Consider the following 49,685-nt stretch of genomic DNA (forward strand, 5'->3'; position numbering starts at 1 on the left):
ACTTGGATCGTTCCCCAGAAAGAAACGGCCTCACCCCAGTAGAATACTGGAATGAAGCCGCTTAGGGTAAACGTCCATTTTATATTATTTCGAATGACAACTTGACAGGGGCCAGTACAAGCCAAAAAGCGGTCTCGGACCTTGCTTTGAGCCGAAAAACACGTCTCAAAGACACCAACTTGCCAGCTTGTTACTGAGCCGAAGACTACGGCATAAAGGTCCCAGTTCTATGTCACTCACGGTTGAAGTGGTACACGGCTATGTGCCGTCAGTGGTGATGTATCTGGGTGGTTATTTTTAACCGTTGTAGCGGTTGAACCACCATCGTAGCCGTGAGTCCGCTAAATATGAGCTCAGCCGTGGGAGTTTTCTTAGCGGCAGAGCCGCTTAGAAAACTGGCGTCTTTGAGACGCGAACTTCGGCTCAAAGCGAGGTGGCGAGACCGCTCTTCGGCTCGCCCCGTCCGCCCACAGCGAACCGGCTCATATTTAGCGGACGGTAAGGCGACCAGTCCAACCAATCCCGTCAGCCATTTAAAAAAATAAGTAAACCAAAAATACCGTCTGAGCACGTAGACGTGATGCAAAGGAAGGGTACTCATGAAAATTGCCGTAGACGCAATGGGTGGCGATTACGCCCCCGCAGAAATCGTTAAGGGCATCGAATTGGCCCGGGATGCTTACCCGGACCTGGAATTTTTACTCTATGGTCAAGAAGAACAAGTCAAGCCCCTGCTGCAGGATAGCACGCGCATTGAATTGATCTCCGCACCAGAAGTCATCGCCATGGAAGATGAACCGGTGCGAGCCGTTCGTCGCAAGAAACAATCCAGCATCGTACTGGCTGCCACGGCCGTACGCGAGGGCCAAGCCGACGCCTTCTTTTCGGCCGGCAATACCGGGGCGGTGTTGGCCGCGGGATTGTTGATCGTTGGTCGCATCAAGGGCATCGATCGGCCCGGCTTGACCACGACGTTGCCCGTCTTGCGCAAGCCGGACCAATCCAGCTTCGTCATGTTAGACGTGGGCGCTAACGCCGACACCAAGCCCTTTAACGTGGTCCAGTACGCCATCATGGGGCAGTATTACGCCCAATCCGTGATGCACGTGTCAAATCCGCGCGTCGGCCTTTTGAACAACGGGACCGAGGCCGACAAGGGTGACAAGGCGCACCGGGCCATTCACGACGCCTTGTCAGCGATGGACGAAATCAATTTTGTCGGTAATGTTGAATCGCGTGAACTGTTAAATGGGGCCGCCGACGTGGTGGTGACCGATGGCTTTACCGGTAACGCTACGCTCAAGGCCATTGAGGGCACGGCGCTGTCCATGTTGAAGCTGATCAAGGGCGAGATCATGAGTGGCGGCCTCGGGGGTAAGCTGGGGGCCGGGCTCTTAAAACCCGTCTTCAAAAATGTCCAAAGCGCCATGGATTACTCACAGTACGGTGGCGCGGTCTTACTGGGCTTGAAGGCGCCCGTGGTCAAGACACACGGATCGACCAAGGCACCGACCGTGAAAAACACGATTGGTCAGATTCGCGAATTGCTCGCCAGCAAGAGTGCCGACCAGTTAGTCACGTATTTTGCCGAACACGGCGACCAGATGGCGACCCTGAAGGAATCTCTGAAGTAGCCGGCTATAATGAATTTGCGTAAAATCTTCAACCTGGGGTCCACGCGCATAATGGGCTAGACAAGGACTGGCAAAACGGTTAGACTACTTATTGAATACTGTGAGTGAGGGATTACAATGACAAAAGCAGAAATTTTTGACAAAATTGCGGACATCATCGCCGACCGGTTTGAAACGGACCGCGACGCCATCAACGACCAACTGAACTTCAAACAGGACCTGGACGCCGACTCCATTGATTTCGTGGAATTTGTGTTGGAACTGGAAGACACGTTTGGCGCTGAGATTTCCGATGAAGACGCTGAAAAGCTGAACACGATTGGCGAAGTCGTTGATTACATCGACGCTCACCAAAACCAAGAAAAATAACCACTGAGCGAGTCCGGGCCGTCGATTACTACGTCCCGGGCTCTTTCACGCTTTACCCCACCCAATGAAGTGAAAATTTTGCCGCATTTTGACGTGGATTGGGTCGGGTTCAGGTATAATAGGTCTGTGTGTCTAAAATCAGACGAGAAAGTTTGCAAGTTATCAAGTAGATTAGAGCAGAAATGAGGGAATTAGCGCGTGATTGTTGGATTAAATCAAGAGTTAGCAGAAAATTTTGATATTCATTTTAAAGATCAATCGTTGTTAGACGAAGCGTTTACCCAAGCTTCGTACGTGAACGAACATCCCAATCAGGGGTTGAAATTTTACGAGCGCATCGAATTCTTAGGGGATGCCGTGATGCAGTTGGTCGTGTCTAACTACATTTTCCGGCGTTATCCCAAGATGCCGCAGGGCCGGTTGACGCGGCTGCGGGCCGCTATGGTCAATGAACAGAGCTTTGCCAGTTTTGCTCGCGAATGCCATTTTGACAAGTACATTCGCTTGGGCAAGGGCGAAGAAAAGGCGCAAGCCCGCCAACGAGACTCATTGTTGTGTGACATCTTTGAGTCATTCATCGGGGCCTTGTACATGGATCAAGGCTTGGATAAAGTCGTTTCGTTCGTCACCAAGGTCGTCTTCCCTAAGCTAGATGAGGGCCGCTTTGACGAATTCTTTGACCACAAGACGGAGCTGCAGGAATTGATCCAACAAAACGGACCGGTCGACATTGACTACCGGCTGCTCGACGAAGAGGGTCCCGACAATGACCGGGCCTTCAAGGTTGCCGTCTACGTGGATGACAAGCTATTGGGCGAGGGCCACGGCCACTCGAAGAAACACGCGGAACAAAATGCCGCGCGCCACGCGTTGGCGAATTTGAAAGAAGAGTAAGGATGACTAACGATGCGGTTAAAGACATTAGAAATTAGCGGGTTCAAGTCCTTTGCGGATAAAACCCGGATTGACTTTTTGCCGGGGATGACTGGCATCGTCGGCCCAAATGGGAGCGGTAAGAGTAACATTTCCGAAGCCGTTCGGTGGGTCTTGGGGGAACAATCTGCCAAAAGTCTGCGGGGCAGTAAGATGCCCGACGTGATCTTTGCGGGTTCGGCCGACCGGCACCCGTTGAATCGGGCAGCCGTGTCGATCACGCTGGATAACAGTGATCATTATTTAAAAAGCGACTACACGGAGCTGACCATTAGCAGGATTCTCTACCGGTCGGGTGATTCGGATTACCAGCTGAACGGGCAGAGTTGCCGACTCAAGGATATTACGGAACTCCTGATGGATTCGGGGATGGGGCAAGACTCCTTCTCCATCATTTCACAGGGGCGCGTCGAGGCCATTTTCAACAGTAAGCCCGAAGACCGGCGCAATATCATTGAGGAAGTCGCTGGCGTTTACAAGTACCGCAAGCACAAGGAAAAGGCCCAACGTGAGCTGGACGACACCATGGCGTATCTCCACCGGGTCGAAGACATCATCGCGGAGCTGGAAGGCCGCGTGCAACCGCTAGAAGAGCAGAGCAACCTGGCACAAGATTATTTGGATCAGCAGCAAAAATTTGCCCGGTTGGACCGGACGCAATTGGTCCGCCAGCTCCACACTGAAATGACGCAGAAGCAAACGGCTGACGAGCAGGTCACCGCCAAGCAACAACAGGTGGCCCAGCATCAAGCGGCCGAAAAGGACCAGACCAAGACAGTCATGGCCTTAAAACGCCAACAGACCGAGTTACTGGCCCAAAAAGATGACCTGCAAGATCAATTGGTTCAGGCCACGCAACAAGTCGAGCAGCGTCAAGGGCAGGTCAACTTGTCCGGCGAACAACAGAAACACCAAGACGAACAACGCCAACAGCTTCAAGACCAATTGGCGGCACTCAAGACGCAACTGACGGCCAACCAGGACGCCTTGGCGCAGGCCCAGGCATCCGTGGATGAACTGGCCGCGGCGATGAAGACGGCCAAACGCGAAGCCAAAGAACTGACGGCCGCCACGGATCCGCAGACGATTGCGGCTCTGCGCCAACAGTTGGAAGACCAGCGGGCCACTTATTTTGACCAGAAGCAGGCCGTCGCTAACTGGCGCAATCAACGCCAATATTTACAGCAGAACCAAGAGCGCCTGCAGCAACAAGGCAAGCGTGTCGCCGAACAATTGGCCACACTGCAGAAACAGGCACAAACGGCCCAACAAACCGTCGCAAAATTGGCTCAGCAAGCCACGACCCAAAAGACGGCCCTGAACCAAGCCGAACAGGCCCTCGATACCGAGGCCGGCGCGTACCAACAACACCAGCGCCAGTACCAAACCTTGCAGCACAATTGGCAAGCGGCCCTTGAGGTCTACCAACGGGCGCAGACCAAGGCGGCCAGTCAACAGGCGTCTTCTGCCGAATACGGGGGGTTCTATCAAGGCGTGCGGGCCATCTTGAAGCAGCGTGACCATTTCCGGGGCTTACTCGGGGCGGTCTCCGAACTGCTGACGGTACCCGAACGCTACACCACCGCGGTGGAATACGCCTTGGGTGGCCAACTACAACAGGTCGTGGTCGATGATGAAACCACGGCCAAGGCCGCGGTCGGCTATTTGCGCGAACACCGTGCTGGGCGGGCGACCTTCCTGCCGTTAAGCACGATCCGCGGTCGGCAAGTGGACCACCAAACGTTGCAACAGGTCCGTAGCCTGGCCGGTTTCTTAGGAGTCGGGAGTGAGCTGGTCAAAATCGATTCAGCCGCCACGCCGATTTTAGGCCATCTCTTAGGGACCACGCTCTTTGCGGCGAACCTGGAGACGGCCGTGGCCATCAGCCAGCGCATCCACCACCGCTACCGGGTCGTGAGCCTGGCCGGCGACGTGGTCAGCGCTAGCGGGGCCATCACCGGGGGACAAACGCGCCAGAACCACAGTAGCGTGCTCCGTCAGCAACAAGAGCTCCAGCAATTGCAGGCCAACATTGCCCAGATGCAGCAGTCCTTGACCGCTCAGGAAGCCAAGATCAAGGCACAACGGGCGGCTCTGTCGGCTAGCGAGCAAAAGAGTCAACAGTTGCAGAGCACCATCAATGAATTACAGCCAAAATGTCGACAATTAGACGACCAACTGGCCGGCGCCAAGACGACGCTGGAGCAGGCCAATCGGCAGGTCAAGGCCGCTGAACTCGAAATCCAGCAGGCCCAGGCCAGCGATGCCGACGACCAAAGCAGTCATTTGGCCCAGCAGATCAAGACGGGGGAGGCCCAAGTTACCGACACGGAACAGGCCATCGCTGATTTACAACAAAAGATCAGTATGGTCACGGCGGAGCAGTCGCAAAAACAGGCGGCCCTGACGGCTAAGCAAACGTGGCTGGCCGGTGCCAAGGAACGTCATCAGCAACACCAAGCCACGGTAGCGGGCCTGCAGACGGACATTACTGCCGGTCAACAGCAGGTCACGACCGTTTCCGACCAGTTGGCCGCCTTGACCCAACAAACGGCCCTGACGCCGGCTGCGGCCAAGCAACAGTTGGCTCAGGCGCAATCCGACCGGCAACAGGTCCAAACCACGTTGACGGCGACCGATGAACAGTTGACCACGGTCAATGATCAGTTGGCCCAAGCCGAAACGGCTAATCAACGAACCAGCGGGTTATTGCAGCTGGCCAACGACGATTTCCAGGCCGCCCAGGTCCAACAGACCCGCTTGGCCGCGTTGATCGATCAGCAGCAAAACCAGTTGGCTGAGAAGTATCAGTTGAGCTTAGCGGCCGCAGAACAAGACGTCAGTGATTTGCCGGCTGACGAACTGGCCGTGCAGTTGAAGCTCTTGAAGAAGGGCTTAGACGAGATTGGGGCGGTCAACGTGAACGCCATCGACGAGTATCGCGAGGTCAAGGAACGCTATGACTTCTTGACCCAGCAACGCGACGACCTGGTCACGGCTAAGGAGCAGTTGACGACCACCATGACCGAACTCGATGGTCAGGTCAAACGGCGGTTCAAGGACAGCTTCGATCAGGTCGCAGCGAAATTCACCGCCACGTTCAAGCAGATGTTTGGCGGCGGTAAGGCCGAACTGGTGTTGACCGATCCGCACGATCTGTTGACGACTGGCGTGGACATCATGGCCCAGCCACCGGGTAAGAAGTTCCAAAACATGGGCTTACTTTCCGGGGGCGAACGGGCATTGACGGCCATCACGCTGTTGTTTGCCATCTTACAGGTCCAACCCGTACCATTCTGTATTTTAGATGAGGTGGAAGCGGCGCTCGACCCGGCCAACGTGACCCGGTTTGCCCGCTACATCCACCAGTTCCAAGATCAGACCCAATTTATCGTGATTACCCACCGCAAGGAAACCATGGTCCAGGCCGATATCCTTTACGGCGTCACGATGCAAGAATCCGGCGTCTCAAAAATGGTCGCCGTTGATTTGGACCAAGAAACCACTCAGGAAAGGAAGCAATCCTAATGGGATTATTTGATATTTTTCGTCGGCGAGCCAAAAAGGAACCGACTAGCACGGCGCCGGCTAGTAGCGCGGCCGCTGAAGAAGCGACTACTAGCAGTGCTGCCAGTAGCGCTGCACCGGAATCCGGCGCCCAATCAGTTGCCAGTGCGGCCCCGTCACAGGCCCCGGTAGCGCCAACTTCAAGTGCCGCGCCATCGTCTGCCGCAGAAGCACCGGTTGCTGAAAAGAGTACGGCGGCCTCTGTGGCCCCGGTAACCAGCGAGGCAGCAACCAGTGAAGCAGCCGCTGTGGCTCCGGAAGCCACGCCAGCCTCGGTCGCCAGTGAAGCACCGGTTACCGAGAAGAGTGCGGCGCCGGTGAGTTCGGCAGCTGCCAGCGCGGCTACAGAACCCGCTGCTTCGGTGGCACCGACCAGTGTCGCCCCGGAAGCTGTACCGTCTAGCGCGGCCGCAACGTCTGCCGCTGAGGCAACGCCGGTTGCACCTAGCTCGGCAGCACCAGTTGAAGACTCAGCCGACACACCGGCTGCTCCGGCAGAAAAGACGGATGAGCAACTCTACGACAAGGGGTTGGAGAAGACCCGGACCACGTTTGGACAGAAGTTAAACGCCTTGCTGGCGAACTTCCGGCACGTGGATGAGAGCTTCTTCGATGATTTGGAAGAAACGCTGATCGGCGCCGACGTGGGCTTTGACATGGCCGTGAAACTCAGTGACGAGTTGCGCGACGAGGTCAAGCTGCAAAACGCCAAGAAGTCCGCGGACGTGCAAAACGTGGTGGTCGAAAAGCTGGTTGAGATCTACGACGAAGCCGGCAATAACGAAAGCACCGCGTTGAACATGGCTACTACCGGCCCAACCGTGATCCTGTTCGTTGGGGTCAACGGTGTCGGCAAGACCACGACCATTGGGAAAATGGCCAACCGTTACCATCAGGCGGGCAAGAAGGTCCTGCTGGCCGCTGCCGACACGTTCAGAGCCGGAGCGACCGAGCAACTGGACGTCTGGGCCAAGCGCGCCGACGTGGACATTGTGACCGGTAAGCCGCAATCGGATCCGGCCGCGGTAGTCTTTGACGCCGTGCAAAAGGCGAAAAAAGAAGACTACGACATTCTCTTCGTCGATACGGCCGGCCGGCTCCAAAACAAGGTCAACCTGATGAATGAGTTGGAAAAGATGAAACGGATCATCACACGCGAGATTCCGGATGCGCCGCATGAAGTCCTGTTGGTCTTGGATGCGACGACCGGACAAAACGCCTTGACGCAAGCCAAGTTGTTTAAGGAGTCCACGGACGTCACCGGGATCGTCTTGACCAAGCTGGACGGGACCGCTCGTGGGGGGATCGTCCTGGCCATTCGCAATGAGCTCCACGTGCCGGTGAAGTTCATCGGTCTGGGCGAACAAATTTCAGATCTCCGGCCATTTGACCCGAACGAATTCGTTTACGGGTTGTTCAAGGGCTTAATTGATGTGAATGCTTTAGAGAAAAAGGCTTAATCTTTTAGGGGAAGCGACCAACGCGGTTATTGGCGGGTGGTCGCTTTTTTCATTGATGTGGCGGATACCGCTTCTAGCGCACGCAGGTGGCCGGCAAGCACTATGCCAACCGATTTCCCGTTTACCGGTAAAATCAGCGAAAAAAATTGACGAAACCGCGAAAAATCGGTATTCTGGTAGAGTGTGACATGAACTGGAGGACTCGCAATGGAAATTGAAAAAAATTATCGGATTAATTCCTTATTTGCGTTCTACCAGCCGCTACTGACCGCAAAACAGAATAATTATATGCAGCTGTACTACGGTGATGACTATTCCTTAGGTGAAATTGCGGAGGAATTTAACGTGAGTCGGCAGGCCGTTTACGACAACCTCCGCCGCACGGAAAAGATTCTGGAAGATTATGAAGCCAAGTTGCATCTCTATCAAGAATTTACGGCCCGCAACGCACAGGCTGATGAAATTCAGGCCTACGTGGCGGCCAATTACCCGCAGGATGCCAAGTTAAATCGCTTGGTTGCGGGACTCGAAAATCTAGAAGAACAATGAAAGTTAGGTGGCAATACGAATGGCGTTTGAAGGATTAACTGAACGACTACAAAACGCAATGCGCAAGCTTCGGGGCAAAGGAAAAGTCTCCGAAAGTGACCTGCGCGAAACGATGCGAGAGATTCGACTCGCCTTACTGGAAGCCGACGTTAACTTTACGGTGGTCAAGGACTTTGTCAAGCAGGTCCGTGACCGCGCAATGGGCGCCGACGTTTTAGAAGGGTTGAACCCCGCTCAACAAATCGTCAAGATCGTTGATGAAGAGCTGACCAAGACCATGGGGGACGAAGCCGTTCCGCTCAACAAGTCCGCTAAGATTCCGACGATCATCATGATGGTCGGGCTCCAAGGGGCCGGGAAAACGACGACGGCCGGTAAATTGGCCTTGAAGTTAAAAAATGAAGAAAACGCGCGCCCCTTAATGATTGCGGGCGACGTTTACCGGCCAGCCGCCATCGACCAATTGGTCCAAGTGGCTGCCGGCATTGACGTTCCTGTCTTTCAGCTGGGGACCGATGTGGATCCCGTGGAAATTGTTCGCCAAGGGTTAGCCCAAGCGGAAAAGGACCACAACGATTATGTCATCATTGATACCGCCGGGCGCCTGCAGATCGACGAACAGTTGATGGATGAACTGGCGAACATCAAAGAACTGGCCCACCCCGACGAAATCCTTTTGACGGTCGATGCCATGACTGGGCAAAACGCCGTGGCCACCGCCGAAGGGTTCAACGGCAAGCTTGACGTGACCGGGGTCGTTTTGACCAAGTTGGATGGCGATACCCGTGGTGGGGCCGCTTTGTCGATTCGTTCCGTCACTGGTAAACCCATCAAGTTCATCGGGCAAGGCGAAAAGATGACCGATTTGGACGTCTTCCACCCTGACCGGATGGCGTCACGGATCCTGGGGATGGGTGACATGCTCTCCCTGATCGAAAAGACTCAAAAGGAATACGACGAGAAGCAAGCCAAGGAATTGACCGAAAAGATCCAGGAAAATTCCTTTGACTTCAACGACTTCTTGGACCAGATCGAACAGATTCAAAAGATGGGGCCCATGGATGAATTGATGAAGATGATCCCGGGGATGGCCAATAATCCGGCGTTGAAGAACGCCCAGGTCGACCCCAAGGATATGAACCACTTGAAGGCCGTCGTGTACTCGATGACCCCCCAGGAACGGACCAATCCCGATGTGTTGAATCCTTCACGGCGGCGACGCATTGCGGCTGGTTCCGGGCGGCCGATTCATGAAGTGAACCGTATGATCAAGCAGTTCAACCAGATGAAGAAGATGATGAACCAAGTCTCCAAGGGCAACATGTCCGGCATGGAGCAACTCATGGGCAACGCTGGCATGGGTGGCGGTATCGGTGGTCGGATGCAAAAGATGGCCATGAACCGGATGACGCGGCAAATGAAGAAGAATAAAAAGAAGCGTCTAAAGCGCAAGAAGCGGCGGTAGTCGTCAAAAGGAGTGGGCTAAAAGGCGGGTAGCCGGCGAACATTAGAGCTGATAACCGAATAATCCTGGTCTTGGATGGTTTGGTTATCAGGCTTAAGCGAAACCGGCTGCCTTTTGGCGCACGCTTCAGCCATTTTAAGGTGAAACGCAAAGGTCTGGGAGTCGTCTACCCTGGCCTTTGTGCGTTTACGGCTCTGTCCGTGCTGAAGAACGGCAGGCGATTAAATAGTTGAACCGGTTAGCTTCCCGTTATCCCCCCACTTGTGAGTTTAGCAAAAACTTACTAATACCATTAACTTTTTGATGGCTTTTGGGTAGACGCCGCGCAATTTATCCGGTATACTACCCCTAAAGCAACCATAAGGGAGTAACTAGCAGAACGTTTCTGCGGCAATACCCGTCAGCAAGATGCTTTTGACCCGTTGGTGGGGTCAATCCGGGATTGTCTTAAATAGTGAGACTTATGTGTGAGCACAATTATTTGTGTGCACGCGTAAGTCTCTTTTTTGACCCTGAATGGTTGAAGATGGGCTACACGGCACATCATAGGAGGAAAGCATCAATGGCCAAATTACCGTTTTATCAGGAAACCGTCGAGGCGCTGTATCAACAGTTGCAGACGGGGGAACAGGGATTGAGTGCGGCGACTGCTCAAGAACGCCTCGCCCAAAACGGACGCAACGCTTTGAATCAACAAAAGACGACCTCGTTGCTGCAAAAGTTCATTGCCCAGTTCAAGGATTTTATGATCATCGTTTTACTGGTCGCCGCTTTGATTGCCGGGCTGACCGGAGAAGTTGTCGACGCTGTGATCATCTTGATCGTGGTGGTCTTAAACGCCGTCTTCGGGGTCTTTCAGGAGGCCAAGGCCGAAGAAGCCATCAATGCCTTAAAGGAAATGTCGGCGCCCAACGCCACGATTCGCCGGGACGGTCAGGTCATGACAGTCAAGAGCGACGAGTTGGTCGTGGGGGACATCGTCTTATTAGAGGCCGGTGACATTATCCCCGCCGACTTGCGGCTGATCGACGTGGCCTCACTGAAGGTCGAAGAGTCCGCGTTGACCGGGGAATCCGTGCCGGTTGAAAAGGCGGCGGGGACCCTGACCGGCAGCGACCTGCCGATTGGGGACCGCCACAACATGGCCTTTATGAATTCCAACGTCACTTATGGTCGGGCAACCGGGGTCGTGGTGGCCACGGGGATGCAAACGGAGGTCGGGCGCATTGCTGGCATGATCGAAGCCGCTGACGAGACGACCACGCCACTGCAGGCCAACTTGACGCAATTAGGCAAGTCGTTGACCATTTTAATTCTCGTGATTGCGGCCATCGTCTTTGGGATGGGCATGTGGCGGCAGGCCGAGAGTCTGATCGACATGCTGTTAACGGCGATTTCCTTGGCCGTGGCGGCCATTCCAGAAGGCCTGCCCGCCATCGTGACCATTACCCTGGCGCTGGGAACCCAACGGATGGCTAAGCGTCACGCCATCGTCCGCAAGTTGCCGGCCGTGGAAACGCTGGGCAGTACCGACATCATCGCCTCGGATAAGACCGGGACGTTGACGCAAAACAAGATGACTGTGGAAAAGGTGTACCAGAACCTGCAACTGGTCGACGCCCACACGGTTGATTTTGACCCAGAGAATCGCTTAGCGCAGGTCATGATTTTGAGTAACGATACCAAGGTGACCCCAGACGGCTTGGCCGGTGACCCGACCGAAACGGCGCTGGTCCAGTACCAGTTGGACCGGCAATATCCGGTCGAACAGACGCTGACGGCTATGCCCCGAGTCGCTGAGATTCCGTTTGATTCCGAACGGAAGTTGATGTCTACGGTCCACCCATTAGCCGACGGTCGTTTCCTGATCGCCGTGAAGGGGGCGCCGGACGAACTGCTTAAGCGCGTCACCCGTCTGGCGCAAGCCGATGGGGTGGTCCCGTTAAGCGATAACGACCGCCAAGAGATTTTAACCACCAACCACGACATGGCCGTGCAGGCGTTGCGGGTCTTGGCGTTTGCCTACCGCATCGTAGACCAAGTGCCTAGCAATATGACCAGTCAGGCTGTGGAAAATGACCTGATCTTGGCCGGGATGGTCGGGATGATCGACCCCGAACGGCCGGAAGTAGCCCAGGCCGTGGCGGATGCTAAGTCTGCCGGGATTCGGCCAATGATGATCACCGGGGACCACCGGGATACGGCGGCGGCCATTGCGGCACGACTGGGTATCATTGAGAAGGGTGAGACGGCTTCGGTCATTACCGGGGCTGAACTGGATGCCATGGACGACGCCACATTTGCCAAGAAGGTCAGTGATTACGCCGTTTACGCCCGGGTCGCTCCCGAGCACAAGGTCCGTATCGTCAACGCTTGGCAAAAACGCGGGAAGGTCGTGGCCATGACCGGCGACGGGGTCAACGATGCCCCCGCCCTCAAGGCCGCCGATATCGGTATTGGTATGGGAATCACCGGGACCGAGGTCTCCAAGGGGGCCAGTGATATGGTCTTAGCCGATGATAACTTCTCCACCATCGTGGTAGCCGTTGAAGAGGGACGGAAGGTCTTTGCCAACATCCAAAAGGCCATCCAGTACCTGTTGTCCGCCAACCTGGGGGAAGTCCTCACGCTGTTCATGATGACCATGCTGGGGTGGCAGATCTTGGCGCCAGTCCACATCTTATGGATCAACCTGGTGACTGATACCTTACCAGCAATTGCGCTGGGGGTTGAGCCTATGGAACGTAACATCATGAAACAACCACCACGGGGGCGGCAGTCGAACTTCTTTTCCGGCGGTGTCTTGGGCGGCATCATCTACCAAGGTCTGCTGGAAGGGGGCATTACCCTGTTCGTCTACTGGCTGGCCATCACGTACCCCGTGCACACCACCAGTAGCTTGATGCACGCCGATGCCTTGACCATGGCGTTTGCGACGCTGGGACTGATTCAGTTGTTCCACGCCTTTAACTCCAAGTCGATTCACGGGTCGATCTTTACCGTTGGCTTATTTAAGAATAAATTCTTCAACTGGGCCATCCTGATTGCCTTTGCCTTACTGGCAATGACGATCCTGGTCCCTGGCTTAAACAGCATGTTCCACGTGGCTCATTTGGACGCGTTCCAATGGGGCATCGTCTTGGCGGCATCACTGATGATGATCGTCATTGTGGAAATTGTTAAATTCTTCCAGCGTCGCATGTTAAAATAAGACTAACTTGCGAGCTAAGAGTGGGACAAAGGGCGGTTGCCCTTTGGCGCACGTTTCGACTATCTGAAGTTAGTGAACAAGAGTTTGGATGTCTTGTCCAAGCTCTTTCTTATTAGGCAAAAAGGAGGAATCGTGCATGGCACTAACGTATCAAGCGTGTTTACAGGCGACTGAGGTGGTCCTGGCCAGTGGCGCTGTGCCCACCATCGTGGGGGAAGCCGGCATTGGCAAGTCCGCGCTGGTCGCCGAATTGGCACAGCGTCGGCAAGCCAAGCTATTCACGACCGTGGTCAGTCTGGTCGAAAAAGGTGACCTGGTCATTCCAGTGCCGCCGTTGACCAGCGATTCGTTTGTCCAAACGGCCCAGTACGGCTCACTGGCCGACGTGCAGTTTGGCTATTCCCATACGTTGGTGGCGATGGTGCGCTATGCCGAAGCCCATCCGGATCAAGAGATCATTTGGTTTCTAGACGAATTCAACCGGGGCACCCAGGCCGTGCAAAGCGAGCTGATGAACCTGGTTTTGCAACGACAAATCAATACGTTGACGCTCCCGCCGCAGGTGCACTTGATTCTGGCAGAAAATCCGGACGCCACCATGGCCGGATTTGAACAGAGCCATTACGGGGTGACCCCGGGGGATGCGGCCATTGCCGATCGGACGACCCGTCTGATCTTGCAGGCCGATACGCCGACTTGGTTGACCTGGGCGACGGCGACCGTGGATGGACATCCCCGGATCGACCCACTGGTCACGACGTATCTGCGCGACCATCCGGACGATTTACAGGTCACGGCGACGGCCAACGCCGTGGATGATGACCTCCAGCCGACGCCACGGGCCTGGGAACGGGTCTCGCGGGCAATCCGCGAATTGACCCGCCAACAGCTGTGGGGCCAAACGGCGGTGGTGACCGCTTTGATGCAGGGTAATTTGGGCGTGAGCGTGGGGAGCGCATTTGCGAGTGCCCTCTTACGCCAACACCCAGGACTCACGGTGGAACAGGCCTTCAGTGCTCCAGACGCTGTCACGACGTTTCGGGCCTTAACGCCCGCCCAGCAGCAGACGATTTTACAAAATTGCCTGGCAGCCGAAGATTGGCCGCTGACCACGGCTACCACGGCCGCGCGGTTCGGTGAGCTGTTGGCGGTTTGCCCGCCGGACGGTCAGTTTGCGATTGCCCAACGCCTGGCCGATCAGGCGCACGTTTTAGAGGACTTAGACGCAGTGCAAGCCGAGCGGCTGGCCGTGGCGCAGCTGTATCAGCAGTTGACCCTGATCGGCAAACGTAGTAGTGAAATCGAGGTGTAGCCCATGACCAGTTTGACAGGTGACCTTGAGCGCTTGCGGCAAGCGGGAACCACGGACCAGCCGCAACTGGCCCAAACGCTGTATCGCCATAGCGTGTTGTATCTGTTGCAGCACGACCCGTTTTACGGCCACGTCCTCAGTCGATTGAATGTGACGGTCACGGCGCCGCGACAACGCGCCCCACTGGGACTGGTCCCGACGGCGCGTGAGTGGCAACTGCAAGTCCAACCCCAAGCCTTGGCCCAGACCGATTGGACGGGCTCGCAGTTTTTGGCCATGTTACGCCACACGGTCTTACACCTGCTGTGGCGTCACCCGCAACGCTATGCGACGGCCGTGCAGACCGCAGCGCAGGCGGGCTTGGTCCGTTGGGCGACGGATGCGGCCGTCAATGACTATTTGACCGATTTGCCGCACAATGCCGTGACCAGTCGGCGACTAGGCGAGTTGTTAAAAGCACCCGTGGCCCCGCGCCAGGATTCGGCGGTCTATTTGCGACAATTGCGTCGCTGGCAGGCACAACAGGACGCGACCGATCAGTCACTGGCACCAGGGGGTCCCGCCAGTGTTGACACCGCGCCTGTAGCCGATGGTCATGTGGGCTGGCAAACAGCCACCGACGCGGCCGCGGAGACGCGCGAGCAGTGGCGGACCCAACTCTTTCAAACCGTGGCGTCAACGTTATCTGCCAAGCAACGCGGGACGTTACCGGGGCACGTGCAGGCCGCCTTACAGCCGGTCATGGCGCGCCCGATGCTCGACTGGCGGGCGGTGTTAAAGCGCGGTCTCGGTCAGGTGCCGGCTGGTCGACAAGCCGCTTATGGCCGCTTCAACCGCCGCCAGCCCGTGCGCATGGAGCTTCCCGGCAACATCGTGCGGACCTGGCAACGCGTGGCGGTTTTTGTTGATGAGTCGGGTTCGATGGGTAATCAAGAAATCAGCTATCTGTTGGGGCAAATGGCCACGTTATTGGCCGTTTATCCGGCGCAGGTGACCGTTTACCCGTTTGATACGACCGTGGATGAGGCGGCCAGTTTTCGCCTGGAGAAGCGGCCTCAGCACCTCTCACGCACGGGTGGTGGGGGTACGCGATTCCAGGCGGTATTTGACCGGCTCCCCCGGCTACTGGCAGGCAGCGACCAGCCGTTGGTCGTGATCTTGACGGATGGCTACGGCGAGAAGCGCGTCCAAGCCACGTTGCCGGTGACGGTGGTGTGGCTACTGACTAGTCCCGTGACCGAATTTTCCGTGGTCGACGCGCCGGGGACCGTCGTGAGCCTAACGACAGATCCGCAGTGGCAAGCTTTAAGGAGGACTCGTAGATGACCTTAACACCCAGTGAATTACGATCATTACTCAAACAAGATGCGGCCTTTCGCAACGCCCGGGCCATTTTGACCGACGAGTGGGCCGCACGCGCAGCAGAAAACCCGTTGTTTCAGGCGCCGATGACGATTGCGGATCTTAAATTCGCTTTGGACCTGCAGGCGGCGGGGGTGGCTGACAGCGCCGTTGACTTTACGGATTATGTGGCGGTGCAGGCGTGGATCGGGGCACATCGGCAGTCATTAACGCCGAACGATATTGCCTGGTTGCAACGGAATTTTGAATAATTTCAAGGTGTAAAGAAAAAACCCTTTACATCATATCCAGAAACTGGTATATTATTACACGTTGAAAGAAATACAGGAGGTGTCTACATGTCAGTTAAGATTCGTTTAAAGCGGATGGGTTCTAAGAAGCGCCCATTCTACCGGGTCGTGGTTGCCGATTCACGGAGCCCTCGTGATGGTCGGTTCATCGAACAAGTTGGGACCTACAACCCAGTTACCCAACCTGCCCAAGTGACGTTAAAGGAAGAATCTATCTTGAACTGGTTGAACAATGGTGCTCAACCTTCAGATACGGTTAAGACTTTGCTCTCTAACGCAGGGATCATGAAGCAATACCACGAAGCTAAGTACACTAAAAAGTAGTGATTAGCAATGACCGATTTTAAGGCATTAATTCTAGCGATTGTTAGCCCCCTCGTGGAGCATCCCGACGATTTGGTGGTTACACCGGTCGAAACGGAGCGCTTCTACGAATATCGGTTAGCCGTTCACCCCGATGACGTCGGACGGGTGATCGGTAAACAAGGCCGTGTCGCACAGGCTATCCGGACGATTGTCTATAGCGTGCGTGTGCAAGGCAACAAACGGGTCCGGCTCATCATTGATGACCGCCCAGCAAAGAAACTCGAGTGAGGCGGCAACGTTTCCTCGAGTTTTTTGTTATCACTAAATACGAAATCTTAAATAAATTACGATGACAAAAGGAGGCACCAAGATGGCTTATTATACGGTCGGTACCATCGTCAACACCCACGGCATTAAAGGCGAGGTCCGCGTCATTGCGACCACGGACTTTCCCGAGAGTCGCTTTGCGGTCGGTTCCACGCTGTATGCCTTTCAAAAGGGCCAGACCCAGCCAACGCAGCTGACGGTCGCTACGATGCGCAAACACAAGAATTTTTACCTGTTGGGCTTCGTGGACAAGCCGTCGATCAACGACGTGGAGATCTACAAGCAAAGCACGCTCAAGGTCACGGATAACGAATTGGCAGCTAGCGACCTACAACCGGGAGAATATTACTACCACCAAATCGTGGGCTTACAGGTCGTGACGGTCGATGGTGAAAAATTGGGCGAAATCAAGGAGATCTTGTCGCCGGGGGCCAATGACGTGTGGGTCGTGGCGCGGCCGGGCAAGGACGACTTGCTGCTGCCGAAGATCGATGACGTGGTCAAAAAGGTTGATTTGGACGCCGGTCAGGTCACGGTCGAATTAATGGAGGGACTCGAGTAATGCGAATCGATGTGTTAAGTTTATTTCCCGATATGTTTTCCGGGCCGATGCACGACTCGATCGTCGGTAAAGCCATTGAAAATGGACATCTGACCATGCCCGTGACTAATTTCCGCGATTACTCGACCAACAAACACGGCAACGTGGACGACTATCCCTTTGGCGGGGGCGCGGGGATGCTGTTACAGCCACAACCCATTTTCGATGCGCTCAAGGCCACCGAAGAACAGGCCGCCGCAGAGGGGTTGCCTAAGGGTCGGGTCATCTTGTTGGATCCCGCTGGGGTGACTTTTGATCAGCACGTCGCCGAGGAATTTGCCCACGAAGAACATCTGACCTTCCTGTGTGGCCATTATGAGGGCTATGACGAGCGGATTCGGACGCTGGTGACGGATGAGGTCTCCTTGGGCGACTTCGTCTTAACGGGCGGCGAATTGGCGTCTATGGTGATGATCGATGCGACGGTGCGGCTCTTGCCCGGGGTCTTGGGCAACGCGGAGTCGGCACCGGGCGATTCGTTCTCGTCGGGACTGCTGGAATACCCGCAATACACGCGGCCAGCCGAGTTCCGGGGGATGAAGGTGCCAGATGTCTTGATCAGCGGCAACCACGGCAAGATCGATGAGTGGCGGCAAAAAGAGGCGCTGCGGCGGACTTACTTGCGGCGTCCAGACCTGATTGACCATCACAAATTGACCGCTCAACAGAAGCATTTATTGGCCGACGTGCGGATCGAAGAAGAGGAACGCCAGGCCGCTGAACAGGAGTCAAGAAAATAACCTTTACAGGCATTTTTAGATATGGTACACTTACTTTTGGCTGTTTAGCCACAGAAACAACATTCCGCTGTCGAATCTGAGAATGAATGTTGGCGAAAGGATAGAATAGATTATGCGCCAAAACAATTTAATTGCTAAGATCAACCAAGAACAATTACGGGACGATGTACCAGACTTCCGTGCCGGAGACACTGTTCGGGTTCACGCCCGGATTGTCGAAGGTACCCGCGAACGTATCCAGTTGTTCGAAGGTGTCGTTATCAAGCGTAAGGGTGCTGGCATCCAAGCAACTTACACGGTACGTAAGATCAGTAACGGTGTCGGTGTGGAACGGATCTTCCCATTACACTCCCCACGTGTTGCTAAGATTGACGTTATTCGTCAAGGTCGTGTACGTCGTGCTAAGCTCTACTACCTCCGTGAACTTAACGGTAAGGCAGCGCGGATCCCAGAACGCCGTCGCAACTAGTTTGCACTTTAAAGGCCAATCACTTCGGTGGTTGGTTTTTTTTGTGCGAAAAAATTGACGTTTTTACCCTAATTACAGTCAAAGTGACAGACTATGGCACCCCCATTTTGTATACTAACTCTGGTTACTATTGGTAGCCGATTAAAAATGTATCGCTGAAAAGGAGAGAAGCGGAATGTCAAAGCGAATTAAACAGAGTCTTTTGCTGATAATGAGTTTGTTGGTGGGGACAGTAATTGGGCTATCAATGCTGTCGACAGCCAATGCCAGACGCATGAATTACACACGGGCAACGCCAGTAAAGTCGCGAGGAATCTGGTATAGTCGTAGACCCTATGTGCATTATGAAAAACTCATCATTAGAAAACATGCTGTTACCTGGTATCAAAAGGACAAGCGTTCAGAAGCTTGGAAAAAGACCCGGCATTTGCAAAACAAGCAACTCTTTGTTTTGCATGACAAGCTGAAAGTTGGCAAGCATCAGAAAGCAATTTTTGGATTTTATTCAGCCAATCAAGATGATGCCGACTTTAATTACTTGACCACAAAACGGATCAAAGGAAAGAAAGTTCGCGTGATGAAAAATGTTAACGGCGGAACATTCTATCATTCATGGAAGCGCGTCAGATAGCATAGAACTTTTTGGCGAGAAATTGATGTAGAAAAGCGGCATCGACTGTTGAAATTTCAAGAAATGTTTTCTACTAAGTTAATGATCAGCGTTTAAGAAAGGCCAGTACGCTGGCTCAGAGAAATCCGTTAATTGATTCAAGCTGTTCAAAGCTAAAAAATCACGCGCACATGCAAAAGAATGGCGCGTGATTTTTTTGAGCTGATTTTAGTTAAGCCAACGACTGAACATGCTCACCCACCGCATGCCTGGCAACGGCCTGTGCTAGAATTAGCGCCAAAAGAGGGGGTCATCGTGATGGTAAAGGTAAATCTGCGTCGTTGGAGCCTGGAAGGGCTGATCAGTTTGGTGGTCACCGCCGGTTTATTATCGATCATCATTTCGTCGGCCAATGCCTGGATGCATATGGGCCGGGCGTCGGTTATGGATCTCCGGGTCTTTGGCCTGGCCTTTTACCAACTCACCCGTACGGCCGGTCAAGTGAGCGGCCAAACGTTAAATCAAGGGATGGGGGCGGTGTGGTTGGGTGGTAGTCTGTTGCTATTTGGCCTGCTAGAAGCCCGGCACCACCTGATTTCTTAGGCCTCGTCGTCATAGACCTTTTCGTGAAAGAGGGTCGTTAACATGGTCTCGTATTGTTTGGCCATCAGCGGGGTCGTGGCCGTTTCGACTTGCGTGCTTAAAATCGCGAGCAAGTGATAATCGTTGGCTAGCATGTAGTGGGAGTTGTGCTCGCTGGCAAAGGCGATGCCCTGATTCAGGTAGGTGGCCGCAATTGCTGAGTCACCGAGCTTTTCGTGAGCGAAGGCGGCTAGGTAAAACAGACAGTTGAGATTTTCCTCGTAGGGTGTTTCATCCAGATAGGCCAGGGCTGCTTGAATCGCGGTCGTGGCCGTTTGGCGTTGCGTTTCTTGGGCGGCCACTAGCCCCAGTGAGCCGTAACACAGCCGCGTTAATGCGGTGGGCCGTTTCGTGGCTGCGCTGGCCAAAGCCAAGCGGAAGTTTTGTTGAGCGGCGGTCAGGCTCCCCAATTGATAGTCGGTGACGCCCAGGTAATAGTAATACGCCTGCGTTTGGTCGGCCGTTTCGATGGCAGAGAGCACGGCTTCACCGTTGAGGTAGTCGCGTAATTGGCGATACTCGTGTTGCCGACACAGCGTGCTGACGTGCGCATTAAAATTGTCCCGGCCACTGACGGCAAAGTCTGCGGCCAACGTGATGTCGTTGAGACTGATCTGCAGTCGCTGGCACAGGTGGATCAACAATTTGGCATTGGGCATTGTCTGCCCGTTTTCAATTGCCGACAGCATTGACTGCGCACAAATTCCTGTGGCCACTGCCTGTTGTGACAGGTGCTGCTGCAGGCGCGTTTCCTTTAAAATGGTCCCCAACTGATTGTCCATGTTCGTCCCCCCTAAGTTACCCTTGATGATACCAGATAACCAGCGTGTTCGCCTAGAACTATCGTATTACCCATTAATTCGGTTAATGACTTACTGAATCACGGCGTATTCGTTGGCAGGACGGCCGAAAGCGACTATCATGGGTCGCAGAATCAAAGGGGGCTCAAGCCATGAAAACCACGACACGAACGCTATCAGGACTGGGGATGCTCATCACCCTAGGCATCGTTTACGGCGACATTGGGACCTCACCGCTCTATGTGATGAATGCCATTATCGATGCGGCTGGCCCACAAAAATCGGCCGAGCTGACTCCCATGATGTTGGGCAGTATCTCGCTGATTTTTTGGACGTTGATGTTGATTACGACGGTCAAATATATTCTGTTGGCCATGCGGGCGGACAACCGCGCCGAGGGCGGCATTTTCGCGTTGTATGCGTTGGTCCGTAACCGGGCGAAGTGGTTGATTATGCCAGCCCTGATCGGTGGGGCCGCCATCTTAGCGGACGGCACGCTGACACCAGCCGTGACCGTCACCTCGGCGATTGAAGGCTTAAAGGGTCAAGCCATCGGACCACTGCACTTTAGCACGACGCAGGGCTGGGTCCTATTGGTCGTGACCGGTATCTTACTGGTGCTGTTCTTGATTCAACGATTCGGTACGCAGATGATTGGCTGGTCGTTTGGCCCGTTGATGTTAATTTGGTTCACGTTTATCGGGCTGGTCGGTCTCAGTAATCTGTTGCACGCGCCGGCCATGTTACGGGCGTTATCGCCGGTCTACGCGGTCAGCTTCTTGGTGAGTCCGGCCAATCACCAGGGGATTTTTATTTTAGGGAGCATTTTTTTGGCAACGACCGGGGCCGAGGCCCTTTATTCGGATATGGGGCAGGTCGGCAAACGAAATATTTATGGGACCTGGCCGTTTGTCTACGCCATGTTAATGCTGAGTTATCTGGGTCAGGGGGCTTGGGTCATTCGTCACGGGGCGGCCTTGACGCGACCGGTCAATCCCTTTTACGCCATGGTGCCCGTGCACTGGCGGATGTTTGCCATCGTGATTGCCACGATTGCGGCCATCATTGCCTCTCAGGCGTTGATCACCGGTTCCTACACGCTGGTCCACGAGGCCATTGGGCTGAAATTGTTGCCACGGTTGCGGATCAAATTTCCCGGTAGCGTCAAGAGTCAGCTGTACGTTGGCGCCGTCAATTGGCTGTTGTGTGGCATCACGCTGTCGATCGTATGGTACTTCCGGACCTCGACGCACATGGAGGCGGCGTATGGCCTGGCCATTACCATCACCATGCTGATGACGACGTTATTGTTGCGCGCGTTTCTTCAGCAGCGCGGCCATCAGGTCTTGGCCGACGTTTACGTCACGGCATTTGGCCTGTTGGAGAGCCTGTTTCTGCTCGCCAGTCTGGCCAAATTTGTCCACGGCGGCTACGTCACGGTCCTGCTCACGCTGGCGATTCTGACGGTCATGGTCTTCTGGCACGTCGGCAACCTGCGGCGAGATGCCCATCTGGCTAACACGGAAAATGTCTCGCTTTTGGATTTCGTGCCCCAGTTGGCGGCGTTGAGCCAAGACGACCAGGTGCCACCGTTCGCCACGAATCTGGTGTACATCGGCTACGTGGGCGCGGACTACGCTGTCAAACGGGCGACGGTCTATTCAATCTTGGATCAACAGCCCAAGCGCGCCAAGGTCTACTGGTTCGTGACGGTCAACGAAACGGACACGCCTTATGAATGTACTTATACCGTGCAACAGCTGGCGCGCAGTGTCATGGACGTCCAACTGTACCTGGGATTCAAGAAACCCCAAAGATTAAACGTGTACTTGCGGCAAATTGTGAATGATCTGTTGAAGGCGGGAGCGCTGGATGACCAGACGCCACGCTACTCCAGCATCCCGGGACGAAGAGTTGGGAACTTCAAGTTCGTCATGTTGAATCAGCAGTTCCAAGATCTAGGCGCTCAGGAGGACTTGCCGGTGTTAGACCGCTTATTAATTGGCGGTCGACTACTGTTGCAACGTATTTCTTTGTCGCCCCAGCGTTGGTACGGCCTAGCCTTCAGCGATGTCGTCGAGGAACGGGTACCACTGTTCATCGGCCAGCATCCGGATCGGAGTTTGCGGCAGCGGAAATAAGGAAGGCCAGTTGGAATTTGATTTGGAATTCCAACTGGCCTTTTTGTTACGGCTAAAATGCAGCTAAAAAATGAATTGCTAAAGCTGATTTGCTAGTGTATGCTAAAACCAAGTTAAATGAAAAACGAGTTTTTTCATTTTCACAATCCCGGTGTGACGGCGTTTGGTAAGTGTATTCCCCACAGGTGTGGGGGTGATCCTCGTGATAGTTCCATGAATGTCATTGTTTGTACGTATTCCCCACAGGTGTGGGGGTGATCCCGCGTGATAAAAGACAAGGTAAAGAAACGAGCCGTATTCCCCACAGGTGTGGGGGTGATCCCCTCTGGGAACCATTTAACGCCATGGTCTTTAAGTATTCCCCACAGGTGTGGGGGTGATCCCAGCATCGACTTTGCCGTCAAGGTCGCCGATGAGTATTCCCCACAGGTGTGGGGGTGATCCCGCCGAAGCTCCCGCCTTCTTCGATGGATTGCGGTATTCCCCACAGGTGTGGGGGTGACCCCAAATACTCCAGTATAGAATGGTCGGGCTTTCAGTATTCCCCACAAGTGTGGGGGTATTCCCAAGCTGCCGCCACATCTCTCCAAAAACTAAGATGCATAAGAAAAGACCCACCAGCCAAATCAAGGCCAGGTGGGTCTTTTCCTATATCTCTAAACTATCCCCACAAAAATGTTTCCATATCCTGTACCACTTCAGGGTTCCGCCGCGGTAGGGCGCCGTGGGCGGCGTCTTGACCGGTGAGCTCGATTTCCTTGAAGGATTTGGCCCGATTGGCAAGGAGGAACTTAAGCGAGCGGGCCGAGGCGACGGAAATGGTGCCGTCCGTGTTGGCACCGTCGCCCAGGTCGCCGTAGATACTGAGGACCTGGAGCTGATTATTCGGAATATTTCGTCGGTGATCGACCAATTGGCGGAAGGTCGGTGAGAAGTGGCTTGGCCGTCCGTTAGCCGCGTTGGTGGTGTGGACTGACCAGGGGTTCATGACAATATTACCCAGCATGGGTGGGGCGATTGCCACGTACTTCTGTAGTTGCGGCAGACGCTTGCGCTGACCGAAGAGCGTTTCGTACATCATGATATCCGTGTTGCCCATGGAATGGCCGACGTAGTTGAAAGTCGTGATGCCGTAGCGTCGGTGCAGCTGCTTGATAATGCGCTTGAGCCAGCGTGCGTCTTGGTGGTAATTGCGGTTGCGGTTATCGCGAAAGACGATTTGAATCTCTGGATGGCGGGTGCCTTTAGGCCAAGTGCCGCTCCAGTTGACGTGACCGTTGGGCGTGACCGTCGCCAGCAGCGTCCGGGTCGCGTAGCCGTCTGCCTGAGCGCTATCGATCAAGTTATTCGTTGACCCAGCATTGCCGCCAAACCCGTGCATAAAGAGCGTCGGTGTGGCGTAGCCGGCCTGGTGTGTCCGCCGGCGGGTCTTGGTCTTTTTGGCCTGCGTCTTTTTGCGGGCCGCGGCCGCTTTTTTTCGGTCCAAACGAATCATTTTCTGCGTCTTGACGCGACTGTGGGCCACGGAATGCTGGCCATCAACGGCTGCGCAACCGGCCAAGAGCACACTAAAGATGAGTAGGGTTCCCCAACCCCATTTCAACAGGCTTCGCATCGTAATCTCCCCCTCCTGTTACCATTCATGTTACCGAAAATTTTAAATCAGAGCCAATCAAGCGTATCAGATAAATGACTTAACGTGCAAACTGTTGGGCAATAAAAAAGGAAACCTTAAGATTAAAGGTTTCCCGAAATGGTCCTAGGTGCTTAGTTTTCTTTGGCTGGCGTTTCTTCCTTAGCCGAACGCTTTTGGGCGTTGTGGTAGAAGATCCAGGCCACGGCACCAAAGAAGATGGGGCCGATGATGGTCCAAAAGGCAGTCATGTAGTCGTGATCCAAGATAGGTTGCAGGCAGGTGAAGCCAATCCCACCGACCAAGATGACTAAGACGACCGTCACAATGACGTTGGTCCACAGGTGACTCTTGAAGATGACAAATGGCCGTTCCAGGTCGGTCCGCCGTTTGAAGAACGGGAAGGCGCCAATCAAGAAGAGGTAAGGGAAGGACGTGGACACGTTCCCCATATCCGTCAAGATCAGGTAGAACTGGTTGGCAGCGCTGCCCCCGAAGGCTACTAAGAAGATGAAGACGGCGACCACGATGGCTTGAATCCACATCGCAAAGCCAGGCATGCCGGCCTTGTTTAACCGGGTCATCTTGGCAGGCCACAGCTTAGGTGAGGACCCGACGATAAAGGACTTCAGTGGTGAGTAGACCAACACGAAGAACGAACCCAGGTAGGCCATGAACATGCTCAACCCAGTCAAACGGGCCAAAACGTGGCCGATGGTGATTGATGCGGCACCACTCAGCCCCATGGCTTTACCCAAGACCAGCCCTAAGTTGTTCATCAAGACGTACGTGATGTTCCCCAGGTTAACTTGGCTCTTACCCAAGACTTGACTCCAGTTGGTGCTGATCCCCCATAAGAAAATTGACAGGGAGTACATGATAGTGATGGCAATCGTGGAAATGATCAGCCCCTTAGGGAAGGTCTTTTCCGGCTTGTCCATACTATCGGTGATCCCCCCCATGGATTCCATCCCGGCGTAGGCGAAGACCGCGTACGTCACGAAGGACAAGAGGGCCATCGGTGAGGAGAATTGCGGATTAGGCGAGGCGATGAAACTGTGGATGCCGTTAATGGGTTCTGCCAGTTGACCGTGATTCAAGATCACGATGACGATGCTGGCCACGAAGAAGACCCCGGTCAAAACCATCACGAAGATGCCCCCTAGTGAGGAAATCTTGGCAATGGAGTTGACCCCACGCGTCGCAAAGAAGGTGACGGCTAAGATCCAAAAGATCCCCAGTAGGCCGACCGTTTGCGTAGAACTCAATCCCAGAAAGGACCAAGTCTGCGTTTGATCGGACCCGGAAATCAGCGTTGACAGCGGGATCCAGACCTTAGTCGAGGTGGACAACATCCAGATGATCCAAGAGGACAACCAGATGAAGGTCCCGATGAAGGCCCATTTTTCACCGATCGAGCCGGCTAACCAGGAGTAGATGCCCCCCTTAGCTTCCTTAAACGATGACCCGTATTCCGCCAGCATCAAGGCGCTAGGCAAGAAGAACAACAGGGCGGCCAGCACATACCAGATGATACTAGCGTAACCCATTTGGTCATAGGCAACGGTCGTGTTGGCAAAGCCATAGATGGCCGTGAAAATCATTAAGATCAGGCTAAATAACCCAATCTTTTTTTGCTTATTCATTTTGATATCTCCCAAAATTGGTGAGGCTTAGTCATGGCGGCTAAGCTCAGCGTTAGTTATAAATTCAGGTCCTGGTGATAGTTCAGTGGACCCAAGTCGGTGGCCTGTGTGATCAAGGTCGCCGCCAGCTCGCGGTAACGCCGAATTCCCAATGCGGCGTTGGCTGCGGCTTGTTGCGTTAAGTAATGGTTCAATTCGATGCCGGACAGGTGCTGGCCCACGGCGTCCGTTTCCTTAACGGATTGCTTGAAGGCGATGCGCAGGTCCTTTTGCACGGCGCTGACGGTAGGCCAGGCGTCGTGGTAGTGGGCGTCCAGTAAGACGCTGACCAGCTTGTAGACCCAGTAGGCCGACTGGCTGTCGTAGGTTTCGGCGCCCAAATGATAGGCGGTCGGCGTCTCGTCGATGCCCGCGTAAAACGGCACATAGACGCTTTGGGCGGCGACCCCCATGGCCAGCCACTGAATGCCGGCTAGGCTCGGGTCCATGTCCGGGCGTAGCTGCAAGACGTGTGATTCCTGGGTCTTGGCTAAACTGACGGGCCGGAACCGTTTGCGGTCGGCGTCACTGCCGGCACCCACGGGATCGTAGGGCGTGTCTTCAAAATGACTACTGAGGTAGCCTTGCGCGTCGTCCACGGACAACAAGTGGTCAGCGTACTGAATAAAGGGTAAATCAAATGATTGCGGCTGCTGAACGACTTGTGGGGTGAAGCGACGTTGGCCGTACCACACCCGCGGCGTATTATAGTACAGATCGGATTGGTCCTGGGTCCCGAAGATGTCGCGCCAGATGAAGCGGTCGCTGTGCGGATTCAGGTGGTTCTCCGCCACGAAGGCCTGTAGGTCATGGGCAAACAAGAAGTTGTCGGCGTCGTTGAAGTCGACGGCTTGAATCGCCATTTGATTGGCGACGACCGCGTACCCGTTGTCCGGGATCCGTTGGGCGACCCAGTAGTGGCCGGCGCCCGTTTCCAGGTACCAGGCTTCCTGCTGGTCGGCAAAGAGAATCCCGTTGGACTCGGAAGTACCGTACGTTTCGACCAACTGGCCGAGGCGCAAGACGCCTTCACGAGCGGTCTTAACGTAGGGTAAGACCACGGTGACCATGGCTTCTTCGCCGAGACCATCCTTAACCAACGGATCGGCGCCTAAGACGCGTTCGTTGGAGTAGGTGCTCTCCGTGGCACTCATGGCCACACCGTATTCATTGATACCGTCTTCTTCAAACAGGCCGTACTTGTCGGTCCATTCGGGCGTGGCCGTATACTTGGCAGCCGTTTGCGGCAGGGGCATGGTAAACCCGTTGTCCGTGCTCACGAATTGTTGCGGGGTGGTCGCACTCTGGGCGGGGTGAACCACGAAATGCTTGGGCCAAGCGGCCTTGGCGTCTTCGTTGCGGCCAATGATGACCGACCCGTCCATCGTGGCTTTTCGACCAACTAAAATGCTGGTACAAGCGGAATAATTCAATGGGAGCACTCCTTTCAAGATTTAGGTTAAAAAACGTTCAGTGTTCATTCTAGCATGTTTAGTTTCGGTACGATTCATTTCGGGGCGTTTTTAATTATTTTGTTTATATTTCTCATCAAAATAAATATTTATACAGGAAAAATGTAAGTTTTGCGGCGCTTTGCCAGTTAATTGACCCAGCCAAGCCCGTGGTATCGCTGGTCAACAGTTGGGGGATGTGGTTAAATAAAGAACAGCAGCTTTCCACGAGAGGAGTATAAAATGAGAACTAAATTAAAAAATGAACGTGAACTGGGTAAACATCTCATGATTCTGGTCGGTTCAGCCGTGATTACCGCGGTAGCACTGAACGAATTCTTAGTACCTGGTAAGATTTTTAGTGCCGGAATCAATGGGATTTCTCAGATTATTTCCACCTTGCTCGCCATGACGGGCGTCCACCTGAGCACCGGGTGGTTCATCCTGTTGTTCAACATTCCCATTGGGCTACTAGGCTGGTTCAAGGTCGGCCGCAGCTTCACCATCTATTCCATTATGGTGGCCGGGTTGACCTCGGTGCTGGCCATTATCGTGCCCGTTAATAATATTTCTAATAATTCGCTGTTAGCCGCACTCTTCGGTGGCATCTTGACCGGTGTCGGGGTGGCTTATCCGCTTAAGAACGGCTTTTCGACCGGGGGCATGGACATCGTGGCCGTGGTCTTGGAGAAGACGACCGGTCGCACGATTGGGACGCTCATGATGATGATCAACTTCAGCATCGTAATCCTGGCCGGCTTCCTCTTTGGTTGGGAGAGCGCTTTATACACCATTATCTCGATTTATGCAATGTCCCGGGTCGTTGACAGCATTCACACCCGTCACCAGAAATTGACGGCCTTCATCGTGACGACCCGCCAAGATGAGGTTATTGCGGAGCTAAATAAGACTTTGATTAGGGGTATCACGGTGATGCCATCATTTGGCGCCTACACCAGAAAGGACAGCGCGGTCCTCATGACCGTTATATCACGGTATGAACTTTATGCATTAGAGCACGCGGTCAAGGACATCGATCCCGGGGCCTTCGTCAACCTGGTCAACACCGTGGATATCGAGGGGAACTTCTATAATGAGACGGAGCAGTTGAAATTACGGCAAACCACGCAACAAAAGTAGGTTCAGGATTGCCCTTACCCGTGCGAACCGGTATAATAACACTATTCAACAAGAAGAAGGGAACGAGAGAAATGCCAATCGTAAACATCGACTTAATTGCTGGTCGTTCACAAGACCAATTGAAAGCCTTAGTTCAAGACGTCACGACGGCGGTTACCAAGAACACCGGGGCCCCTGCGGAACACGTCCACGTGATCTTACGCGAAATGCAACCTAACCGCTACGGCGTGGCCGGCGTTTTAAAGAGTGACGAGAAGTAGCAAATATTTGCGAAAACTTATAAACCGCCACCAACCCTGGTATACCGGCGTTGGTGGCGGTTTCATTTTGAAAAACGTTTGGCTAAACCGTGCCTTTTAGGTATACTGGTAACAAGTGCGACATCACGGCAAGATTAGGCCGTCGCTAACGAACGAATGAATGGAGAGTTGAACGATGAGTGATCAACAATACATGATGGCAATTGATGAAGGGACGACGAGTACCCGGGCTATTTTATTCGACCGGCACGGCCAAATTGCGGGACAGGCACAACGGGAGTTTCACCAGTACTTCCCGCAACCAGGTTGGGTCGAACACGATGCCAATGAAATTTGGAACGCGGTCCAATCCGTCATTTCCGACGCGTTAATTGATTCCGATGTCCAGCCTTACAAGGTCCGCGGCATTGGAATCACTAATCAACGGGAAACGGCGATCATTTGGGACAAGAAGACCGGCGAACCGATTTATCACGCGGTGGTTTGGCAATCCAAGCAGACCAGTGAAATCGCCGATCGACTGAAGGCGGATGGCCACACCGATGCCATTCACGAAAAGACCGGCTTGGTCATCGACTCGTATTTCTCCGCCACCAAGATTCGCTGGATCCTCGACCACGTGGATGGGGCTCAGAAGCGCGCTGAACGCGGTGAATTGTTATTTGGGACCATTGACACCTGGATCCTCTGGAAGCTGACTGGCGGGCGCGTACACGCCACTGACTATACCAACGCTAGCCGGACCATGCTGTATAACATTCACGACTTGGCCTGGGATAAGGAAATCTTGAGCTGGCTCAACATTCCAGAATCGCTGTTGCCAGAGGTCCGTTCGTCTTCCGAGATTTACGGCTACACGGCTGGCTACACCTTTAGCGGGGTCCAAGTCCCTATCGCCGGAATCGCCGGGGACCAACAGGCGGCCTTGTTTGGGCAGACGGCCTTTGACAAAGGGATGATCAAGAACACCTATGGCACCGGGGCCTTCATCGTGATGAATACGGGGGAAGAACCGACGCTGTCACACAACGGCCTGTTGACGACGATTGCCTATGGGCTAAACGGCAAGGTGACCTATGCGCTGGAAGGCTCGATCTTCGTGGCCGGATCTGCGGTGCAATGGCTACGTGATGGGATGCGGTTCTTTGAGCACGCCGGCGAATCCGAGAAGATGGCCGTCGATGCCCAAACGACCGGCGACGTTTACGTGGTTCCGGCCTTTACCGGATTAGGGGCACCTTACTGGAACCAAGAGACCCGGGGGGCCGTCTTTGGTTTGACCCGTGGGACCACGCGTGAACAATTCGTGCGGGCCACCGTTGAAGCCATTGCCTACCAGACCCGCGACGTGGTCGACACCATGACCAAAGAGACCGGCTTACATCTCCAGTCACTGAGTGTCGACGGGGGTGCTGCCAATAACAACTTCTTGATGCAGTTCCAAGCTGACATCTTGAATACGCCGATCAAACGGGCGGCCATCAACGAAACCACGGCGCTGGGTGCAGCTTACCTGGCCGGCTTGGCCGTTGGCTTCTGGTCTGACATGGACACGATTCGGCAAATGCACAAGTCACGCGACGAATTCGTGCCCCAAATGGCCGAAGACAAGCGTGAACGTTGCTACAACGGCTGGCAAGCAGCCATCAAGGCGACGCAAGCCTTTCATCAGGATTAAATTAATTTAAAATATAATGAAGTGAAGCCTGTCAGGTCATTTGACGGGCTTCACTTTTTACGTTTCGCTTCATCGATGCTGGGGATGATCAAATTTTCAAGTGAAAATTGGCTATCATGTAACCGGTTTCGGGTTACAATGGATGTGATACTAAAGGAGGAGTCAGCGATGGCAGTTTTTTCAGATGAACAGAAGGTCCAGATTCTCAGTGATTTGGTGGCAATCAACTCGGTCAACGACAATGAAATTGCCGTGGCCACTTATCTACAGCAGCTCTTAGCCGAACATGATATTTCAGCGAAGTTGTTGCCAGTTGCTGAACGGCGGACGAACCTGGTTGCCGAGATTGGGACCGGTCACCCGGTACTGGCGGTCTCGGGACACATGGACGTGGTCTCACCCGGCGACGTGTCGCAATGGCAAAGTGACCCATTTACGTTGACCGAACGTGATGGGCAATTGTATGGCCGTGGGGCGGCTGACATGAAGTCCGGGTTGGCAGCGCTGGTCATCAGCCTGATCGAACTGCATGCAGCGGGTCAGCCGCAACACGGGATGATTCGCTTGATGGCCACAATTGCCGAAGAGGTCGGTGAGACCGGGTCGCGCGCTTTTTACGACCAGGGCGCCATGAACGATGTGGATGCGCTGTTGATCGGTGAACCCACCGGCTACAATCTCTTTTCGGCCCACAAAGGTTCGATGGATGTCCGGTTGACGTCGCAGGGACAGGCGGCGCACAGCTCAATGCCCGAACTCGGCGCCAACGCTATCGATCCACTGCTGGCCATTTTGACGCAGGCCAACCAAGTCTTTCGCCACACGGATAAGGAAAATGTGTTGCTGGGGAAATTGGCATTTAACACGACCATCTTCAATGGCGGCAACCAGGTCAATTCGATTCCAGAATTGGCAACGGCCGAGATGAACGTGCGGACGATTCCGGAATTTGATAACGCGGCGGTGCGGGCGACCTTAACGCAGCTAGTTGCCCAGCAAAGTCAGGCTGGTGCCCAGGTCAGTATGGACATTTACATGGATCAGTGGCCGGTTCAAGAACCCCAGGACAATCCACTGAGTAATTTGGCTGCTAAGCTCGGCGAACCGTTTGCTGGCCAGCCGATTCCGAAGTTGCCACTGCCGGCCGTGACCGATGCCTCGAACCTGTTGAAGGACAAGGGCCACCAATTTCCATTCATCGTCTTTGGCCCCGGTAACCAAACGGCACACCAGGTTGATGAACACGTGGACCGGCAGATGTTCTTGGACTTCATTATGTTGTACCAGCAGTTACTGCCGGGTTATCTGAACTTGTAGAATGCAAGAAGCATCAAATTAGCAGTGAGGGACAATGGCTATTTTAGTCGGTAGCGGTGCCAAAATAAGGAATGTTGAATCAACTAGAACAATGCGTAATTAAAACTATATTTATTATAAAAACATTAAAGGAACATTTGATTTAATCTCAATGCTCCTTTAATGCTTTTATACGCAATTAAGTTAAGCAACGATGGGACAGTAGAAAGTTGCATACGCATCTTGATTCGGATTGTAATTGTTGTTAAGGACGCCTGGCAACGATTCAATTCACGTAAATCCATAGTGGTCATCTCCTGAAAGGTAAATATTTTTGACACAATCGGTTGTGCTGAAAAAATATTATATAATTAAATTTTAATTAAAACGAGAGTAAAATTACAAAAAGGTTAAAAACAAATAAGCGGATAATTCTAGGAAGAGTGATTCGTAAATGTCAAAAATTATTAGGGAGGTTACCGTATGCTAGAAATTATTAAAAATCGTGCCGTGCGGATTTTATCACTGGCTAATGTGTTTGAAACCTTGGGTGTAAGCATTTTTAATATCGTGTTGCTGACTTATGCTAAAACATACGCTAACCCAACCGTTATGATTTCAGCTGTTTCTATTGCGACGGTAGTGCCGGGAACGTTAGGCTTTGCCATTGGATATTGGGCGGATCATTTAACACATAAAGATCAGATGCTGATTGTTACAAAGGTACTTCAAGCGCTGCTATATCTAGGATTATCCTTAGTGATTGATCACCGAACACCTCTTGTTTTTGCTATTGTGATTGCCATCAATTTGATTTCTGATAGTCTAGGATTCCTTAGTAGTAGTCTACGCCTGCCTGTCATTCGTCAACGGGTGGCACAAAATGATCGGCAACAGGTCTTAGGGCTAAACCAGAGCATTGCGTCGCTGCTCCAGCCGGTAGGACAGTCAATTGGCGTTTTTATTTTGGCAGTGACTCATGATTATGCTCTAGCAGCGCTGGTCAATGCGGGCACATTTTTCCTAGCTGCTTTGATCTTACTACTGGGACGTCGGGCAATTCATATTGCACCCATTCCCGTACCGCCAGCCCGAAGAGGAGAGAAGGGACCAGGGCTTTGGCGAAAGATGAGTAATATCCTAGGTCAATCATCTGGAGTCAGTATCATACGCCTGTTGACGGCTGTAGTCATAGTTAACGCAGTGGGAGCTAGTGTAGACGCTGTCATCAATTTGTATATTTTGGATCAAGGACGCGCCACAGGATTGTCATTTGGGCTGGCGATTCTTATCATTAACGTACTTTTCGTGGCAGGAACGGTGATGGGGAGTACGCTGAAGGTGAGATTTCTAGACCGTCAGTCGTTTAAGACGGTTATGGTTGGGACGATTGGTGTCATGGTCTTGCTCTATCTGAACTTTCTCTGGGTGCAGAGTTACTGGATGGTGGTCGTCCTAATGTTCGCAATTGCCTTTGGTCTAGGTAATATGAATCCCAAGCTGTATGCACAGGTTATCAGTCTTGCTGACCAAAATATTGTAGGTACAATCTTTGGCACGGTCAGCTCGCTAGTCACCATCGCAGCACCACTGGGGAGTGTCGGCATTGTGCTCGTCTATAATGCAATTTCTCCGGCTGCGGCCTATTGGGCTTCAATTATTATTTTACTGATTGGAACCGCAGTCTTGTTACTGGGCAAACATCAACGACCGGTGGCCAAGGCTTAATTGATAAGTAAGATGTATTTGGATTTCATCACGTTATAGCAACAGTTCTTGCCGGGATATCTGAACTTGTAGAATGCAAAAAGCGTGATACGAGGATTAGATTCAAACACGAATTATTGGTAAATGACAATGAGGTGTATCAATGCTGAGTTGGCGGGATGTAGAAGACATTGCAAGTCACTTGTAGCTAGCAAGGATGGGCTAGAACAATATTTGATGATTAAAGTAAAATCGGAAGGAAGGCAACTGAGTGATACTCTCCTTTGATTTTTTTGTTATCAATACAGCTGTTATTGAAGAATGGCCTAGCGAAAATAAGAGTTCAAGGGAAACTACGGATAATTAATGTTATGTAAAGTAGAAAATTGTGATCTAGGCCGAGTTCCGGCCGGAGCAAACCAAAAGGAAGGGTCTGGGAAAAACATCCCAGACCCTTCCTTGTCCAATTTTAACTGGTCGCAACGTGCGCCAATCTTATTCAGCCAATTTTAAATAATCTTGCAGGTAGGCTGCCAACCCATCGTGATCATTGTCCAGTGGGGTAACGTCTTGAGCCAAGCCCTTGATGGCAGTCGTGGCGTTTTGCATGGCCACGCCCCAGCCAGCGTAGTCGATCATGGCAGTGTCGTTGTGTTCATCACCAAAGGCAATGATGTTCTTGCGTTCAACGTGATAGTGGTGGGCCAAAACTTCCACGCCGGTGGCCTTTTGCACACCCTTGACGCCAAGTTCGACCACGGAGTTAGGACCACCCCAAGGGGCGGCGTCGACCTCATCACTGAAGTTGTGTTGCAGGTAGCTCAGCAGGTGCTCCTGATGGCTGCGGTCGACCGCTACCGTTAAGCTGGTCGGGTTTTCCTTTAAGGTCTTTTGATTTAAGATCTGATTGCTTTGAAGCACGGAGGGGAAGAAGCCGACTTCCACGGGTTGGTCGCGGACGGCCAAGAAGAGATTCTTACCTTCCGCCGCAATCATATTGATGCCGAGCTCTTGGCGGTGCGCCAACAGGTCGAAGGCGACCTCTTTATTGAAGGTATATTGGTATTCACTGGCCCATTGCTGGTGGGGGATGTGCCCCAGGCTACCGTTAAAGTTGATCATTGGTCCGTCCAAGTGGAGCTCGTCGTAGAAGTTGGCGGAAATCCGGTTCGGTCGGCCAGTGACAATGCTGACGATGTGGCCGGCTTCCCGGGCCTGTGTTAGGACGGCCTTGGTTTTAGCGGAGATTTGGGCATCCGCGTTTAGGGTCGTGCCATCTAAGTCAATGGCGATTAATTTTCTTTCCAAAGAGAGACACCTCGCATTTCGTTGGTTGATTGGATTATCGTTCGAAAATAAACTAGCCCTCTCAATGTAACACAAGTCGCGAAAAATTACGACTATTTTGCTGAGAAGAAAAGGTAGTGCTTCCCCCTAGAAACGGGTATAATGGTTAACGTGAAATGAACGATTTGAAGCATTCTGTATATAGCAATTTTAAAATTGTATCTAACAAGATGGAGGCATAACGGTGAATTTACCTGAGGACTTTAAGACAAAATATCAGCGATTACTGGGGGCCGACGCGACGGATTTCTTCGCCAGCTTTGACACCCCCAGTCTCAGTGGCTACCGCACGAACCCGGCTCATCACGACTTGCCGGACCACTTGACGGCGGCTCCCACCGTACCCTACGAACCGCTCGGCCACTTTGGCACGGTCGGTGGGCGGACACTGATGCATCAAAGTGGTGCGGTCTATAGCCAAGAACCCAGTGCCATGTTCGTGGGGGCCACGGCCGCTCCCAAACCAGGCGAGACGATCTTAGACCTGTGTGCCGCTCCCGGCGGTAAGACCACCCATTTGGCCAGCTACCTCCAGGGCACCGGCTTGCTGGTGACCAATGAGATCAACCGCAAGCGGGTCAAGGTCTTGGCGGAAAACGTGGAACGGTTCGGCGTACGGGAGGCCGTCATTTTAAATGAGTCGCCTGATCGTCTGAGCCCCATTTTCCCGGACTTCTTTGACAAGGTGCTGGTCGATGCGCCATGTTCCGGTGAGGGCATGTTTCGTAAGGACCCGGCGGCCATGGACTATTGGTCCTTGGATTACGTCGCGGAATGTGCGGCGCGGCAACGCGAGATCATGACCGAGGCCCTCAAGATGGTCAAACCTGGTGGCCAATTGATCTATTCGACCTGCACCTTTGCGCCGGAAGAAGACGAACAGATGATGGCTTGGGTGCTGAAGAACTATCCCGAGTTTCATCTGGTCCCCATCACCAAGGTCGGTGGCGTGATCGATGCCCGGCCGGACTGGGCCGATGGCAATCCAGAACTGAAGAAGGCGGCACGGCTGTTCCCGCATTTGATGCAAGGCGAGGGCCATTTTGTCGCCAAGCTCGAACGTGACGCTGGTGATGCGCAAACACCGCGGGGGACCGCTAAGCTAGGGACGCCGTTGACCGGTGACCAACGCAAGCTCTGGCAAGACTTTGCCCAGACCGTCTTGGGTGGCTCGGACTGGGCCAACCTCGTCACGGTCAAGGACCAGTTGTTTGCCGTACCAGCAGGTCTGCCTAACTTGAAGAAATTGCACGTCTTCCGGCCGGGCCTCCACCTGGGGACCTTTAAGAAGAACCGCTTCGAACCGGCTTACGCCTTGGCGTTAGCCAGTGATCCGCAACAAGTCTATCAGACGCTGGCCATTACGGATCAACAGTGGCGCGCTTGGGTCCATGGGGAGACCTTTACCCTGACGACGGCGCCCAAGAAGGGCTGGTACCTGTTGGTTTGCGCCGGGCAACCAGTAGGCTTTGGTAAGGTCGTCGGAACGACTGTGAAGAACTTCTTCCCGAAAGGTTTACGCTTTACGGTCTACGATGATGACGTGTCTGCGGCCAACTAGTTAAAATGACTGACGGTTGAATCTAAAATTAGCGCGTCCGTTGCCGGAATGACGGTGTTCTATCCACTAAGATTAGTGAAACCAGGTGCCTGCGTCAGCCAGGGTTCCGCCTGCTCTGGGGAACACCTCCAGACTGAGAGGCGGTCTTCCGGTTCGCTTGAAAGCCTGGCAAAAATCACCAGTCTCTCAAGACGTCCCGCGCTGTAGGCTGAGAAAGGACCTCAGCCAACACCGCCGACACAGCTGGCTCCACCCTGGCTGCCTCCGGCAAGGTTGACGTCTATCAGTAACACTGTGTTAATGATAGACTAGTCGTCAATGACTATCTGGCATTAAGACGACTGTTACTGACAGCACTACGTTAGCCGAGAGTTCGCCAAATATGGGTTCCGCCGCTTAACAAGAGTGTGACGACAGGCGGTTAACTGTTAAGCAGAACCAGTTGCCTGTTCGCGCACGTTTCGGCTCAAAGCGAGGCGTCGAGATCAATCTTTGGCTCGACCCGTCCGCCCCAGCGTTCCAACCCATATTTGGCGAACGGTAGGCGGCCAGTTCCCGCTATAAAAAGGCCAACAACTAAAATAACACAAATACCCTTTGACCCGCCAAATCTGGCGTAGCGTCAAAGGGTATTTTTAATTGTAGTTAACAAGAAGCTGATTTTAAAGGATTAATACTGTAGGCGCCGTTGGCGGCAATAGCTTTCTAGGCTCGGGGATAACAAGAGCCGCTGGGCCTTTAGTGCCGCCAAGTTGGGGGTACCAAGTAACGTCATGATATCGCGGAGACCGTCTTGCCAGTCCAGCAACATCGCCGTCGTGGTGGCCTCGTCCGTCTTGATCAGGCTGTGTAAGATCTGGCCAGCACTGCCAACGACATTCGCGCCCAGTGCCAGGGCCTTGGCGGCGTCTAGGGGTTGGCGAATGCCGCCCGTGGCGATGACCTGTAGCTGCGGAACCTGATGGGCTTCGAACAGGGATTCCACCGTCGTTTGCCCCCAACCAGCGAGGTAGCTGAGTTCCTTTTGGGGGCGGCGGAAATTCTCGATTTGCACGAAGTTCGTGCCGCCGCGGCCCCCGAGGTCGACGTATTTCACGCCCACGCTGGCCAGCTTGCGCAAGGTCTCTTGGGCCATGCCGAAGCCAACTTCCTTGACGATGACCGGCACGTTGACACCTGCCACGGTCTGGCCGATGCTATCGAGCCAATAAAAATCGCGGTCGCCCTCGGGCATCACGAGCTCTTGGGCGGTATTGACGTGGATCTCTAAGGCGTTGGCCGCCAGCATGTCAATGGCTTGTTGCGCCTGGGCGACCGTGTGACCGGCGCCGATGTTGGCCAAGACGATGCCAGCGGGATTATTTTCCCGCAGCGGGGTAAAGGTCTTGACCGTACTGGCATCTTGGAGCGCAATACTTTGCGAGCCACTGGCCACAGCCATCCCCGTCGCCGCAGCGATCCGTCCCAATTGGGCGTTGACCTGCCCCGTCCGCGGACTGCCGCCGGTCATGGCCTCGATCAAGAACGGCACGGGGAGCTGTAACGGTCCCAGCTGCGTCGTTAAATCGACATCGGCCACGGCAAGTTCGGGCAGACTCTGATGAATGAAACGGAGCTGGTCGAATTGACTGGTAGCAACGGGTTGATAAAATTTCTCCGCCAATGACAGGTGTTCGTCTTTGCGGTGGGCGTGACGGGTCACATCCATGGGATCTCACTCCTTACTCGATAACGTGATGAACGTTGAGCTTCAACGGTTCGATGCCGCGGCCTTCCCATTCCTTTAAGAGGTGGGCCAGGTCTTTGGCGGCATTGATAATGACGATACCGCAGTCACCACCGCCGGCCCCGGAAGACTTGGCGGCCCCGCCGATGTGTACGGCGATGTCACACATGGTCTTCAACAGGGTGGTTTCAATGGTGACGTGGCTTAGACAAGCCAGCCGGTTCAACAGCTGCCGGTTGACGGCGATTTCGCGCTGAATGGCGTCCAAGTCTTGGTCATGGAAACCTTGAATCATGCGTTGCAGGCACTCGCGACTCTCACGCAAAAAGGCGTGGTAGTCTTGCCGACGCGTGGCCTTGAAGAGGGCAATCTTATCGACCAGATGCGACGTGGAAGCCGGTGTACCGGTCCAGCCAATCATCAGGCGCAACGATTCCGGTGGCGTTAACAATTCAATTTGTAAGCCCGGCCAGTCGGCGTCTAGCAGCTCGGTCAGGGATAACTCTCGGCGTGCCGAGGCCAGCCAGTCGCGGTCAAAGGCCTGATAAGCGATCCAGCCGCCGTAAACGGAAGCCGCAATGTCGCCGAGCGATCCGTTGCCTTGGACGTCTAAATGGGCAATGGCGGCTAGTTTGAAGAGACGGTCTTTGCTCATTTTGATGTCGTAGAACTGGCACAAGGCCTTGACGGTGGCGACGGTGACGGCCGCTGAAGAACCGAGGCCGTACTTCTTGCCATCGGCGCTGTCGAGGTCACTGTTGACATTTAAGTGGTAAATGGCCAGCGGCTTGCCCAGGGCTTGGGCATATTGTTCGGTCAAGCGAATGGCTGACAGAATGTAGTGGAAGGGATTGTCACGGTTATCAAAGACCAATTCCGTTCCTTGGCGTTGCCAGTACAGTGAATTTTCTTGGTACTGCTTGGACGCGATCCGCCCGTAGTCTTGGCTGGGGGTAATCGTCACGGTCACAAACTGGTTGAGGGCAACAATAATTGCCGGGTAACCGGGTTCCACCACGGCGTACTCGCCGGCAATGTAAAGTTTTCCGGGTGCTTGCGCGGAAATCAATAAATCAGGTCCCTTCTTGTCTCACTAACGTTTTTAACGATAAATTTTATTGGTGTGGCTGGAAATCAACCACTATGTAGTTCAGGTCACCGGGACCTATAGAAACTCAATGCCGGGACCGGGATGGGCCACGACGAGGCGGTCGGCACCAAATTGTGCGGCCAGCTGGGTCGTGACGGCAGGCAGGTCGGGCGTTTGGCAAAAGACCTTTAAGTTTGGCCCCGCATCGAGCGTGTAGTAGCACGCCACGCCGGCAGCACGTAGGTCACGGACCGTCTGCATGGCCGTCAAAGTGTCACCATTAAAGTAGCTGTACGGCGGGTTGGCACTCAGCGTCAACGCGTGCATCCGCATGGCGTTGGCCTCTAAGATCTCACCGGTCGTGGTGAAGTCATGGGCCAAAATGGCGGGTTTGATGGCGGCGAGGTCTGCCGCAACGACTTGTTTCCAGGCCGGGTAATACGGCGAGGTGGTGACGCTACTTTGCATGCCTTGGCGCGAACTGACCTTCTTTTCGTGGGGGTCTAGCAACAAGGCGACCATGGCGATGGGCCAGTCGACCTGTTCTTGAAACGGCACGGCCACGGAGGTGTGGTCATCGTGACCGGCTTGCCACTCGACAAAGCCGCCAAAGATGGACCGGGTCGCCGAACCAGACCCCCGGCGGGCTAAGCGCGATAGGTCGGCGCGAGACAGTTCCATACCAGCCGCTCGACTCGCCGCACCAGCCAGTGCCGCAAATGCCGAGGCAGATGACGCCAGTCCCGCCGCGGTTGGCACGTGGTTAGTCGAGGTCACCGTCGCAAAACGGGTCTCGCCGCTCATTTGGCGAACCAAGTCGAGAAACTGCCGTACTTTTTGGCTGGCGTCACGGCTCAGACGGTGGTCATTTAGGATCACCGTGTCGGCGGTGAAGTCCGCATCGAAAGCCACGGTGGTATCCGTATAAAATTGGTCGAGTGTTAACGACAGACTGCTGGTCTGCGGGATGATCAAGTCGGTATCGGCCTTGCCCCAGTACTTGACGAGGGCGATGTTGGTGTGGGCGCGTGCGGTCACGGCGGTCATTGGGGTTCCTCCTCTAAGTTAAAGGCTTCGGTCCAGGTCTGCGTCGCCCCTGCGGCGAGCAGGCTGGCCTGAACGCGGTGCGTGGTGGCTAGGTCGGGACACAGGGCGATCAAGCAACCGCCCATGCCGCCACCAGTTAATTTAGCGCCGAGAGCACCGTTTTGCCGGGCGACTTGGGTCAACTGGTCGAGTTCTTCTGAGCTGACACCTAAGCCGCGTAACTGGTCCTGGGCATCGGTCATGATCTGGCCCAGATGCATCAGGTCCGGTGCGGCCAACGCGGTGCGGGCTTGGTGACTCAGTTCGCCCAGACGCTGGATCTGTTGGGTCGTTACTTGTGGAAAGGCCATCTTGCGCCGGGCAACGGCCGCCACGGCTTGACCCGTTTGACCCTTGATGCCGCTATCGGCGATGACCAGGTAGCCGCGTAACGTAAAGGGGATCTGGAGGGTCTCTTGGTGCGGCACGAACCAGATGGGCACGTCGGAACTCACGGTGGCAGCGTCAATGCCGCTGGGATTGCCGTGGGTGATCTTTTCGGCGATAGCCGCCGTTGCCAGCAATAAATCACGCGTCAGGGGACGGTCAAAGAAGTGGTACATTGCCCGCGTAATGGCCACGGCCACGGCGGCCGACGAGCCCATCCCCCGTTCGGCCGGTAAATCACTGGTGATGGTCATGGCAAACGGGGTGTCCTGGGCGTCAAAACGGTTTAACAGCGTCGCTATCAACGCGGCCACGCCGGCCAGGTTTTGCCCCATTTGGGCGATGGGGCCGTCAAAGTAGCGGCTAGAAATGGTCTGGCCGCTCACGGCTGGGGCCATCACCACCCGCGTCGTCACTGAGGGCAGGGGCAAAGCGATGGCTGGTTGGCCATACACCACGCTGTGATCCCCGATAAGAATGATTTTCGCGTTACTTTTGCCGATTGCCGTTTGACCCAAGTTTCCTCGCTCACTTTCCTTGTCGAATTTTACTTACCAAAAAATATCATACTCTACTGATTGGCGTTGCGCTAGCTTTGACCTTTAAAATCCCGGATTCACGCAAAAATTAACCCTTTCTATAGAAAGTCGGCGATAATTGACTAAACAATCTGGGGTGGTGGGGGCTGGTCGCTAGTAATCGGTTGACACACCGAGAGCAATTAGCCATGCCGATTGATTAACAACCTTAGTGTCGCTGATGACTACCAGCAACAATTGTCCGTGATGTTAATCGGTACGTCTAACGCTGTCCCTTAGTTGAAAGGCTGGGGGGATTGCCACACCAATCGTTGTGATGCAATCCGCCAGCAATTTTTCCGGCAGATTCCCTGGCCGCCACGGGCACTGGCTAACGGTAGAGCGACCGGTAAAGTCTGCGTCACAGCCAAGGACAACCTAACTATCATACCAGACCGGAATTGCGATGGTAAATGTTTCAGCGAAAAATTTTTGCACCCACCGCGTCAGGCCGCAAACTTTTTTCGACGCCAGCGCGCCACCACGGGCCTAGCATTCGCACGCAAAAGGCGGCGGGGACCGGCTAGTCAGGCGTAGCGTTAGCGGGCCAAGTGGTGTATCATAGTGCCAGTTATTATCGCAATCGTGCAGAAATTGGTGAGCATATTATGGATAAAGACACGGTTTACGCGGTGGTGGATATTGAGACCACCGGAACCAGTGTGACAGATGGCGACCGCATTATCCAGATTGGGTGCGTCTTCGTCCAGCATAATCAAATTATTAATCATTTCGAAACGGACGTGAACCCGTTACGTGAGATTCCGGCCGGGATTACCCGGTTGACGGGGATCTCCAATCAGCGGGTCCGGCACGCGCCGCTCTTCGATGACGTTGCCGGGACGCTGTACAGTCTCTTGACCAATACGGTCTTTGTGGCTCACAACGTCAATTTTGACCTGCCGTTTATCAACGCGGAATTCAGTCGCGTCGGGTATCCCGAGCTGACGATCGAGGCGTTGGATACGGTGTCTTTGAGTCAGATTCTCTTGCCGACATCGCCCAGCTTTCGTCTGCGGGATTTGAGCGGCTACTTCAACATTGAACATGACAGCCCGCATTCCGCGGACAGCGATGCCAGTGCCACGGCCGAATTATTCATTTTCCTATTTCGGCGGTTACGGGCCTTGCCGCAAGTCACGCTGCAAAAAATGATCGACTTACACCCTGATCTACCGCTCCAAACGGCGGCACTTTTTGACGTGGCCCGCCGGCTAAACGAGCAACAGCCGCGCAAGCTACCGGACTACCTGTACATCAAGAATGGTCTGGCGCTGCGCAAACCCGAAGCGACGGCCACGACCACGTTGGCGGCTCCCAGCAAGTACCCCAAGACCAAGAAGCAAAAGCAAAAATTGATGCCAGATAACTTGGAATGGCGGCCGGAACAGGCGAAGATGATGAATTACATTTACAACAACTACGCCAATGCCGACCAGCATCCCGTTAAGCAGATGATCGTGGAGGCGCCCACCGGGATTGGTAAGAGCCTGGGGTACACGCTGCCGATGGCGTACTTGGGCCAAACTGGGCGGCCCGTGGTCATCAGTACGGCGACCACCTTGTTGCAAGAGCAGTTGTTGGACCAGACGTTGCCCTTACTCAACGCCATCGTGCCGTTTCCGGTCAATGCGGTGTTGGTCAAGGGCAGCCGGCATTATCTGGACCTCCAGCGCTTTGCCACGACGCTCAAGGTGGCCGAGACGTCTAAGCAAACGCAGCTGTTGAAGTTACGCTTGCTGGTCTGGTTGACCATGACCACCACGGGCGACTTAGATGAGCTGCACCTAGCGACGTACCGGGCACCGTACTTTCAAGAGATCATGCACGAGGGGGCAGTGACGGCGGACAATCCGTTTTACGCGGATGATTTCTTGCGCCGCCGGGATCAACGGTTGGAGACGGCCCAGATGGTCATCGTCAACCACGCCTACCTGAGCGAACACGCCTTAGACCTGGGTGAGCGGCTCCATCGCCCGTATCTGGTGATCGATGAGGCCCAACACCTGCCGGATAGCACACTCAAGCAGCGGCGGACCCAGGTCAAATTTGCCCAGTTGGTCAACGAACTCCATCACGTTCAGCGCGACATTAGCCGCGAGACCGGCCCGAGCCTCTTGAGCCTCTTTCACGACGATGCCGCGGCGGTGGGGGCCTTGCATCGCATCTTAACCGCCGGCCAAACGTTGGAAACGCAACTGGAGGCCTTGGTCAATCAGTTGTTCTTGCGGTTCTTATCGTCCAAGCGGCCCAACAACCACAATCAGATCATTGAAGAACTGATTCCGGCCGCAGACCTGGCGGCGGAACTGGACCGCGGGGATGCGGTGGCCCAGGCGACCACCGCCACCGACGACCTGTTGGCCGAATTGCGGGCCTTACGCCAGCGCTTTGATCGCCAGGCTGACCGGTTTGCGGCTTCCGAACGTTACTTGTTCGAACAGGTCGACACCCGGATCCATTTATTTGATGACCAAATGAGTCAGCTCCTGACGATCTTGCGGCAGGTCGTAGATCAGGCGCCCGCCAGTTTGTTTTGGCTGACCATCAATCACGTCGGTGACCGCAACAGTCTGCAGCTGGCGAGTGGTTTGCTAGCGACCGAAGGGTTCTTGCGCAATCACTTGTACGCGGGCTTTCAGCCGGTCTTATTGACGGGGGCCACGCTATTTTCTTCCGGGCGTTCACAATACGTCTTGGACCAGTTCGACTTGGACCGCGACCAAACGGCAACGCACCGGATGCGCTCCAGCTTTGATTACGCCCAGCAAGCCGAGCTGTTCATCAGTGACGCCGGGCCCAACCTCAGTCGAGTCGCGCCCGCCGATTACGTGACCTATTTGGCCGCAGCCATCAGTCAGATCGCTGGAGCGGTCAACAAGCAGACACTGGTGCTGTTCAATTCGCTGTCCGTGATCGAGCAGGTCTATCAAAAGCTCTGTGCCCAACCCGAGTTTGCCCAACGCGAGATCTTCGCCCAAGGCATCAGCGGCAGTCGTGAACGCATTGCCAAACGCTTTGCGACCAGCCACGGCGCCATCTTACTGGGAGCGGCCAGCTTCTGGGAAGGTATCGACTTGCCCGCCGAACAACTGGAACTGCTAATTGTGACGCGCTTGCCGTTTGATTCACCGGACCGGGTCTTCGTCAAGGCCAACTACGCGCGGCTCGAGGCGGCTGGCAAGAATCCATTTTACAGTGCGGCCTTACCCGCGGCGACGTTGAAGCTGCGGCAGGGAATCGGCCGGTTGATTCGGACACCGCACGATCGTGGCGCTATTGTCATTTTGGACCAACGCCTGATCGAACGGCACTACGGGCAAAGCATCTTACGGGCCTTGCCGGCAGATCTGCCGCAGACCACGGGCGACACCAGTGCGATTGCTCAGGGATTAGTTAATTTTTTTGAAAAAAAGACGAACGATTCGGTGACGCCCCCCGAAGTCTGATATAATTGGAAAAGATTGAAATTCGACAAGGGAGACCGATGGAAATTGATGAGACAACAGTATCAACGACGTCAGCGGCCGCGTCACTGGGTCCTGCTGAGTGTGCTGCTGGTGATCTTGGTGATTCTGATCAGTGCGGCGGTGATGGTCAATAAGGCCACCAAGCCCCTGACGCAAAACCAAGCGCATGCAGAAGCCGTCGCTAAAAAATCCGGTCATTTGACCAGTACCAGTCAGTTTTACTGGACCAACTTGGATACGACCTACTACACCGTGGCGGGCAAGAACAAGGCCAAGCAAAGCGTTTACGCGATTGTGCCCAAGACCGGCAATGACGTGACGGTCTTGAAGCAAAGTGCTGGGTTAACGCGTAACACGGTGCTACAGCGGGTCTGGCAAAAGAACCCCAAGAAGGTCTTATCCGCGGCACTGTGCATTTTCAACGGCAAGCCCGCGTGGCAGGTCAGCTACCTGAATCAGAGTGGCAAATTGTGCTACGTGACCTACCAGTACAGCACGGGTAAAATGCTACAACAGATTTCCAATATTTAAGAACTGGAGGCGGGATAACGATGCAACTAGCCAAACGCGCATTAGCAGTCCAACCTTCCGCAACCTTAAAGACCGGGCAACGAGCCCAAGAACTACGGGACGCGGGAGTCGATGTGATCAACCTGAGTGTCGGCCAGCCGGACTTTCCGACACCTACGGCCATTAAGGACGCCACCGTGGCGGCAATTCGGGCCAACCAGGTCGACGGTTACACGGCCACGGCGGGCATCTTGCCGCTGCGCCAGGCGGTAGCCGACCATTTAAAGGCCACCCAACACGTGACGGTCGCGCCCGAACAAGTCGTGGTGACGACCGGGGCCAAATTAGCGCTCTACGCATTGTGCCAGGTGGTCTTGGACCCTGGGGATGCCGTGCTGTTGCCGGCGCCTTACTGGGTCAGCTACAGCGAACAGGTCAAATTGGCTGGCGGGGTACCGATTGAAGTGGCGCCCACGGCGAGTCTAAAGGTCACCCCGACCCAGCTAGAGGCCGCCGTGACACCTGCGACCAAGGCCATTATCTTGAACTCACCGCAAAACCCCAGCGGCCTGGTGTACACCCCGGCCGAACTGCGGGCCATCGGGGAGTGGGCCGTGAGTCACGACTTATTGATCGTGGCCGATGAGATCTACGGTGATCTGATCTACGATGGGCAACGGCCAGCCACGTCCATGTTGACGTTGGGCGACGACATCGCGAGTCACACTGTGTTGGTCAACGGGGTCTCGAAGACCTACGCGATGACCGGGTGGCGAATCGGGTACGCCGTGGGGCCCCAAGCCCTCATGACCGCGCTGACCACGGTCCTGTCACACGTGACGGGCAACGCGGCGGCCGTGAGTCAAGCGGCCGCCTTAGCCGCATTGACCGGCGATCAGGCCCCCGTCGAGCAGATGCGCGCGGCCTTTCAAACGCGGCTGGACACCATTTATCCGCTGGTCACCGCATTGCCAGGCTTTCGGTTAGACCACAAGCCGCAGGGGGCGTTTTATCTCTTCCCCGATGTGAGTGGTGCGATGGCACGCAAGGGATTGACCACGACGGCGGACTTTGTGGCGGCCGTCTTGGATCAGGCCCACGTGGCTGTGGTGACTGGTGAGGCCTTTGGGCTACCGCACCACATCCGGTTGAGCTACGCCACGGACCTGGCTTCTTTGCAGGAAGCCATGGCGCGGCTACAGACCTTTATGACCACAGATTAAACAACTTTTTAACGATCGGACCGCAAACGTTGGGTTCGGTCGTTTTCATTCAAATCAGGAGGCTTTCACATGGAGGATTTTATCCAACGTTACGTGCAGGCGGGACAGACTAGCGTGGCCAACTACCTGCTGGATCATTTTCGCGAGGTGGGGATGACCACCGACCAACTGCTGGTCTACTTTCAACTGCGGCGGTACATGGACCGTGGTCGCCAACTGCCCAACGCCGACGAAATCGCGGCGCACCTGGGCTGGGATAAGCAAAAGGTCTATCAACTGCTACACGAATTGATTACGCATAAGTTAATGACGATTACCACGGTGACCGACAGCCAAGGGCAAAAACAAGACGCCTATGATTTTCGCTTGTTGACTGAGAAACTCAGCCAGTTGGCCGTCCAAGAGACCCAGCAACAGGCCCAAGCGACCGTCAGCAATGACCGCTCCGCCGTGTTTAACCAAATCGAAACGGAATTCGGTCGGCCGCTGTCACCGCTAGAAATGGAAAGTATCACCCAGTGGCTGGATCAGGACCATTACCGGCCCGAGCTGATCCAACTGGCCTTAAAGGAAGCCGTCCTCAGTCAGGCGTACAGCCTGAAGTACATGGACCGCATCCTGTTGAGCTGGGAACGCAAGAATCTGAAGACGGCCGCCCAGGTCCAACGCGAAAAGGAACGCCAAGAACCGCGGCGCACCAATCCAACCAACGGTAACGGGACTGGTGGCGGCGAGGTGCCGGACGTGCCGATTTTTAAGCTGACGGATCGGTAATGGTGACGAGTGAGATAAGGGCGTTTAGCTGGCGAGTATTTAGGCCGATAACTGAATAATTTTAAAAAATGCGCAACAGAGTCTGGGAGGATTTCCTGGGCTCTGTTTTTTTGGAGCTATTTTTAGCTGAAGGTTGAAATCAAAATTAACGCGTTGTGCCGTAACCGCGGTGTCCTGACACCTTTGGCGAACGGTAGGCGGCCCGTTCGCATTGTGAGGCTGAAGTCGACAATTTTCAACTTTTCCTTGCTATGGAACGCGTTCCATACGGTATGCTAAGGGTATTCAGAAGACGAGAGGAGTTTTCCCATGATTCAACACGTATTTTCCGATATGGATGGGACCCTGTTAAATAGCCACGGTGAACTGAGCGACACGACGATTGCGGCGGTGAAAGGCAGCTCGGTCCCCGTGACTTTGGTGTCGGCACGCGCGCCTTTAGAGATGGCCCGGGCCATCGCGCAATTGGGACTAACAGCGCCACAGGTTGCTTTTAACGGCGGCTTGATCTTTCAGCCACAGACCGGTGACGTCCGCTTACGTGAGGCGTTGCCCGCGGCGGCTAGTCAGGCCTTACTGACGACGATTGAACGTGACTTTCCCAGCGTGAGTGTCAGCGCCTACGACCAGACCACCTGGTATGCCCACCGGATTGACGCCGGAATCTTGCATGAACAGGTGTTGACCCACCAAAGCCCAGTGGTGGTGCCGGGACCCTTGGCGACGCTGGCTCGGACGCGACAATTCCTGAAGATCATGTTGATCGGAGGAGACGCAGCGGTGATGACGACCCTGCAGCGGACGTTAACGCAACTGAATCTGCCCGTCAGCATTAAGCAGTCGGGCCAAGAATACCTGGAGATCACCAGTGAGCGGGCGCAAAAATCGCGCGGTATCGCGGCCATCTTACGCCAACGCGGGATTTCAGCGCAAGCGGCTGCGGCGTTTGGGGATGGCCACAACGATTTACCGATGCTCCAAACAGTCGGCCTGCCCATCGTCATGGGAAACGCCACTCCTGAGATTCAGGCGGCCGGACGTTACGTGACCAAGACCAATGATGAAAACGGCGTGGCGTACGGGTTGACGCACCTGCTAACGACCGGTTAAGGTTAAGACCAGAAAGAAGGTGCCGGGATGGCAACGATTAAAGATGTAGCGCGACTAGCGGGGTATTCACCGGCGACGGTTTCGCGAGCCATCAATCACAGTGGTTATGTGTCTAGACAGGCGACCGCTAAGATCCAAGCGGTGATTGCGCAGTTAGACTATGTCCCCAACGATATTGCCCGTGACCTCAGTCAGGGCCGGACCGCTAACGTGGGCGTGGTGGTACCATACCTGGCGCACCCGTATTTCACCCAGGTGTTCAACGGCATTCTCAAGGCGGCCTTTGCGGCGGCTTACAACGTGGTCTTACTCCAATCCAACTACGACGCCGACCGGGAGAGAGGCTACCTGGAACAGCTCCATCGGCGGGCGTTTGACGCCTTGATCTTCACCTCCCGGGCCATTCCGTTAGCGGAGTTGGCCGCGGCCCAAAAATACGGGCCCATCATCTGTTGTGAAGATCCCGGCGACTACCCGTTGGCGGCGGCCTATTCCAAACGGACAGCCGCGTATCGTGCCGCATTTTCCTGGATTCGCACGCAGGGCTACCAGCGGGTCGGCTTGACGTTTAGCCGCTCCGCACAATTGAGTGCAACGACGCGGTTGACCCTGGCCACGTACACCAATAGTTTTGGCCAAGCACCGGCCCCGGAAAATATTCGCCTGGGGGTGACGACCTTTACGGACGGTTATCAGGCAGCGCAGGCGTGGGCCAGACTGGCTAGTCAGCCGGACTTCATCTTTAGCAACGGCGATGACATTGCGGCGGGCATCCGTCAATTTTATGTGGACCACCATTTGCTGGTTCCACCTCTAATGGGTCAGGAGAACCAATTGTCTAGTCGCTTGTTAGGCCTGCCAACGATCGACCACCATTTTGAGCGTGTCGGGGCCGCGGCCTTTGATTTGGCCGCTAGCCGCCAGATTGCGCGGGTACCGGTGGCGGCTGACTTGATTTTGCGGTAGTCCGCGGTTATGAGTGGCAAGAAACCAGCGCCAGCTAAGCCCGATGCCTGTGGCCACGTGATGTGTGCCGCTGGTCATTAATAAAAATCACCAGAAAAAACGGCTCTTTGTCAACCGGTGTTGATGGGGAGAATTTGAGAGGTTCAATTCACTTACGAATTGGGCCTCTTTTTTGGACCCGAATATTGAATTCAATCTGTATTCTGTAGTGGAAGTTAG

At 54.4% G+C, this 49,685-nt stretch carries 40 protein-coding genes and 1 CRISPR repeat array; of the genes, 31 read left to right on the plus strand and 9 right to left on the minus strand.

From position 1 onward, the window contains the following. The first annotated feature begins 599 nt into the window (after window positions 1-599). The 18 genes from plsX (at window position 600) to EGT51_RS10370 (ending at window position 19,808) form a co-directional block, all read left to right on the plus strand. Window positions 600-1,634: a phosphate acyltransferase PlsX gene (plsX, locus tag EGT51_RS10285; RefSeq protein WP_135368623.1), complete on the plus strand. Its 1,035-nt coding sequence runs from the start codon at window positions 600-602 to the stop codon at window positions 1,632-1,634. 117 nt (window positions 1,635-1,751) lie between these two features. Next, complete coding sequence (gene acpP, locus EGT51_RS10290; RefSeq protein WP_125575170.1) at window positions 1,752-2,003, plus strand: acyl carrier protein; 252 nt, start codon at window positions 1,752-1,754, stop codon at window positions 2,001-2,003. Window positions 2,004-2,201: 198 nt separating this feature from the next. Further along, window positions 2,202-2,897, plus strand: coding sequence for a ribonuclease III (gene rnc / locus EGT51_RS10295; protein WP_135368624.1), 696 nt, complete (start codon window positions 2,202-2,204; stop codon window positions 2,895-2,897). 12 nt (window positions 2,898-2,909) lie between these two features. Then, window positions 2,910-6,464, plus strand: a complete 3,555-nt coding sequence (gene smc, locus EGT51_RS10300) for a chromosome segregation protein SMC (RefSeq protein WP_135368625.1) — start codon at window positions 2,910-2,912, stop codon at window positions 6,462-6,464. After that, window positions 6,464-7,963, plus strand: coding sequence for a signal recognition particle-docking protein FtsY (gene ftsY / locus EGT51_RS10305; RefSeq protein ID WP_135368626.1), 1,500 nt, complete (start codon window positions 6,464-6,466; stop codon window positions 7,961-7,963). Before smc ends, ftsY begins: the two co-directional genes overlap by 1 nt. Before the next feature lie 207 nt (window positions 7,964-8,170). Then, window positions 8,171-8,512, plus strand: coding sequence for a putative DNA-binding protein (locus EGT51_RS10310; RefSeq protein WP_125575166.1), 342 nt, complete (start codon window positions 8,171-8,173; stop codon window positions 8,510-8,512). A gap of 19 nt (window positions 8,513-8,531) precedes the next feature. Next, the gene (gene ffh / locus EGT51_RS10315) at window positions 8,532-9,977 is read left to right on the plus strand and encodes a signal recognition particle protein (RefSeq protein ID WP_135368627.1); all 1,446 of its coding nucleotides are present in this window, start codon (window positions 8,532-8,534) and stop codon (window positions 9,975-9,977) included. A gap of 562 nt (window positions 9,978-10,539) precedes the next feature. Then, a complete protein-coding gene (locus tag EGT51_RS10320; RefSeq protein ID WP_135368628.1) occupies window positions 10,540-13,188 on the plus strand; it encodes a cation-translocating P-type ATPase in 2,649 nt (882 codons plus the stop codon). Between the two features lie 136 nt (window positions 13,189-13,324). Further along, a complete protein-coding gene (locus EGT51_RS10325) occupies window positions 13,325-14,500 on the plus strand; it encodes an AAA family ATPase (RefSeq protein WP_135368629.1) in 1,176 nt (391 codons plus the stop codon). Between the two features lie 3 nt (window positions 14,501-14,503). Then, window positions 14,504-15,826, plus strand: coding sequence for a vWA domain-containing protein (locus tag EGT51_RS10330; RefSeq protein ID WP_135368630.1), 1,323 nt, complete (start codon window positions 14,504-14,506; stop codon window positions 15,824-15,826). Continuing rightward, window positions 15,823-16,113 (plus strand): hypothetical protein, encoded by a 291-nt coding sequence (locus tag EGT51_RS10335; protein WP_135368631.1) that lies wholly within the window; start codon window positions 15,823-15,825, stop codon window positions 16,111-16,113. Before EGT51_RS10330 ends, EGT51_RS10335 begins: the two co-directional genes overlap by 4 nt. A gap of 87 nt (window positions 16,114-16,200) precedes the next feature. Next, on the plus strand, window positions 16,201-16,476 hold the full coding sequence (gene rpsP, locus EGT51_RS10340; protein ID WP_024525325.1) for a 30S ribosomal protein S16: 276 nt from the start codon (window positions 16,201-16,203) through the stop codon (window positions 16,474-16,476). Window positions 16,477-16,485: 9 nt separating this feature from the next. After that, the gene (locus tag EGT51_RS10345) at window positions 16,486-16,746 is read left to right on the plus strand and encodes a KH domain-containing protein (RefSeq protein WP_135368632.1); all 261 of its coding nucleotides are present in this window, start codon (window positions 16,486-16,488) and stop codon (window positions 16,744-16,746) included. A gap of 82 nt (window positions 16,747-16,828) precedes the next feature. Then, the gene (rimM, locus tag EGT51_RS10350) at window positions 16,829-17,347 is read left to right on the plus strand and encodes a ribosome maturation factor RimM (RefSeq protein WP_135368633.1); all 519 of its coding nucleotides are present in this window, start codon (window positions 16,829-16,831) and stop codon (window positions 17,345-17,347) included. Next, on the plus strand, window positions 17,347-18,126 hold the full coding sequence (trmD, locus tag EGT51_RS10355) for a tRNA (guanosine(37)-N1)-methyltransferase TrmD (RefSeq protein ID WP_135368634.1): 780 nt from the start codon (window positions 17,347-17,349) through the stop codon (window positions 18,124-18,126). The genes rimM and trmD overlap by 1 nt, the downstream gene beginning before the upstream one ends. A gap of 112 nt (window positions 18,127-18,238) precedes the next feature. Then, window positions 18,239-18,595 (plus strand): 50S ribosomal protein L19, encoded by a 357-nt coding sequence (gene rplS, locus EGT51_RS10360; RefSeq protein WP_048736156.1) that lies wholly within the window; start codon window positions 18,239-18,241, stop codon window positions 18,593-18,595. A 175-nt stretch (window positions 18,596-18,770) separates the two neighbouring features. Then, window positions 18,771-19,226, plus strand: coding sequence for a hypothetical protein (locus EGT51_RS10365; protein ID WP_135368635.1), 456 nt, complete (start codon window positions 18,771-18,773; stop codon window positions 19,224-19,226). A gap of 297 nt (window positions 19,227-19,523) precedes the next feature. Further along, the gene (locus tag EGT51_RS10370; protein ID WP_135368636.1) at window positions 19,524-19,808 is read left to right on the plus strand and encodes an LlsX family protein; all 285 of its coding nucleotides are present in this window, start codon (window positions 19,524-19,526) and stop codon (window positions 19,806-19,808) included. Here the strand turns inward: EGT51_RS10370 and EGT51_RS10375 are convergent. Further along, entirely contained in the window at window positions 19,805-20,629 is an 825-nt protein-coding gene (locus EGT51_RS10375) for a helix-turn-helix domain-containing protein (RefSeq protein WP_135368637.1), read from the minus strand. The genes EGT51_RS10370 and EGT51_RS10375 overlap by 4 nt on opposite strands. Before the next feature lie 170 nt (window positions 20,630-20,799). Here EGT51_RS10375 and EGT51_RS10380 point away from each other — a divergent pair, with 170 nt between their 5' ends. Beyond that, window positions 20,800-22,788: a KUP/HAK/KT family potassium transporter gene (locus tag EGT51_RS10380; RefSeq protein WP_135368638.1), complete on the plus strand. Its 1,989-nt coding sequence runs from the start codon at window positions 20,800-20,802 to the stop codon at window positions 22,786-22,788. A 172-nt stretch (window positions 22,789-22,960) separates the two neighbouring features. Further along, window positions 22,961-23,351: direct repeats of the CRISPR family, unit length 25 nt; unit sequence GTATTCCCCACAGGTGTGGGGGTGA. 98 nt (window positions 23,352-23,449) lie between these two features. Here the strand turns inward: EGT51_RS10380 and EGT51_RS10385 are convergent. From EGT51_RS10385 to EGT51_RS10395, 3 genes are all read right to left on the minus strand, one after another. Further along, window positions 23,450-24,403 carry an alpha/beta hydrolase gene (locus EGT51_RS10385; RefSeq protein WP_135368639.1) on the minus strand — a complete coding sequence of 318 codons (954 nt, stop codon included), beginning with the start codon at window positions 24,401-24,403 and terminating at the stop codon, window positions 23,450-23,452. Between the two features lie 152 nt (window positions 24,404-24,555). After that, a complete protein-coding gene (gene yjeM, locus EGT51_RS10390; protein ID WP_135368640.1) occupies window positions 24,556-26,067 on the minus strand; it encodes a glutamate/gamma-aminobutyrate family transporter YjeM in 1,512 nt (503 codons plus the stop codon). A gap of 56 nt (window positions 26,068-26,123) precedes the next feature. After that, window positions 26,124-27,539 carry a C69 family dipeptidase gene (locus EGT51_RS10395; RefSeq protein ID WP_135368641.1) on the minus strand — a complete coding sequence of 472 codons (1,416 nt, stop codon included), beginning with the start codon at window positions 27,537-27,539 and terminating at the stop codon, window positions 26,124-26,126. A 261-nt stretch (window positions 27,540-27,800) separates the two neighbouring features. On the opposite strand from EGT51_RS10395, the gene EGT51_RS10400 reads away from it, so the two are divergent. From EGT51_RS10400 to EGT51_RS10420, 5 genes are all read left to right on the plus strand, one after another. Beyond that, window positions 27,801-28,697 carry a YitT family protein gene (locus EGT51_RS10400; protein WP_135368642.1) on the plus strand — a complete coding sequence of 299 codons (897 nt, stop codon included), beginning with the start codon at window positions 27,801-27,803 and terminating at the stop codon, window positions 28,695-28,697. Window positions 28,698-28,732: 35 nt separating this feature from the next. Next, entirely contained in the window at window positions 28,733-28,957 is a 225-nt protein-coding gene (locus EGT51_RS10405) for a 2-hydroxymuconate tautomerase (RefSeq protein ID WP_263854501.1), read from the plus strand. A 175-nt stretch (window positions 28,958-29,132) separates the two neighbouring features. Further along, the gene (gene glpK / locus EGT51_RS10410; RefSeq protein WP_135368643.1) at window positions 29,133-30,635 is read left to right on the plus strand and encodes a glycerol kinase GlpK; all 1,503 of its coding nucleotides are present in this window, start codon (window positions 29,133-29,135) and stop codon (window positions 30,633-30,635) included. 168 nt (window positions 30,636-30,803) lie between these two features. Continuing rightward, window positions 30,804-31,952 (plus strand): ArgE/DapE family deacylase, encoded by a 1,149-nt coding sequence (locus EGT51_RS10415; RefSeq protein ID WP_135368644.1) that lies wholly within the window; start codon window positions 30,804-30,806, stop codon window positions 31,950-31,952. A gap of 462 nt (window positions 31,953-32,414) precedes the next feature. After that, window positions 32,415-33,659: an MFS transporter gene (locus tag EGT51_RS10420; protein ID WP_135368645.1), complete on the plus strand. Its 1,245-nt coding sequence runs from the start codon at window positions 32,415-32,417 to the stop codon at window positions 33,657-33,659. Window positions 33,660-34,133: 474 nt separating this feature from the next. Here the strand turns inward: EGT51_RS10420 and EGT51_RS10425 are convergent, their stop codons facing one another. Next, window positions 34,134-34,946, minus strand: coding sequence for a Cof-type HAD-IIB family hydrolase (locus EGT51_RS10425; protein WP_135368646.1), 813 nt, complete (start codon window positions 34,944-34,946; stop codon window positions 34,134-34,136). A gap of 223 nt (window positions 34,947-35,169) precedes the next feature. Between EGT51_RS10425 and EGT51_RS10430 the strand changes: the two genes are divergently transcribed. Next, on the plus strand, window positions 35,170-36,546 hold the full coding sequence (locus EGT51_RS10430) for an RsmF rRNA methyltransferase first C-terminal domain-containing protein (RefSeq protein ID WP_135368647.1): 1,377 nt from the start codon (window positions 35,170-35,172) through the stop codon (window positions 36,544-36,546). Between the two features lie 670 nt (window positions 36,547-37,216). On the opposite strand, the gene fni is transcribed toward EGT51_RS10430, so the two are convergent. The 4 genes from fni to mvk all read right to left on the minus strand — a co-directional run bounded on the left by fni (window position 37,217) and on the right by mvk (window position 41,353). After that, window positions 37,217-38,254, minus strand: coding sequence for a type 2 isopentenyl-diphosphate Delta-isomerase (gene fni, locus EGT51_RS10435; RefSeq protein WP_135368648.1), 1,038 nt, complete (start codon window positions 38,252-38,254; stop codon window positions 37,217-37,219). 13 nt (window positions 38,255-38,267) lie between these two features. Beyond that, window positions 38,268-39,341, minus strand: coding sequence for a phosphomevalonate kinase (locus EGT51_RS10440; RefSeq protein WP_135368649.1), 1,074 nt, complete (start codon window positions 39,339-39,341; stop codon window positions 38,268-38,270). Window positions 39,342-39,437: 96 nt separating this feature from the next. After that, on the minus strand, window positions 39,438-40,409 hold the full coding sequence (mvaD, locus tag EGT51_RS10445) for a diphosphomevalonate decarboxylase (protein ID WP_135368650.1): 972 nt from the start codon (window positions 40,407-40,409) through the stop codon (window positions 39,438-39,440). Then, on the minus strand, window positions 40,406-41,353 hold the full coding sequence (mvk, locus tag EGT51_RS10450; RefSeq protein WP_135368651.1) for a mevalonate kinase: 948 nt from the start codon (window positions 41,351-41,353) through the stop codon (window positions 40,406-40,408). The genes mvaD and mvk overlap by 4 nt, the downstream gene beginning before the upstream one ends. Window positions 41,354-42,021: 668 nt before the next feature. Between mvk and EGT51_RS10455 the strand changes: the two genes are divergently transcribed. The 6 genes from EGT51_RS10455 to EGT51_RS10480 all read left to right on the plus strand — a co-directional run bounded on the left by EGT51_RS10455 (window position 42,022) and on the right by EGT51_RS10480 (window position 49,466). Continuing rightward, window positions 42,022-44,862: a helicase C-terminal domain-containing protein gene (locus EGT51_RS10455; RefSeq protein ID WP_135368652.1), complete on the plus strand. Its 2,841-nt coding sequence runs from the start codon at window positions 42,022-42,024 to the stop codon at window positions 44,860-44,862. A 48-nt stretch (window positions 44,863-44,910) separates the two neighbouring features. After that, entirely contained in the window at window positions 44,911-45,414 is a 504-nt protein-coding gene (locus EGT51_RS10460; protein ID WP_135368657.1) for a cell wall elongation regulator TseB-like domain-containing protein, read from the plus strand. Window positions 45,415-45,434: 20 nt separating this feature from the next. After that, window positions 45,435-46,616 carry a pyridoxal phosphate-dependent aminotransferase gene (locus tag EGT51_RS10465; RefSeq protein ID WP_135368653.1) on the plus strand — a complete coding sequence of 394 codons (1,182 nt, stop codon included), beginning with the start codon at window positions 45,435-45,437 and terminating at the stop codon, window positions 46,614-46,616. A gap of 69 nt (window positions 46,617-46,685) precedes the next feature. Beyond that, a complete protein-coding gene (locus EGT51_RS10470) occupies window positions 46,686-47,390 on the plus strand; it encodes a DnaD domain-containing protein (RefSeq protein WP_135368654.1) in 705 nt (234 codons plus the stop codon). 309 nt (window positions 47,391-47,699) lie between these two features. After that, the gene (locus EGT51_RS10475; protein WP_135368655.1) at window positions 47,700-48,500 is read left to right on the plus strand and encodes a Cof-type HAD-IIB family hydrolase; all 801 of its coding nucleotides are present in this window, start codon (window positions 47,700-47,702) and stop codon (window positions 48,498-48,500) included. 27 nt (window positions 48,501-48,527) lie between these two features. Further along, the gene (locus EGT51_RS10480; protein WP_135368656.1) at window positions 48,528-49,466 is read left to right on the plus strand and encodes a LacI family DNA-binding transcriptional regulator; all 939 of its coding nucleotides are present in this window, start codon (window positions 48,528-48,530) and stop codon (window positions 49,464-49,466) included. Window positions 49,467-49,685 lie beyond the last annotated feature (219 nt).

Source organism: Levilactobacillus suantsaiihabitans, from assembly GCF_004745505.1.
GTDB lineage: Bacteria > Bacillota > Bacilli > Lactobacillales > Lactobacillaceae > Levilactobacillus > Levilactobacillus suantsaiihabitans.

Excerpts from the sequence above, each read along its gene's own strand:
- plsX (WP_135368623.1), top strand. The coding sequence starts at position 600 with ATGAAAATTGCCGTAGACGCAATGGGTGGCGATTACGCCCCCGCAGAA.
- acpP (WP_125575170.1), top strand. The coding sequence starts at position 1,752 with ATGACAAAAGCAGAAATTTTTGACAAAATTGCGGACATCATCGCCGAC.
- smc (WP_135368625.1), top strand. The coding sequence starts at position 2,910 with ATGCGGTTAAAGACATTAGAAATTAGCGGGTTCAAGTCCTTTGCGGAT.
- ftsY (WP_135368626.1), top strand. The coding sequence starts at position 6,464 with ATGGGATTATTTGATATTTTTCGTCGGCGAGCCAAAAAGGAACCGACT.
- EGT51_RS10310 (WP_125575166.1), top strand. The coding sequence starts at position 8,171 with ATGGAAATTGAAAAAAATTATCGGATTAATTCCTTATTTGCGTTCTAC.
- ffh (WP_135368627.1), top strand. The coding sequence starts at position 8,532 with ATGGCGTTTGAAGGATTAACTGAACGACTACAAAACGCAATGCGCAAG.
- EGT51_RS10320 (WP_135368628.1), top strand. The coding sequence starts at position 10,540 with ATGGCCAAATTACCGTTTTATCAGGAAACCGTCGAGGCGCTGTATCAA.
- EGT51_RS10325 (WP_135368629.1), top strand. The coding sequence starts at position 13,325 with ATGGCACTAACGTATCAAGCGTGTTTACAGGCGACTGAGGTGGTCCTG.
- EGT51_RS10330 (WP_135368630.1), top strand. The coding sequence starts at position 14,504 with ATGACCAGTTTGACAGGTGACCTTGAGCGCTTGCGGCAAGCGGGAACC.
- EGT51_RS10335 (WP_135368631.1), top strand. The coding sequence starts at position 15,823 with ATGACCTTAACACCCAGTGAATTACGATCATTACTCAAACAAGATGCG.
- rpsP (WP_024525325.1), top strand. The coding sequence starts at position 16,201 with ATGTCAGTTAAGATTCGTTTAAAGCGGATGGGTTCTAAGAAGCGCCCA.
- EGT51_RS10345 (WP_135368632.1), top strand. The coding sequence starts at position 16,486 with ATGACCGATTTTAAGGCATTAATTCTAGCGATTGTTAGCCCCCTCGTG.
- rimM (WP_135368633.1), top strand. The coding sequence starts at position 16,829 with ATGGCTTATTATACGGTCGGTACCATCGTCAACACCCACGGCATTAAA.
- trmD (WP_135368634.1), top strand. The coding sequence starts at position 17,347 with ATGCGAATCGATGTGTTAAGTTTATTTCCCGATATGTTTTCCGGGCCG.
- rplS (WP_048736156.1), top strand. The coding sequence starts at position 18,239 with ATGCGCCAAAACAATTTAATTGCTAAGATCAACCAAGAACAATTACGG.
- EGT51_RS10365 (WP_135368635.1), top strand. The coding sequence starts at position 18,771 with ATGTCAAAGCGAATTAAACAGAGTCTTTTGCTGATAATGAGTTTGTTG.
- EGT51_RS10370 (WP_135368636.1), top strand. The coding sequence starts at position 19,524 with ATGGTAAAGGTAAATCTGCGTCGTTGGAGCCTGGAAGGGCTGATCAGT.
- EGT51_RS10375 (WP_135368637.1), bottom strand. The coding sequence starts at position 20,629 with ATGGACAATCAGTTGGGGACCATTTTAAAGGAAACGCGCCTGCAGCAG.
- EGT51_RS10380 (WP_135368638.1), top strand. The coding sequence starts at position 20,800 with ATGAAAACCACGACACGAACGCTATCAGGACTGGGGATGCTCATCACC.
- EGT51_RS10385 (WP_135368639.1), bottom strand. The coding sequence starts at position 24,403 with ATGCGAAGCCTGTTGAAATGGGGTTGGGGAACCCTACTCATCTTTAGT.
- yjeM (WP_135368640.1), bottom strand. The coding sequence starts at position 26,067 with ATGAATAAGCAAAAAAAGATTGGGTTATTTAGCCTGATCTTAATGATT.
- EGT51_RS10400 (WP_135368642.1), top strand. The coding sequence starts at position 27,801 with ATGAGAACTAAATTAAAAAATGAACGTGAACTGGGTAAACATCTCATG.
- glpK (WP_135368643.1), top strand. The coding sequence starts at position 29,133 with ATGAGTGATCAACAATACATGATGGCAATTGATGAAGGGACGACGAGT.
- EGT51_RS10415 (WP_135368644.1), top strand. The coding sequence starts at position 30,804 with ATGGCAGTTTTTTCAGATGAACAGAAGGTCCAGATTCTCAGTGATTTG.
- EGT51_RS10420 (WP_135368645.1), top strand. The coding sequence starts at position 32,415 with ATGCTAGAAATTATTAAAAATCGTGCCGTGCGGATTTTATCACTGGCT.
- fni (WP_135368648.1), bottom strand. The coding sequence starts at position 38,254 with ATGGATGTGACCCGTCACGCCCACCGCAAAGACGAACACCTGTCATTG.
- mvaD (WP_135368650.1), bottom strand. The coding sequence starts at position 40,409 with ATGACCGCCGTGACCGCACGCGCCCACACCAACATCGCCCTCGTCAAG.
- EGT51_RS10455 (WP_135368652.1), top strand. The coding sequence starts at position 42,022 with ATGGATAAAGACACGGTTTACGCGGTGGTGGATATTGAGACCACCGGA.
- EGT51_RS10460 (WP_135368657.1), top strand. The coding sequence starts at position 44,911 with ATGAGACAACAGTATCAACGACGTCAGCGGCCGCGTCACTGGGTCCTG.
- EGT51_RS10465 (WP_135368653.1), top strand. The coding sequence starts at position 45,435 with ATGCAACTAGCCAAACGCGCATTAGCAGTCCAACCTTCCGCAACCTTA.
- EGT51_RS10470 (WP_135368654.1), top strand. The coding sequence starts at position 46,686 with ATGGAGGATTTTATCCAACGTTACGTGCAGGCGGGACAGACTAGCGTG.
- EGT51_RS10475 (WP_135368655.1), top strand. The coding sequence starts at position 47,700 with ATGATTCAACACGTATTTTCCGATATGGATGGGACCCTGTTAAATAGC.
- EGT51_RS10480 (WP_135368656.1), top strand. The coding sequence starts at position 48,528 with ATGGCAACGATTAAAGATGTAGCGCGACTAGCGGGGTATTCACCGGCG.